Origin of the sequence: Mesorhizobium sp. M0772 (assembly GCF_040320135.1) — a bacterium.
Lineage (GTDB): Bacteria > Pseudomonadota > Alphaproteobacteria > Rhizobiales > Rhizobiaceae > Mesorhizobium.
The window spans coordinates 111628-165346 of the sequence record NZ_JAMYPB010000002.1; the positions used below are offsets into that span (position 1 = coordinate 111628).

Below are 53719 nucleotides of genomic sequence, written 5' to 3' on the forward strand. Positions count from 1 at the left end.
AGCGAGGCGCAGAGGTCGGCCAGCGCATCGAGATTGTGTACCGAGCGGAACTCGTCGACATGAGGCAGCATCGCTCTGACGCCGCGGGCGCGGGCCTCGAAACCGTCGAAGCGCAATAGGGGATTCAGCCAGATCAGCCGCCGGCAGGATTTGTGCAGGCGATCCATCTCCTCCGACAGGCCGGCGACATCGTCGCGCTCCAGCCCGTCGGTGATCAGCAGCACCACCGCACCCTGCCCGAGCACGCGGCGTGACCAGTGCTTGTTGAACTCCGCCAGCGTATCGCCGATGCGGGTGCCGCCCGACCAGTCCTTCACCGCCGCCGAGCAGTCGGCAAGGGCGGCATCGGGGTCGCGATGGCGCATCTGCCGCGTGAGATTGGTCAGTCGCGTGCCGAAGACGAAGGTGTGCACGCGCCGCCGTTTTTCGGTCAGCGCATGCAGGAAATGCAGAAAGATGCGCGTGTACTGGCTCATCGAGCCGGAGATGTCGGCAAGCACGACCAGCGGCGGATGGACCTTGCGGGCGGAACGGAATTTCGACAGGATCAGTTCGCCGCCGGTTCGGGCGACCGACCGCATCATGGCGCGTGGATCGATACGGCGGCCATGCAGGTCTGCCTTGAAGCGTCGGGTACGGACCATGTCGAACGGCAGCCGCAGCCGGGCAATCGCCTTCTTGGCGTCTGCCATCTCGTCGGCATTCATCTGGGCAAAGTCCTTGCCGCGCAGCACTTCATTCCCGGAGAAGGTTAGCCGGGCGTCGACTTCGATCTCCGGGATTTCCCTGACCGGCCGATTCTTCTCGTGGCCTTCGAACATGGCCTGGCTGACGCGGTTTTCTGCCGCGCGCGGCTTTTGCTTCTCCCTGGTGTCGGGCGCCACAGGCGAGAACATCGCCAGAAGTTTCTCGATCAGCTCGCGCGATTTCCAGAACAGCCGGAAGGCTTCGTCGAAAACAGGGTGATCCTCGTGCCGCGACACAAGCACGGCATGCAGCGTCCAGTAGAAATCGTCGCGCGAACCGATGCCGGCGGCCAGCACCGCCTCGATCGCATCCTTGACCGAAGCCGGCCCGACGCGCATGCCCGCTTTGCGCAAGGTGCGGGCGAAATAGACGATGTTGTCGGCGATGCGCCCGTCTTCCGTCGCCTCTCTGGGTTCGGTCTCTTTGGGGTAAGCACCCGGCGCCTTCACTGCCCTACTCCGCCGCCGCCAGTTCGGCCTTGACCTCATCGAGGATGCGCCGGCCCTCGCCCGCGCCGATGCGGGCAATGTCGTCCTGGTATTTCAACAAAACGCCGATCGTGTCGGAGACGGTTTCGGGATCAAGCGCCACCTTGTCGAGTTCGGTCAGCGCGCCGGCCCAGTCGATGGTTTCGGCGACACCCGGCGCCTTGAACAGCTCGACCCGGCGCAGCTTCTGGATGAACGACACCACTTCCGCGGAAAGTCGGCTGTTGGCCTGCGGCACCTTGCGGCGCACGATCTCCAACTCGCGCTCGGCATTGGGATAGTCGACCCAGTGATAGAGGCAGCGCCGCTTCAGCGCGTCGTGGATTTCGCGCGTGCGGTTGGTGGTGATGATGACGATCGGCGGTTCCTCCGCCTTGATCGTGCCGAGCTCGGGCACCGTCACCTGGAAATCGGACAGGATTTCGAGCAGGAATGCTTCGAAAGCCTCGTCGGTGCGGTCGAGCTCATCGATCAGGAACACCGGGGCCGCACCCGCCTTGCCGGTCAGCGCATCGAGCACCGGGCGGCGGATCAGGTATTTTTCGGAAAAGACATTGCGCTCCATGTCGGAGCGGTCGACCGAGCCTGCCGCCTCCTCCATGCGGATCTCTATCATCTGCGCGGCGTAATTCCACTCATAGACAGCGGACGAGACGTCGAGCCCTTCATAGCATTGCAGGCGGATCAGCCGGCGGCCGAGTGCGTGCGCCAGCACCTTGGCGATCTCGGTCTTGCCGACGCCGGCCTCCCCTTCAAGGAACAGCGGCCGCTGCATGCGCAGGGACAGGAACAGCACCGTTGCCAGCGAGCGGTCCGCGACGTAGTCCGCGCCGGTCAGGAGATCGAGCGTTTCGTCGATCGTCCGCGGCGCGGGGCGCGGTTTCAGCTCGGTCATTCTTTCTCCGTTGCCGCCTCTGCCCCGCTTTGCAGCACGTGGTAGTCGCGGGCGTGATAGATCAGCGGCCGCAAATTATCGCCCATGCGCAGGCCTGTCACCTTGCCAAAAAGCACACGATGGGTGGCCAGATCCTTGGTGTCGATCAATTCGCAGTCGAACACGGCGAGAGCGCCCTTCAGGGTAGGCGCGCCCGTCGATATGACGTCCCACTCGCCGAGCCCGAAACGCTCATCGGCCGACAGCCCGGTCAGGCCTGAAAACGCCACCGATAGCGGCTGCTGGTGCGAAGCCAATGTGTTCAGCGCAAACCGGCCGTTTTGCACGAACAGCTCGTTCTTGGCATTCTCGCGGTTGAGACAGACAAGCACGGTTGGCGGCGTGTCCGACACCGAACAGGCGGCAATCACCGTCGTGCCGCGTTTGCCGGCGGGCCCGTCGGTGGTCACCACATGGACGTGGCCGGCAAAATGCGCCATCGCGTCGCGATAGGCCTGAGGCCCTATGTCGTTCAACTTCAACACCGATGATTTTCCATAAGCGGGAACCCAAGCGTTATATATGGCGGCACACAATAGGCCACAAGCGAAGTGGTTGACGCCAATCCGCAAATTCCCGTGTTGCGCCTGGGGCGGGCAGCCTTTAGGTCTTGGCGGAAGAGACGCTGGAAGCATGCGACCCGCACGGAGGAATTCGTCGTCAGAATGCGACCCCCAACAGCTGTAATAGCGGCACTGCTCTGGCTGCTGCCCGCAAGCGCCGGCGCGCAGACTTTGCTTGTCGGCGTCGCCGCACCCCTGTCCGGTCCGTCGGCGATCCTGGGCAAGCAGATCGAGGCGGGTGCTGCCCTGGCAGCAGAAGCCAACGGCGCCGAGATCAGGACGGTCGACGATGCCTGCACCGCCGATGGCGGGGCTGCCGCCGCCAGGGAATTCGCCGCTGCGAAGGTCGATATCGTCGTCGGCTTCCTCTGCACCGAGGCGATTCAGGCGGCGCTGCCGATCCTGAAGGACGCCAACATACCGGTCATCACCGTTGGCGTGCGCACCGAAAGCCTGACCGACCGCCGCGCCAAAACCGGCTGGCCGGTCTACCGGCTGGGCCCGCGCGGCGATGACGAGCGCAATGCGGTGGCCGGCATCCTGACCCGGCTGTGGCAGAGCGAATTGTTCGCCATCGTCGATGACGGGACCATCTATGGCCGCGAAATCGCCGAGACGCTGCGCGCAGCGGCCGAACAGGCGGCGCTGAAGCCGGTCTTCACAGACACCTTCCGGCCCCAGCTCGACAACCAGATCGGACTGATCGGCCGGCTGAAGAAGGCGGGCGCTACGCATGTCTTTGCCGGAGGCGACGGCGACGACATCGCCATTATGGGCCGCGACGCCGGCCAGCTCGAGGCCGGCATCGTCTTTGCCGGCGGCGAGAATTTGCGCACGCCACCCGGCGATGTGCCTTACGCCGTCGGCACGCTGATGATCGCGCCGCCGGAATGGGCCGATGTCGCCGATCCCAAGGTGCTGGCGGCGTTTACGGCCGAAAACATCGCGCCGGATGGCTATGCCTTGCCGGCCTATGCGGCGGTGGAGATTGCCAAGGCGGCCTCGGCCTCGGCCGCGCCCGAGACCTCGGGCAAGGGGCTGGTCGACGCGCTAACCGGGCATGATTTCACCACCGCGATCGGCCCGCTGCGGTTCGACGACAAAGGCGATCTGAGCCAAAACCTCTATCGCGCCTTCCGCTTCGACGGGACGCGTTTCGTGCCGGCGGAGACGAATTGATGTTTCGCACCGGGCCGCGCAATCTGATCACCGATGTCGCCGGCCTGCGCGTCGGCAACGCGTCGGACGCAAGGTTGAAATCGGGCGTCACGACCGTGCTGTGCGATGAACCGGCGGTCGGTGGCGTGCAGATCCTCGGCGGCGCGCCGGGCACGCGCGAGACCGACCTGCTCGAACCGCACAATTCCATCGAGGCGGTCCATGCCGTCGTGCTTTCGGGCGGTTCGGCCTTCGGCCTCGACGCCGCATCGGGCGTGCAGGCGGCGTTGCGTGAAAAAGGCGTTGGCGTCGATGTCGGCGGCTTTCGGGTGCCGATCGTGCCGGCGGCGATCCTGTTTGACCTGCGCAATGGCGGCGACAAGGATTGGCGCCGTTATCCTCCCTACCGCGACCTCGGCTACGAAGCAGCCCAGGCGGCAACAGTCGACTTTCCGCTCGGCACAATCGGCGCCGGCACCGGGGCGCTGAGTTCCGGGCTGAAGGGCGGCCTTGGCTCTGCCTCGACTGTGCTCGACAGCGGCGTCACCATCGGCGCACTCGCCGCCGCCAACCCGACCGGCTCGGTAACGATCGCGCGGACCCGCTATTTCTGGGCGGCGCCCTTCGAGATCGGCGATGAATTCGGAGGCCTCGGCTATCCCTCGCCGATGCCGGACGACGCCAGGCGGATCCTGTTGAAACACCGCGACAAGCGTGTCGGTGGACAAGCCGAGGCCGGTGGCAACACCACCATCGCCGTCATCGCCACCGACGCCGTGCTGACCAAGGCGGCAGCCAAGCGGCTGGCCATTTCAGCGCATGACGGCTTCGTGCGCGCCATCTGGCCCGTGCACACGCCGGCTGACGGCGATCTGGTGTTCGCGCTGGCGACGGGCAAGAGCGGCATAGAACTCAGCGCCGACGATGCCGTCGATTTCTTTGCCGCCGCCGGCGCCACCATGGCGCGCGCCATCAGCCGCGGCATCCATGCCGCGACGCCGGCCGAAGGCGATCTGTTTGCGGTGTGGTCGTCGCGCTGACTTTCAATCAGGTCGGGTCGGACTCCTCTTCCTCGAAGCTGACCGCGACATCCGAATTTGCCGACAGCCAGACTTTCTGGCCCTCGACCTCGGCAAGCAGGCTCAAGGGAATGTAGTGGTGATGCCCCTGATGGGCGCCCTCGCCGCTGTCGGCCTTGGTCAACTTGATCCGCTCGCCATCGACCCTGTCGACGGTGCCGATGTGAACGCCGTCGGCGCCGACCACTTCCATATGCTCGCGAATCTTGCTGGCCTCAGTCATGGGGTGTTCTCCTTTTGAAAACGATCGACGATAACAAACAGAGGCGAAATTGGATGCATCGCCTTTCGAATAGCACGATGTTTTGACTGTCTCGTGATAGGGAACGATCGAACCACGGCAGGCGGAGCGGAACCCCGATGCGAAATCTCGTCCTGATTGGCGTTTGCCTGCTGGTCCATCTGGCATCCGCCATGGCCGCCCGAGCGGGCGATGTCGCCGAGCTTGAAATCCTCGGCTTCAGCAAGGATGGCAGCGTCTTCGCCTTCGAGGAATATGGTGTGGCAGACGGTTCGGGCTTTCCCTATGCCAATCGCTACTACATCAACACCGCCGACGACACGTTCCTGAAGGGCACGCCAATCCGGGTCCGGCTGGAGGATGAGACCGCCTCGCTCGAGACGGCCCGTCAGCAAGCCAGGCAAAAAGGCGAAGCAATCATTGCCCAGGCCGAGCTTACCGCCAACCGCGGCATCACCGCCGGCTTCAACCCGGTGACCGAATTGTCGGCCGACCCGTTCCGCATGGTGGTGAACCCACGGCCGATCTTTTCGCCGGTCGACCCGCCGCTGGAATTCCGGCTGGACGAGATCGGCATGAATGACACCGAAAGCTGCCAGAGCCAGGGCGAGGTCAACGGTTTTCGCCTGCTGCGGATCGAGGCCAGGGATGGCGGCCGGACCCATCTGCTGCATGAGGATAAATCGATCCCGAAAAGCCGTGGCTGCCCGAACGGCTACAGGATCGGCGCGGTGCAGACGTTCTCGATGGACAGCATCAGCGCCTATGCGGTGCTGATCGCGGTGCGCCAATACGGCTTCGAAGGGCCGGATTTTCGCTGGATCGCCGTGACCGGACGCCTGTGACAGCGCTCGATCAATCCAGCTGGCGCAAGCGCGCCGGAAATCGCGTCAGCCGCGCCATACCATCGACGGGCGCGGCGCTTGTCGGCGCCTTGCTGTGGGCGATGGCCATGGGCGCCAGCGCGCTGACCGGTCTTTGGCTCGACAATTGGGAGACCCCGGAAAAGATCCGCTTCGTCGCCCTGCTGTTTGCGACCGGCGCGGCATTGGCCTTTCCCGTCGGGTTGTTCGCGGCGCGGCTGGTCTCGCTCGACCGGCACTGGGAAGTGGCGTTCGCCGCCGCCTTCGTCTGCCTGCTTGCCACGACGCTCGCCTTCACCGGCGGGTTGTTTGCGCTGCAATACCGCTCCTACTATGCCGAATGGCACGCGGAGGCCTTCACCGCCCGGTGGGCGTTCGAACTGGTCTTCACCTCGCTGACGGCGCTCTACCAATTCGTGGTGCTGGGTATCAGGCTCTATTTTCCGCTCGGATTCATCGCGCTTGCCGCCGCCAGCGTGTGGTTTGCGCGCCAGCAGCGTTGAGCATTCGGTCCGCCTCTGTTAGGACGCGCACTTAACCACGGACACATCAGGACTGACGGATGATCCCTCGCTATTCCCGGCCGGAAATGGTCGCCATCTGGTCGCCGGAAACCCGCTTCCGCATCTGGTTCGAAATCGAGGCCCATGCCTGTGATGCGCTGGCTGAGCTCGGCGTCATCCCCAGGGAAGCCGCCAAGACCATCTGGGAAAAGGGCAATGCGGCAAAATTCGACGTCGGCAAGATCGACGAGATCGAGGCCGTCACCAAGCACGACGTCATCGCCTTCCTCACCCATCTCGCCGAATTCGTCGGGCCGGATGCGCGTTTCATCCACCAGGGCATGACCTCGTCAGATGTACTCGACACCTGCCTTGCGGTGCAGCTCGGCCGCGCCAGCGATATCCTGCTGGCCGACCTCGACGGCCTGCTCGCCGCGCTGAAGCGCCGGGCCTTCGAGCACAAGGACACCGTCACCATCGGCCGCAGCCACGGCATCCACGCCGAGCCGACCACCTTCGGCGTCAAGCTGGCGCAGGCCTATGCCGAGTTCTCGCGCTGCCGCGAGCGGCTGGTGCACGCGCGAGAGGATATTGCCACCTGCGCTATCTCGGGCGCGATCGGCACCTTCGCCAACATCGACCCTTATGTCGAAGAGCATGTGGCGAAAAAGCTTGGGCTGAAGCCGGAACCGGTGTCGACGCAGGTCATCCCGCGCGACCGCCACGCCATGTTCTTTGCCACGCTCGGGGTCATCGCCTCGTCGGTCGAGCGGCTGGCGACCGAGATCCGCCATCTGCAGCGCACTGAGGTGCTGGAAGCGGAAGAGTATTTTTCGCCGGGCCAGAAGGGCTCGTCGGCAATGCCGCACAAGCGCAACCCGGTGCTGACTGAAAACCTCACCGGCCTTGCCCGCATGGTGCGGTCCATGGCCTTGCCGGCAATGGAGAATGTGGCGCTCTGGCACGAGCGCGACATTTCGCATTCCTCGGTCGAGCGCATGATCGGCCCGGACGCCACGGTAACACTCGATTTCGCGCTGTCGCGGTTGACCGGCGTCATCGACAAATTGCTGGTCTATCCCGACAACATGCTGAAGAACATGAACAAGTTCCGTGGCCTTGTGCATTCGCAGCGCGTGCTTTTGGCGCTGACGCAAGCCGGCGTCAGCCGCGAGGACGCCTACCGCCTGGTGCAGCGCAACGCCATGAAGGTATGGGAACAAGGCGCTGATTTTCTTGAAGAATTGTTGGGTGACAAGGAAGTCACCGCAGCGCTGCCCGAAGCCGAGATCCGCGAGAAATTCGACCTGGGCTATCACACCAAGCATGTCGACACGATCTTCAAGCGGGTTTTCGGATAGGTTTTTCGATGCGGCTGGCCGTCCTTTCCGACATCCATGGGAATCTGCGCGCGCTTGAGGCGGTTCATGCGCAGATCAAAGACGCTTCTCCCGACATCATCGTCAATCTGGGCGATTGTCTTTCCGGGCCGCTATGGCCTGAAGAAACCGCGCAATATCTGATGGCGCAGAACTGGCCGACCGTGCGCGGCAATCACGACCGTGTGCTGATCGAGCCGCCTGCTTCCGGGTTGGAAGACGTCGATGCTTTCACCCACCAACGCCTCTCTGAGACATCCCTGACCTGGCTCTCGGCCTTGCCGGTCACCCTGTCGCCTGCCCCGGACATCCTGCTGTGCCATGGCAGCCCGAGTGACGACAACGTGTTCCTGCTTGAGGAAGACGGAGGCAGCCACTTCCACCCCTCCAATGAAAAGCAGATCAGGCACAAGCTCGGCAGCGCCGGCGCCGGGCTGACCTTGTGCGGCCATACACATACGCCGCGCGTTGTGCGTTTGTCGGACAACCGGACAATCCTCAATCCGGGCAGCGTCGGCGTCCAGGCATTCCCCGGCCTGACCGTGACCGGCAGTCCGCATGCCCGCTACGCCCTCGCTACGCGCAAGGACGGACAATGGTTTTTCAGCCATCACGTGGTCAATTATGACTGGACCGAGGCGTCCACCCGCGCGACAGCCACCGGCTTCGACAGCTGGGCGCATGGGCTGCTGACGGGCTACGCCGCCAATTCCTTGTAAGAACCGAGCGGGCGCTCAGCCGGCGGCGCCCGGCACGGTGCGGATCACCGTGCCCCACGGATCTTCCCGCGTGGTTTCAGCGGTTGTCCTGTCCGAGCGCATCTCGACCCAGGCCAGCCCTGAGCGGGACGGATCGCGGCGCCCGGCGCCGGCGCTGTGCCACGAATTGCCACCGATATGATGGTGGTAGCCTCCCGACGACAGGAACACCGCCTGCCCTCCATACTTAGCGACCGTGTCGAAGCCAAATTCGTCGTGCCACCAGGCCTCGGCATCTTCCGGCCGGCCGACGCGCAGATGGACATGGCCGACAATGCTGTTTTGCGGCGCGCCCTGCCAGCCGGCGTCACCGGCCGGCACGCTGCCAACCACGGCAGCCAGGTTCAGCCGCTCGGTCGCCATGGCGATCTTGTCGCCGTTCCACTTCCACTCCTGCGGCAGACGGTCCCTATAGATTTCAATGCCGTTGCCTTCGGGGTCGGTCAGGTAGAGAGCCTCGCTGACCAGATGGTCGGAGGCGCCCTCGATGCGGATCTTGTTGGCGGCGGCGTGGTTTATCCAGCGGCCGAGATCGGCGCGGCTGGGCAGCAGGAAAGCGGTGTGGAACAGGCCGGCGCTGCGCGGATCGTCGGGCTTGGCCGCTGCATCAGGCTCGATCACCAGCAGCGGGCGCTCGGCAGCGCCCAGCGTGATGGCGCCATCGGCGCGGCTCAATTCCTGCAGGCCGACAACAGCCCGGTAGTAATCGGCAAGTCCTTCGGCGTCGCGCGCCTTCAGGCCCACGCGTGACACGCTGACGGGGGTCGTCGCGGCAAAAGGCAGTTCGCTCATAAAACTCTCCGTTCAGCGCATTATCCCAGGCCGCGCCACCAGTCTATTCTGTCGTCCATCTCTTCCTGCCTCAAATCGTCGATCCTGATCGTTCACACAAGATGGAAAGAATCGAACAGGTTGTTCACAATTGTGATGCACCGCATGCGTCAGCGCGGGTTGCACGAGACACGGCCGCTCGCTATCTCAGCGCCATGAAAGTCAAAGACGCAGATATTCTGATCGTGCCGGGCTACACCAATTCCGGCCCTGAACACTGGCAGACACGCTGGCAGTCGAAACTGTCGACAGCGCGTCGGGTCGAACAGGCGGAGTGGTCGAAGCCGGTGCGCGAGGACTGGACGGCGAGCGTGGCGAACGCTGTCAACGAGGCCGAGCGGCCGGTGGTGATCGTTGCCCATTCCCTGGGCGTGGCGGCCGCGGTGCAGGCCATTCCGCAGTTCAGGAAGCCGGTCGCCGGCGCGTTTTTTGTCGCGCCGCCCGACGTCGCCAACCCGGAGATAAGGCCGCGTCACCTGATGACCTTTGGTCCCTATGCGCGCGAACCGCTGCCCTTCCCGTCCATCGTCATCGCCAGCCGCAACGATCCGTTCTGCGCCTTCGAGGTTGCCGAGGACATTGCCGGCGCCTGGGGTTCGCTGTTCATCGATGCCGGCGAAACCGGTCACCTCAATGAGGATGCCGGCTTCGGCCCGTGGCCGGAAGGGTCGATGACCTTCGCCAAGTTCCTGACCGACCTCAAGGCCTGACCGGGCAAGGCACCACGCCTCAGCCCTTGATCGAATCGTTCATGCTTTTGATGAGTATCTTTGCGCCGAGCGAAATCAGCGCATGGTCCGAGCCCATCGCCAGCAGCCGGTAGCCCATCGCCACGACGCGGCCGGCAATCGCCGGCTCAACGACGTAGATCGCCGCATGCTTGCCCGCCTTGCGCGTCCGCTCGGCGATGGAGGCGACGGTTTCCATCATGCTTTCCAGCGTCGAATTGACGGTGGCGCCATTCGACCAGGCGATGGAGAAATCCGATGGGCCGAGGAAGATGCCGTCAATGCCCGGCGTGTCGAGGATGCCGTCCAGCGCATCGAGTGCGGCGCGCGTTTCGACCATGGCAAAGGCCATGGTGCGTTGATTGGTGTCGCGCAGCCATTCGGCGTGGTCGCCTTTGCCATGGCGCGGAAAAGCATAGGTCGGGCCCCAGGAGCGCTCGCCCATCGGCGGATATTTCATCGCCGCGGCAAAGAGTTTTGCATCGGCCACCGAATTCACCATCGGTGCAATCACCGCCTCGGCACCGAAATCGAGGGCGCGGCTGGCCATGTCGAAGCGGCCGACCGGAATGCGCACCAGCGCCGGCTTGTTGGCGGCCAGCACCGGCACCAGGCCGCGCAAGACCGAGTCTTCGTGGTGTCCGCCATGCTGCATGTCGAGCGTGACGGCGTCAAAACCCTGCTTGGCGATGATTTCGACCGTCAAAGCGTCCGGAACGCCGGACCAGGCGGTGAACAGCGTTTCATCCGCCGCCAGGCGTGACTTCAGGGACATGGGTGCTTTCCTCGTTGGGTAGAGCCTTGTAACAGGCCTACGCACAGTTTCAGCCGGAAAAGGCTGAAAAGGCAAAGAAAAACCGCCCGGCTGGACCGGGCGGTCGATTGGTCCAGCGCTACTCGCTCTAGGTGTTCTTGATCTGCTCGATCGCCTGCGCCATCAGTTCGTCCATGGTGCGGCGGATCTGGTGATCCGACTGGTCGACGCCGGCGGCGTCGAAATCCTTGCGGATCTTGCGGAATACGTCGTGATCGCCAGCTTCCTCGATGTCGGAAACCACAACTTCCTTGGCATAGGCGTCGGCGTCAGTGCCGGACTTGCCCAGCTTTTCGGCTGCCCACAGGCCAAGCGCCTTGTTGCGGCGTGCCGAAGCCTTGAAGCGAAGTTCTTCGTCGAAGGCGAATTTGCGCTCAAAACCCTCTTCGCGGTCTTTCATGCTGCTCATGGCTTCCCTCCGATGAAATCGATTCGCGTTGGTGATGGATATGTGTGCTGCCGCAGCACAAACCAAAAGGGCGCGGGCCGGTCAATATGCTACATCGCTTGCTGCGCTGCGGCATTTCATTCCTGAAAGCGGTCGATCGAAAGGATTTGCCGATTGAGCAAACGCTGTGATTGGGATAGACCCGGCATTGAACCCCACCCGTCGCCGCACCAATTTAGGCAGACGGACAGGAACTGGTCGCTTGCCGCCTGCCCGCAAATCCAGAGAAAAATCAGATGAAAAATCGCCGCCGCATTTATGAAGGCAAGGCCAAGATCCTCTATGAGGGACCGGAACCGGGCACACTTATCCAGTTCTTCAAGGATGATGCGACCGCATTCAACAAGAAGAAACATGAGGTCATCGACGGCAAGGGTGTGCTCAACAACCGCATTTCCGAGTACATCTTCAACCATCTGAACCGCATGGGCATTCCGACCCACTTCATCCGCCGGCTCAACATGCGCGAGCAGTTGATCAAGGAAGTCGAGATTATTCCGCTCGAAGTGGTGGTGCGCAATGTCGCCGCCGGCTCGCTGTCCAAGCGCCTCGGCATCGAGGAAGGCACCGTTCTGCCGCGCTCGATCATCGAATTCTATTATAAGGCCGATGCGCTCGACGATCCGATGGTGTCGGAAGAGCACATCACCGCTTTCGGCTGGGCAAGCCCGCAGGAGATCGACGACGTCATGGCGCTGGCCATCCGCGTCAACGACTTCCTCTCCGGCCTGTTCATGGGTGTCGGCATCCAACTCGTCGATTTCAAGATCGAATGCGGCCGCCTGTTCGAGGGCGACATGATGCGCATCGTCGTTGCCGACGAGATCTCGCCGGATTCGTGCCGGCTGTGGGACGTGGCAACGCAGGACAAGCTCGACAAGGACCGTTTCCGCCGCGATATGGGCGGCCTCGTCGAAGCCTATCAGGAAGTTGCCCGCCGCCTCGGCATCATGAACGAGAACGAGCCGCCGCGCCCGACCGGCCCGGTGCTCGTCGCCTCGACCGATGGCCTCAAAGGCAAGCCGCACTAAGTCTTCATTTCTTGACGCGATTCCGGACGAAAAACCGCTTCAGACTTTTCCTGGAATTGCTAAGTCTTCGAACAGGAACCTGTCCAGCATGATCAAGGCCCGCATCACCGTCACCCTCAAGAACGGCGTGCTCGACCCGCAGGGAAAAGCCATAGAGCACGCTCTGTCCGGACTGGGGTTCGGCGGCGTCGGCCAGGTGCGGCAGGGCAAGGTCTTCGACCTCGAGCTCTCAGAGACCGACAAGGCCAAGGCCGAAGCCGATCTGAAAGCCATGTGCGACAAGCTGCTGGCGAACACAGTGATCGAGAATTACGCGGTGGAGATCGCTTGATATGAAATCAGCTGTCGTTCTTCTCCCCGGCCTCAACCGCGACCGCGACATGATTGCGGCGCTGACCAAGATCTCCGGGCAGGCGCCGGCGACCGTCTGGCAGACCGACACCGAAATCCCTGATGTGGACCTGATCGCCATTCCCGGCGGCTTCTCGTTCGGCGACTATCTGCGTTGCGGCGCCATTGCCGCGCGCATGCCGGTCATGCGGGCGGTGGCGGAAAAGGCGGCCAAGGGCGTCATGGTCATCGGCGTCTGCAACGGCTTCCAGATCCTGGTCGAGGCTGGCCTTTTGCCCGGCGCGCTGATGCGCAATGCCTCGCTGAAATTCGTCTGCCGAGAGGTGAAGCTCGAAATCGCCAACGCCAACACCATGTTCACCCGCCGCTACCAGCCGGGTCAGATCATCCGCACGCCGGTGGCGCATCACGACGGCAATTATTTCGCCGACGCCGACACGCTTGCCCGTCTCGAAGGCGAAGGACAGGTGGTGTTTCGCTATGCCGAGGGCAGCAATCCCAATGGCTCGATGAACGACATTGCCGGTATCGTCAGCGAGAAGGGCAATGTGCTCGGCCTGATGCCGCATCCCGAAAACCTGATCGAGGCAGCGCATGGCGGAAGCGACGGCCGCGCCCTGTTCGAAGGCGCGCTCGGCATCGCCGCCTGATATCTCTTCGAATTCCTTTCAAAACGCGGGGGCGGTTGACCATGAGACTGATGATTGTTCGCCTAGGTCCCCTGGCTGCTGCCGGCTTGGCGTTGGCGTCCTGCCAGTCCAGCCCGAAGAGCGCGCCGGTCCCCACGGGCAAGAGCGCTTCGCTGCTGGCCATGGAACAGGTAGCGATATCGGCCCACAAATGCTGGATCGCCAGCAAGGATCCAGCCTTCAAATCCTATCAGATGGCCAATGAGCTGAATTCGTTCAGCGGCACGCCCCGCTTCCTGCTGGTGCCGGCCAAGCATTATGGCGGCAAGCCGCTGCTGGTCGTCCAGGCGCAAGGCAATTCCAGCCGCGTCGACGTGTTCGGTCCGCTGATGGACGATCCGCTCGGCGCGCGCATCGGATCCGACATTGCGCGCTGGCAAACGGGCAACCCCTCCTGCAACGCGGCCGCCTGACGCCATGGGCCGCTTCCTGCAGTTTGCGGGATTGGTCATAGGTCTGGCCGGGCTTGTCCTGCAAGCGTGCATCACCATCCCGGCATCGATGGAGGCCGGCCGCAGTTTTCTCGGCTCCATCGTCTTTCTGTTCAGCTTCTTCACCATCCTGACCAACATCGGTGCGGTGCTGGTCCATGTCTCGCTGCTGTCGCCTTCGGGCTACGCCTGGCTGCCCGCCTTTGCCGGACCGCGGATGCGGGCCGGCGTCGCCGTGTCCATCGCGCTTGTCTTCATCGTCTATGCGACGGTTCTGGCGCAGCTCTGGCAGCCGCAGGGGCTGTTCCTGCTCTGTGACGTGCTGCTGCACTATGTGACGCCGGTGCTGTTCGTGCTGTGGTGGCTTATTGCAGGCGCTGACGGCAGGACACGCTGGAGCGACATTTCGTGGTGGATGGCCTATCCGATCGCCTATCTCGCCTATGCGCTGGCGCGCGCACCGATCGCAGGCGAAGTGCCCTACCCGTTCCTCGACGTTGCGAAAAACGGCGCGGCCAACGTCGCCCTTGCGGCGCTGGCCGTCACCGGTGTTTTCCTGGTGCTGTGCATCCTCGCCGTGCTTGCCGATAAGGGCGTCTCACGCCTCAGGGCTCCGGGCACACGCCGCTGACCAGACTACAAGTTAGTCCCAGAATCGCCTGATGCCTTCGCGGTGAGCGTCGTCACGCGACACACCGATGTCCCTGAGCTGCTCGTCGGTCATTTCGAGCAAAGCCAGGCGGCCGCGACGGCGCTCGATCAGCACGTCGATCCATCGCGCCAGCGATCTGACCACATGCACGATCCGGCCGACAAAGCCTCGCCGGCTGGACGGGCAAGGCCCGACGAATTCAATGCCCGCGCAGCGAATTGTCTCGATTGTATCCATTGTCTTTCTGCCAACCTTGCAAATTGTACCCATCTTGGTACGGTTCTGATATGCATTGACACCCGATCTGGTGCGATATACAGAATTGTCACCATGACAAATTGGCTCCCTGACCTCACCATCGGTTCCGGCCCGCTTTACCAGCGCCTTGCCGACAGCATCGAGTCGGACATCGACAAGGGCGTCATCGATGCCGGGGCAAAATTGCCGCCGCAGCGCGATCTCGCCTATGATATCGGCACGACGGTCGGCACGATCGGCCGAGCCTATCAGCTGCTGCGCGAGCGCGGCCTGGTGAGCGGCGAAGTCGGTCGCGGGACCTATGTGCTGGCGCAGCAATCGGAAGCGTCACCCGAATTCGCCGAGCCTGCCGTGCAAGGCACGCGCTATGTCGATGCGCCGCCCGGCAAACTGCGTTTCGACAGCACTGCCGCGCCCGACATCGGCCAGGGCGCCATTGTCGCTGACATGCTCTCGCGCACGGTGCAGGAACACCCGCACGAGATTTCGAGCTACACCAGGGATTTTCCGGAGCGCTGGTTCGAGGCCGGCGCCCGGTGGCTGTCGCGCAATTCGTTCCGTCCGGCGGCCGACACCATCGTTCCCACGCTTGGCACGCATGCCGCGGTGATGGCGGCGATTGCGGCACTGACCACGCCGGGCGACTATGTCGTCTTCGAGCACCTCACCTATTCGCAGATCGCCCGCAGCGCCGGGCTGATCGGGCGGCGCATAGCACTGGTGGCATCGGACGAAGAAGGCCTCGATCCCGAGGATTTCGAACGCGTCTGCGCGCAGAAGCACCCGAAGATGATCTTCCTGATGCCGACGGTGCAGAACCCGACGCTGGCGATCCTGTCGGTTTCGCGCCGCGAGGCGATCGCCCGCGTCGCGCGCGCGTACAATGTCATCGTCATCGAGGACGATCTCTATGGCGGCCTGACCGAAGATCCGACGCCGCTCATCGCCGAATATGCGCCCGAGCGCACCATTGTCGCCGGCGGTCTGTCGAAATCGGTCGCGGCAGGTGTTCGCGGCGGCTGGCTCTCCTGCCCGCCCGCCTATCGCCATCGCATCCGCGTCGCCCACAAGATGATGACCGGCGGAATGCCGTTCCTGCTGGCGGAGGTGAATGCGCGGCTGGTGCTGTCAGGGCAGGCTGGCGATATCCGCAAACGCAGCATTGCCGAAATTGCCGCCCGGATCGCCATCGTGCGCGAGACACTGGCCGGTTTCGCCTTCAAGTCACACGGCAGCGTGCCCTTCGTCTGGCTGACGCTGCCCGATCCCTGGCTGTCCGGCACTTTCAGGAGCGCATGCCTCGAAAATGGCGTGCTCCTCGACGACGAGGACGAGTTCAAGGCGGGGCGTTCCGAGCAGGTTTTTCACGGCGTGCGTTTCGGCGTCTCGCAGCCAAGGCGGCGCGAGGACATCACCGGCGGCGTCGCGGTGATCCGGCGGCTGCTGGAGGAAGGCCGCGCCGGCTACGACAGTTCGTCCTGACTCGATCCTCCTGTATCCCGATCTTCAGGTTCAGCCCTCTGCCTTGAAGTTTTTGGCTTCCTTCGCGCCCTTGTCCTTGCCGTGCTTCTCGGCCAGGTCCTTGGCCTGCTTGGGCGAAACGTCGGTGGTCTCGGCAATATGCATGGCCTCCTTGTCGGAGAGGCGATTGTCTTTCTTGCCTTGCTTGGTGGCCATGTCGAAATCTCCTGATTGGTTTGAGGCCTAACGGCCGGGATGCCATAGCGTTCCCCAGCGGCTCCCCGCTACCATCGTCGCCCTGTGGTTTTCCGGCGTTTTTCGTCATCCAATGGGGTGTATCACGCCAAAGCTTGCGATATGAGGGGACTCAAATTCCCCTCTCCCATGGACATCAATCGCCGCCCATGACCATTTCCAATTCCGTGCCGATCACCCCGGAACTCATAGCCGCGCATGGGCTGAAGCCCGACGAATACCAGCGCATCCTCGATCTGGTCGGGCGCGAACCGAGCTTTACCGAACTCGGCATCTTCTCGGCGATGTGGAATGAGCACTGCTCCTACAAATCCTCGAAGAAATGGCTGCGCACGCTGCCGACCACCGGGCCGCAGGTCATCCAGGGTCCGGGCGAGAACGCCGGCGTGGTCGATATCGGCGACGGCGACTGCGTCGTCTTCAAGATGGAGAGCCACAACCATCCCTCCTACATCGAGCCCTACCAGGGTGCGGCGACCGGCGTCGGCGGCATATTGCGCGACGTCTTCACCATGGGCGCGCGGCCGATTGCGGCGATGAACGCTTTGCGCTTCGGCGCACCGGACCATCCCAAGACCAGGCACCTGGTCAGCGGCGTGGTTTCCGGCGTCGGAGGATACGGCAACGCCTTTGGCGTGCCGACCGTCGGCGGCGAGGTCAATTTCGACGCCCGCTACAACGGCAACATCCTGGTCAACGCCTTTGCCGCGGGCCTCGCCAAGACCGATGCGATCTTCCTGTCGGAAGCCAAGGGCGTCGGCCTGCCGGTCGTCTATCTCGGCGCCAAGACCGGGCGCGACGGCGTCGGCGGCGCCACGATGGCCTCGGCCGAGTTCGACGACAAGATCGACGAGAAGCGCCCGACCGTGCAGGTCGGCGATCCCTTCACCGAAAAATGCCTGCTCGAAGCCTGTCTTGAGCTGATGGCGTCTGGCGCCGTCATCGCCATCCAGGACATGGGTGCGGCCGGCCTCACCTGTTCGGCGGTCGAGATGGGCGCCAAGGGCGACCTCGGCATCGAGCTTCACCTCGACCAGGTGCCGGTGCGCGAAGAGCGCATGAGCGCCTATGAGATGATGCTGTCGGAGAGCCAGGAGCGCATGCTGATGGTGCTGCGCCCCGAGAAGGAAAAGGAAGCCGAGGCGATCTTCCACAAATGGGGCCTCGACTTCGCCATTGTCGGCAAGACCACCGACGATCTGCGCTTCCGCGTCATTCACCAGGGTGACGAGGTCGCCAACCTGCCGATCAAGGACCTTGGCGACAAGGCGCCGGAATATGACCGCCCCTGGGTCGAGCCGAAGAAACCTGCGGCGCTTGCCGCCGGCGATGCGCCGAAGGCCGATGTCGCCGACGCGCTGTTGAAACTGCTCGGCGGGCCGGACCTGTCGTCGCGCCGCTGGGTGTGGGAGCAGTACGACACGCTGATCCAGGGCAATTCGCTGCAGCTTCCGGGCGGCGACGCCGGCGTGGTGCGCGTCGAAGGCCATCCGACCAAGGCGCTCGCCTTCTCCTCCGACGTGACGCCGCGCTATTGCGAGGCCGACCCGTACGAAGGCGGCAAGCAGGCGGTGGCCGAATGCTGGCGCAACCTGACCGCCACCGGCGCGCTGCCGCTGGCGGCCACCGACAACCTCAATTTCGGCAATCCGGAACGGCCTGAGATCATGGGCCAGCTGGTCGGCGCGGTGAAAGGCATTGGCGATGCCTGCCGGGCGCTCGGCTTCCCGATCGTGTCGGGCAATGTCTCGCTCTACAATGAAACCAATGGCCAAGGCATCCTGCCGACGCCGACCATCGGCGGCGTCGGGCTGATCGCCGACTGGTCGAAGATGACCCGTATCGGCTTCGCCGCCGAGGGCCAGATGATCCTGCTGGTGGGCGCACCCGCAAGCTGGGGCAGCCATCTCGGCCAGTCCGCCTATTTCAGGGACATTCATTGCCGTACCGACGGGCCGCCGCCACCTGTCGACCTCGCCCACGAAAAGCGCGTCGGCGACCATGTGCGCGCGCTGATCGCGTCGGGCGTCGTGACCGCGGCCCATGACCTTTCCGATGGCGGCCTTGCCGTGGCCCTAGCCGAAATGGCGATCGCGTCCGGCATCGGCGCCACCATTCCGGGGCTCGCCGGCACCGACCCGATCCCGGTCTGGTTCGGCGAAGACCAGGGCCGCTACCTCCTGACGCTGTCCGTCGATCCGCAGAGCAAGGAATGGGACGCCATCCGCGAGGAACAGAGCAAGCTCGGCATCTTTGCGCCATGGATCGGCTCGACCGGTGGAAACGAACTGAAGCTCGGCGATGCCAGGGCGATCCCGGTCAGCGAATTGACCGCCGCCCACGAAGGCTGGTTCCCGAACTTCATGGACAAGTCCAGTTGACCAGCCTGGCAGCCCGGACGCTGATCGCAGTCGTCTTCTGGCCGTCGCTGTTCTTCTTCTGGTTCCTTGGGCCGTTCGTCTTTTTCCTGCTGTCGACGACCTCGAGCGAGGTCTGTCCGCTGCTGGAAAGGCGTGACCAGTTCCTTGAGGCGGCCAATGGCACACTGCAGATGCTGGCCTTGCAAAGTCTGATCTATGCGATCCCCATCGTCTGCCTGGTGCTGTGGAGCCGCCTTTTGCCGAACCCGGCGCGCGCAAGGCATGTCGCCACCTGCATCAAGCTCTTTGCGATTGCGGTCATTACCGGCGCGCTGTGGGAATACGGGTCATCGCTGATCTGCGACGGCTATGGCCAACCATTCTTTTCGCCCTTGTGGCAGATGACCAGCTATCTCCCGATTATCAACCTGGCGCTCAACATCCCGCTCTATGTCCTGGTGTTCAGCCTTGGCCGGGGGTTCTCGACCCGCGACGACATTACCGAAGATGGTGTGGTTCACCCGCGGCAGGATGGCCCTTAGACACTGCGTCGCCGACAGAACGGCTTCAACCCGGACCAGAAAGGCTTTAGGCTGCCGTGCGAGTCACTCGTGCCTAGCCGCCCAGAACAGGATTTTGCCATGGCAATGGATGCCCACGACATCGAAAAACTGATCAAGGACGGGATTCCGGACGCCAAGGTGACGATCCGCGACCTCGCCGGTGACGGCGATCACTATGCAGCCGAAGTGGTGGCCGAAAGCTTCCGCGGAAAGAGCCGCGTCCAGCAGCACCAAATGGTCTATGATGCGCTGAAGGGCAATATGGGCGGCGTGCTGCACGCGCTGGCCCTGCAGACCAGCGTGCCGGAGTGAAGCCAGACTGGCCTACTGTTTCTGCGGCTGCTTCGCCGACACTGACGTGATCGGCTTCGCCGACACTGAGATGATCGGGCCCGCCGGGTATTTTCCGCCGACGATCATTCTTTTCCCATCCGACAGCGCGGAGACCGCGCCGTCGAGGAACAGCGCGTTGCGGCATTGTAGCGCGTCGCGAAACAGCCGCGCAAAGCTGCCGAAACTGACCTCAGACCGCGAGATCGCCAGCACAACGGTGTTTTCATCGCGCACGCCGACACCGTTGCGGATGTAGCGCGAGGTTCCGTTCCGCTCGAAGCGTGGATGAATCTGGCCGTCGATCACCAGCATCGGGCCCGACTGCGTGGCGAAGGCGACATCGGGTTTGGCGACGGCATAGGCGTTGCTTTCCATGACAGCCGCCTTGCCGTCATTGCCCACCAGAAAGACGCCGTTCGGTTTCAGGAAGAAATTGCCTTCGCCGTCGGCAAGATTGAGCCGTGACTTTTCGCTGCCGTTCTCGACCAGCAGGCCGACCGGCGACAAATCCTCGTGATACATGCCGCCATTCATGGCGAGCTGCACCGGCCTCCCCTCGCCCGCAACCGCCTTGTCGAAGGCTTCGAGCGAACCAAAAGGCTTGCCATCGGCGCCGGCGTGGAAAACACCGATGCTGTCGGCGCGAAGATCGGTCTCGCAGACGACATAGGTCACCGCCTCGAAGGCGACATTCCGGCAAGGCGCGGGCAGGTCACCGCCAATGACCAGCGGCGGCGGCTCCGGGCGTCTCGGCCACCAGACAACGGCAATCGCCGCCAGCAGGATGGCGATCGGAAGGGCGGCGCCATATCGTCTTTTCATCATGTTCCGAAGGTTGCAATCGGCTCGGATGCTTGGCCCAAGACAGGCGATCCTTTGCGCCATTTCCGCGACGGCGGCGCAAACATCTTGTTTCGGCCCATCTATGGGTTTATTTGATGGCTATGCTTCGAGCCTGACTCCCACAGGCGTGAAAGGATATCTCATGAGCGGCATCAACGACTACATCGACAGCGAAGTGAAGGGCAACGACGTCGTCCTTTTCATGAAGGGCACGCCCGGTTTTCCGCAGTGCGGCTTTTCCGGCCAGGTCGTCCAGATCCTCGATTACATCGGCGCCGACTATAAGGGCGTCGACGTGCTGACCTCGGCCGAACTGCGCCAGGGCATCAAGGAATATTCGAACTGGCCGACGATCCCCCAGCTCTACGTCAAGGGCGAATTCGTTGGCGGCTGCGACATCATCCGCGAAATGTTCCAGGCGGGCGAGTTGCAGACGTTGCTCGTCGACAAGGGCGTCAGCGTCAAAGCGACAGCCTGATTCTGAGTTGAGACGGGGCAGCCCCGCCCCGGCAAAATGTTACCTCCCCCTATCGGAGCGAGGACGAACTTATGCGCCGGCATGCCGGCGCATATTCGGTTTGAAGATCGGACCCGCGTGGACCAGCCAGCAAAAGCGCCGCAACAGGCACGCAAATTGCCTATTCCGCGCTGGGAATTCATCGCGCTGTGCGCGGCACTGATGGCGTTGAACTCGCTGGCCATCGACATCATGCTGCCGGCACTGCAGCAAATCGGCGCCACGCTCGGCGTCGAAAATGAAAACCACCGCCAATATGTGATCACCGCCTATATGCTCGGCTTCGGCGGCGGACAGCTTTTCTTCGGGCCGATTTCGGACCGGTTCGGGCGCCGCGCGCCATTGGTCGCCGGGCTGGCGATCTATGTCGTGGCGGCTGCGGCCGCGGCCATCGCCCCGTCCTTCGCCATCCTGTTGCTGTGCCGGCTTGTGCAAGGCATCGGTGCTGCCGCCACACGCGTCATCGCCGTCTCGATCGTGCGCGATACGTTCGACGGCCGGCGCATGGCCGAGGTGATGTCGCTGATCTTCATGGTGTTCATGGCCATCCCGGTGATCGCGCCCGGGATCGGCCAGGTCATCATGCTGTTCGCAACCTGGCACTGGATCTTCGTCACCATGGCGGTCGGGGCGCTGATCGTGTCGGCGTGGTCGCTGCTGCGCCTGCCGGAGACTCTGCATCCCGAACATCGCCGGCCGTTGACTGTCTCTTCGGTGATCGACGGCTTCCGCATCGTGCTCACAAACCGCCTCACGCTCTGCTATGCTTTCGCCAGCACCTTCATCTTCGCCGCCATGTTCGGCTTCATCATCTCCGCGCAGCAGATCTATATCGACATCTTCCACGTCGGCGAGCTGTTCCCGGTCATCTTCGCCGGCGTTGCGGGCGTGCTGGCCTTCTCGAACTACCTCAACTCGCGGCTGGTCGGACGGATCGGCATGCGCCGGCTGTCGCAAGGCGCGCTGCTTCTGTTCCTGTGCATCAGCCTTGCCTGGCTGGTCGTCTCGCTGGAAATGAACATGCCGCTCTGGCTGTTCATCACCTTCTTTGCCTCTGCGATGCTGCCTTTCGGCGGGCTCGGCGCGAATTTCAACGCGCTCGCGATGGAGCCGCTCGGGCAATTGGCGGGCACGGCGTCGTCCATCCTGGGCTTCATGCAGACATTTCTCGGCGGCATTCTCGGTACGCTGATCGGCCAGGCCTTCAACGGCACGGTGACGCCGCTGGCCGCAGGGTTCTGCAGCGTCTCGGTTGCGGCCCTGCTGATGATCCTGATCGCCGAGCGCGGCAAGATGTTCCAGCCGCACAACCCACCCATTTCAGGGCACGTCACCGACCTGCATTGAGCGACGCGCCTTGAGATTGTGGTCTCAAACCGCATCCACCCTTATGCGACGCGTTTCAGGATGCGCCGCCAATCACTGCCGTGAAACGAGGGAACAGCGGGCGCCCTGCGATGGCGCCACCCATGCTGTCCGACAGCGGCATCGGCAGAGCCTTGTCGAGCGCTTCGAGCACGGACGTGACGAAGACCCGGTTGAGCGCGGCATCGTCTCCCATATGCGAAAAGGTGGCGCGCGGCTTGCCCATCAGCGTGCCGTTTTTGCGAATTGAAAAACTCAGCGTCAGGGTCAGGCCAGCACTTCCAGGCGGCGGCTGCCAACAGGCAAAGATCGCGTCGAACATTTCGTCGATGGTGTCGACGGGATCGGGGCTACGACACGCGCGCTCCTGCGATCGTGCCTCAGTGGCGCTGGCGACCAGGGCAAGTGCAAGTGCCGTTGCAACAATTGCGGACCGATGTTTCATTTCGCGGCTTCCGACTTCGCGAGAGATTGGACACTATAACAGAGCCAATATACTTGACGAAAGCCTCTACGAGCAGTTGGACCGATTATTGCGCCCAGAGCTCCCTGCGCAACTCCTGCCAGCTTTCCTTGTCCGGGGCGACAAGAATGCCGCCGTCGATATGCGAGGGCAGATAGGCGCTACCGTCGATCCGCGCGGTGTAGCCGCCGGCCTCGGCGTGGATCAGCACACCGACCAGATGGTCCCACGGCATCAGTTTGTTGTAGACGACGAAATGGGCATGGCCGCTGGCCAGAAGACGGTATTCATGTGCCGCGCAGCGATAGCCGAACTGCGACAGGGTCTTGGTCTGGTTGCGCGCCAGGAGCGAGCGTTGCGGTTCCGCCAGATATTGCCAGGAGACGGAGCCGGTCATCTGCGAGATCGGCACGGCATCGGCGACATGCACCGTCTCCAGCACGCCATGCGCATGGCGAATATGGCTGCCGGCGCCCTTGGCGCCGATCAGCCAGTCCCGGCCTACGGGGTCATGGATGATACCGGCGACGGTTTCGCCCTTGACGACGACGCTCAGCATGACGCCGAAGAGCGGCACGCCGGAGGCGAAGTTGAAGGTGCCGTCGACCGGGTCGACGACGAAGGCGAGGTCGGCATCACCGAGCCCCTGAAGCAGCGCCGGATTGTCGGAACAGGCTTCCTCGCCGACGATCATCGCCGTGGGATAGCGCTCGCGCAGCCTGGCCGTGATCAGCCGCTCGGCGTTGATGTCGGCCTCGGTCACCAGATCGGCGGCCGAGGTCTTCTGCCTGATGTCGCCCTCACCCAGCCGGCGGAAGCGCGGCATGATTTCGGCCCTGGCTGCATCGGCGAGAAGCTCGGCCAGCCAGTCGATCGCTTGGTCGTCAAATATCATCGGAAATGTCTTGTCCTGTACTGAGGCTGCCATTGAGGGCGGCAAAGTCGAACAGCTTTCTGTCGAGCAGATGCGAGGGCCTGGTGTTGGACAGCGCGCGCAGCATCGTGTCCTTGCGGCCCGGCATGCGCTTTTCCATGTCGTCCAGCATCGCCTTCATGGCGTTGCGCTGCAGGCCTTCCTGGCTGCCGCAGAGATCGCAGGGAATGATCGGGAATTTCATCGCGGCGGCGAATTTCTCCAGATCGACCTCGGCGCAGTAGCTCAGCGGCCGCAGCACCATGATGTCACCGTCGTCATTGAGCAGCTTTGGCGGCATGGCGGCAAGGCGGCCGCCATGGAATAGATTCATGAAGAAGGTTTCGAGAATGTCCTCGCGGTGGTGGCCGAGCACCAGCGCCGAACAGCCCTCCTCGCGCGCGATGCGATAGAGATGGCCGCGCCGCAGCCGCGAGCACAGCGAGCAATAGGTGCTGCCCTGAGGCAGCTTGTCGGTGACCACCGAATAGGTGTCCTGATACTCGATGCGATGGGGAATGCGATGCGCATCGAGGTAATCGGGCAAAATGTGCTTCGGGAAATTCGGCTGGCCCTGGTCGAGATTGCAGGCCAGCAGCTCGACCGGCAGTAGCCCGCGCCATTTGAGATCGAGCAGCACGGCCAGCAGGCCGTAGGAATCCTTGCCGCCGGACAAAGCGACAAGCCAACGGTCGCCGGGCCTCGTCATGGCGAAATCCTCGACCGCCTGGCGGGTCAACCGCAACAGCCGCTTACGCAGTTTGTTGAACTCGACGGAAGACGGCACGTCGGCAAACAGCGGATGGAAGCCGCCTTCAGCAATCGGTTCAACTGTTTCGATGTCTGCCAGCATGTTCATGGCTTGTCGCTTTCCATAGCCGAGAGTGCCGGATTAGCGGACATGGCCGACAAAGAAAAGGCCGCCTCGACGGGCGGCCCTTTCCGGTATCGCAGAAAAGCGATCGCTTAGCGCGAATAGAATTCGACGACCAGGTTCGGCTCCATCTGCACGGCGAACGGAACGTCGGCCAGGCCGGGGATGCGCGAGAAGGTCGCGACCATCTTGTTGTGATCGACTTCGATATAGTCCGGCACGTCGCGCTCGGCGAGGCCGACCGCTTCCAGCACGATGACCAGCTGCTTCGACTTTTCGCGCACTTCGACGACGTCGCCCGGCTTGCAACGGTACGAGCCGATGTTGACGCGCTTGCCGTTGACGTTGACGTGGCCGTGGTTGACGAACTGGCGAGCCGCGAAAATGGTCGGCACGAACTTGGAGCGGTAGACGACCGCGTCGAGACGCGACTCGAGCAGGCCGATCAGGTTCTCGGAGGTGTCGCCCTTGCGGCGATCAGCCTCTTCATAGACCTTGCGGAACTGCTTTTCGGAGACATCACCATAGTGACCCTTCAGCTTCTGCTTGGCGCGCAGCTGCAGGCCGAAATCGGAAAGCTTGCCCTTGCGGCGCTGGCCGTGCTGGCCGGGGCCGTATTCACGCTTGTTGACCGGGGACTTCGGGCGGCCCCAGATGTTTTCGCCGAGACGGCGGTCGATCTTGTACTTCGCGGATTCGCGCTTGCTCATCGCATTCCCTTTCAAAACAAACCACCCGGAACCTCATGGTCCGGGTGAAGGAAACGCGCCCTCCTCTGGCCTCCGTTTTCGAGGCCTGACAGGGTTTTCCCACGCAACGCGGCGGAAACCCACGGGACACGTCAGTCTAGACAAGGCCCAGGAAACGATAAACCTGCTTTCCCGGGCTTGCCATGCAAAAGAAACAACCGGGCATTGCGGCCCGGTGTTGGTGGGCTCGTTAAACGGAGATTTGAGCAGAGTCAAGCGCGTCGCTGGCGCTGGGCCCGGCAACCATATCACGTCTTTTGCGTTGAGTGCCGTGCCGGATGCGGCGGGAGGTTGTTGCGCCGACGGCATTTAGGAAGGGACTGGAGCCAAGGAGCCCGAAGTCGCATGAAGAAGTTTTTCCTCTCGTTGGTCGGTGCAGCCGTCCTGGCCGGGACGATGTCGATCGCCGTGCCCGAGCCAGCGATGGCCAAGCATTGGCAGGGCCACAAGCATCGTCAGACCTGCCATGTCGTGGTGAAGAAGAAGGTCATCTGGCGGCATGGCCACAAGAAGGTCATCCGCTACAAGGTGAAGCGCTGCTGGTGACGACAGGAGTTTCGGGCTTGGCCTGAATCGAAGAAGCCCGTGGTTTCGGCCACGGGCTTTGTTTATCGACTCGGTTCAAGGTTTCAGTCTGCCGATTTCTTCTCCGGCAGGCCTTTGCGCTTGGTCTCTGCGAATTCCTCGAGCTGCTTTTCGCTCATCGAATTGTACATCGACTTCGACGCGCCTTGAAGTTCGCTCTTCCTGGTCTCGCCGCGCTTGGCCGACAGGGCTGCGCCCGCGGCCTTTTGCTGTGCTTTTGAGGTTGCAGGCATATCGGCTTCTCCTTTGCTGCCAGAGGAAGAAACGTTGCGCTCCGGCGACGGTTCCAGCGCTGGCGGTCAACTTCCGTTCCGCGCTCATGCCTGCCCATGGTCGGCCGGCACTGCCGGCAAACCACCTTCCCGTGCCCGCAACGCCGGTGTAGGACGGCGCCATGCAATCGTTGAACGATCCCTCGCAGGCACTCGCTACCGGCCTCGCGAAAATCCGCACCGAGTTCCATGTGCCGGAGGCATTTCCCCCTGATGTAATGGCCATGGCACAGACGGCGGCCAGGCGCGTGCCCGACCAGCATGCCGACCGCACGGCGATGCCCTTCGTGACGCTCGATCCCGCGGCTTCCACCGATCTTGACCAAGCGTTTTCGATCGAAGCGAGCGGTAGCGACCTTCTGTTGCACTATGCGATTGCCGACGTAGCCTGGTTCGTCGCGGACGGCGACGCGGTGGATCGCGAAGCCTGGGCGCGGGGCGAAACCCTGTATTTGCCGGACGGCAAGGCCGGGCTCTATCCCCGGGTGCTTGCCGAGGGCGCCGCGAGCTTGCTGCCCAGCGGTCCGCGTCCGGCTGTCATCTTCACGGTCCGGATCGCCGACGACGGAGCGGTAAGGCTGGATGGCGCGGAGCGGGCAATCATTCAAAGCCGCGCCAAGCTCGCCTATGACAGCGTGCAGGCCGCCGACGTCCCAGTCGGCTTCGCCGAAATCGCGCGGCGCATGGCGGCGGCCGAAGACCGTCGCGGCGCTTCGCGCGTCGACCCGCCCGAGCAGGAGGTGGAACAGCTTGCCGATGGCACGTTCCAGCTTGCGTTCAGACCGCTGCTGCAATCCGAGCAAGACAACGCAGCACTTTCGCTGGCCGCCAACATGGCGATTGCCGACGCCATGCTGGCACACCGGACCGGCTTGTTCCGGGTGATGGCGCCGCCCGATGCTTCCAAAGTACAAAGACTGCGCAGCGCGGCACGGGCCTTAGGCCTGTCCTGGCCTCCTTCGACCAGCCTGTCCGACTATCAGCGAACCCTCGATCCGACCAACATGCAACAGGCAGCGCTGATGCTGGAAATCCGCCGCGCCGGCTCCGGTGCGTCCTACCAACCCTATGAAGAAGGCGTTGTCCCCTGGCACGAGGCGATGGCCGCGACCTATGCCCACGCCACCGCGCCCCTGAGGCGGCTGGCCGATCGCTACGTCGTGCGCTGCGTGCTAGCCATCGCCAACGGCCAGCCGGTGCCGCAAGCCGTTACCGAGGCGTTTTCCAGACTGCCGAAGGTGATGGGCCGCGCAGGCGCCCGCGCCTCGCAGATCAACCACGCGGCCATCGACCTTGCCGAGGCGGTGATGCTGAGGGGGCGCATGGGTGAAACATTCAAGGCCGTCGTCACCGACGTCGGTGATCAGCGTGTGCGCGTTCAGCTCTCGGACATGCCTGTCGTTGCGAATGTGAAGGCCTCAGGGTTCAGGCAGGGCGATGGCCTGACGCTAAGGCTTGTTTCGGCCGATCCGGCTCGGCGCGTCATTGTCTTCGAGCCTGCCTAAAGCGCGTCGGCGACGCGCTTTAGTTTTTTCGTTTTATGCATGTCGTTGTCCCAAAACCGCTGCGCACTTTTGGGCGACATGCATTAGCGCGCGCTCAATCCAAAACCCTGCATCAGCCGGCCGATGGCGAAGTCCGCCTTTCCCGAGGTAAAGACGGCGATGTCGGGCTCGCTTTGCGGCAATGGCCCGTCGACAGCCGGAAGCAGCGACAGAGCGCGCCGCGCAATCGCCTCGGCCGGGTCGATCCAGTCGACCGGCCAGGGCGCGGTCTTGCGCATGCGATTGGCCAGGAACGGATAGTGCGTGCAGGCGAGCACGACGATGTCCGTGCGCAAATCGTCATGCTGGACGAAACACGGTGCGATCTCGGCACGCACGGCCTCCTCGTCGACAAAGCCCTCGCGCATGTAGGCCTCGGCCAGTCCGGCGAGATTGTTGCTGCCGACCAGCCGCACATGGCATTTCTGCGCCCATTTGCCGATCAGGTCGCGCGTGTACTGGCGCTTCACCGTGCCCGGCGTCGCCAGCACCGAGACCAGCCCGGACCGGGTGCGCTCGGCCGCCGGCTTGATTGCCGGCACGGTGCCGACAAAGGGATGGCCAGGGAATTTTTCCCGCAACGCATCGATCACCAGCGTCGAAGCGGTATTGCAGGCGACGACCGAAATTTCCGGATCAAAACGGTCGAGCAGCTTGGCGAAGAGCTCGACTATATGGGCCTGCAGCGCCGGCTCTTCCCAGGCGCCGTAGGGAAAGGCCTTGTCATCGGCGACGTAGACGAAGCGCCGGTCAGGCATCAGCACGCGCGCTTCGCGCAGCACGGTCAATCCTCCAACGCCGGAATCGAACATCAGGATCGGACGGTGGCTCATTGCTAACGGACCATGAAAGAGGCTGGATCAGAAGGCTTGGCGGTCATTGGCCAATGCCGTTCTATCTGCAACCATCATGGCCTTGAAGTGGCGAATGTTAGCAACTTCCATGCAAAGCCGGCGAAGACGACCTTGCCTCGGTTGCTCTAGAGCCCGCGCTTGCCGAAGCCGGCGGGCCGCGGACGGCCCAGAGGCTGGGCGGACGGCACCGAGCGCGTGGCCGGTGTGGCGTTGCGCATAGAAGACTGTGCCGTGCTGCTGGCCATCCGGCCGGATCCCGCAGGCATGGGCGTATCGCCATCGAAATCGAAAACCGATGTCAGTTCGTCGATATTGATGCCCGCCACCGGCTTAGCCACCAGAATCGTGCACCAAAGGCCAAAGATCGACAGCGCAAGCAGGTTCAAACCGCTGGACGTGCTTTCCGGATTGTTGAAATCGATGACCAGCAGCGTGCCTGCCTGCAGAAAGGCGTAGATGGCGCAGAACACGATGTAGGACCACAGGATCCAGGCTTTGCCGTTGGCGTCGCGGCTGCGTCGCCAGGCGATGTTGGCACGCATGACCACAGCCAGGAGGGAAACGACCAGAACCGCGCCTGCCATGCCTTGCCGCGATGGACCGGGCGCCGAGTTGACCAGCCCCTCAAAGCCGATCGTGCCAACGATGCACAGCACGGCAAGAACGGCCTCGAGCAGGGCTACGCCGAGCGAATAGAAGAAGAAGCGCATACGGCCGATTTTGGACGTGAACATTTGCCACCCCACCGTTTTGACAACAATGGACGAGAGGCAAATAAAATTCGGTTACTTCAGCCGTTCGAAGCTTAGCGATTTCTAATCTTCTTTGTCTGCCTGGGGTTTTCGCGCAGCGGCCGGCAAACGCCTTGGATCGTCTCCCGGCGAGCCGTCACCGCGCGGCATGGCCGGCGAAAACCGGTCGAGCGACGAGATGATGCCACGCAGCACTTTCAGTTCCGGCTCGGCGAAACCGGCGCGCGTCAAGACGGCGCGCAGATTGTCGACCATCTTGGGTTTCTTGGGCGCCGGGCGGAAATAACCGCGCGCTTCGAGCGCGCCTTCGAGATAGGCAAACAGCCCGTGCAACTCTTCCTTGCTTGCCGGCTTCATTTCAGGGCTGGAGAAATTGGTCGCCGTCTCGTCCTTCAGGCCGGATTTCATCCATTCATAGGACATCAACAGCACGGCCTGGGCGATGTTGAGCGACGAAAAGCCGGGATCGACCGGGAAGGTGACGATCTCGTCGGCCAGCCCGACCTCGTCATTGTAGAGCCCAAAACGCTCGCGGCCGAACAAGATGCCGGTGCGCAGGCCGGCTATCTGACGCGCCCTGAGCGCCCTGCCCGCCTCGACCGGACCACGCACGGGTTTGAAGCCGTCGCGCTCGCGCGCGGTGGTGGCGAAGACGAAGTTGAGGTCGGCGACGGCGGACGCCAGGTCGCCGAACACTGTTACGGCATCGATGACATGGTCGGCGCGGCTGGCGGCGGCGCGCGCCTTCTCGCTCGGCCAGCCGTCACGCGGGTTGACCAGTCTCAGTTCGGCAAGGCCGAAATTGGCCATGGCGCGCGCGACCATGCCGATATTCTCGCCGAGCTGCGGCTCGACCAGGATGATCGCCGGCCCGGCGGCGGATGCGTTTTCAGGATGATCGACGGCGGACATGATCTCAATGAACTGCTGTTTGCGGCATTTCAGCGTTCCCTGCCACATCCGCTCGGCAAAATGAAGCTTTTGCAAACACCGGTCGCGGCACAGACGACCCATTCTGCACGGATGGTCGTTTGCGCGGCCAAATAGGCTTTGATATACGCTCCGCATACCCGGCCGAAGCCATGCGGGCGAGGCCGTTTTGTTCCCCAAAAGCGAGGCATTCTTTTCATGGCGAAGATCAAGGTGGCGAACCCGGTCGTCGAGCTCGACGGCGACGAGATGACCCGCATCATCTGGCAGTTCATCAAGGACAAGCTGATCCACCCTTATCTCGACCTGAAGCTCGAATATTACGACCTCGGCGTCGAGCACCGCGACGCCACCAACGACCAGGTGACCATCGATTCGGCCAATGCCATCAAGAAATGGGGCGTCGGCGTGAAATGCGCGACGATCACGCCCGACGAGCAGCGCGTCGAGGAATTCAAGCTGAAGAAGATGTGGAAGTCGCCGAACGGCACCATCCGTAACATTCTCGGCGGCACCATTTTCCGCGAACCGATCATCATGAAGAACGTGCCGCGTCTGGTGCCGGGATGGACCAAGCCGATCATCGTCGGCCGTCATGCTTTCGGCGACCAGTATCGCGCCACCGATTTCCGCTTCCCCGGCAAGGGCAAGCTGACCATCAAGTTCGTCGGCGAGGACGGCAAGGTGATCGAGCATGACGTGTACGACGCACCCGGCGCCGGCGTTGCCATGGCGATGTACAATCTCGACGACTCCATCCGGGAATTCGCCCGCGCCTCGCTGAATTACGGCCTGCTGCGCAACTATCCGGTTTATCTCTCGACCAAGAACACCATCCTCAAAGCCTACGACGGCCGCTTCAAGGACATTTTCCAGGAGGTCTACGAGGCTGAATTCGAGGCCGAGTTCAAGGCGAAGAAGCTGTGGTACGAGCACCGGCTGATCGACGACATGGTGGCCTCCGCCCTGAAATGGTCTGGCGGCTATGTCTGGGCCTGCAAGAATTATGACGGCGACGTCCAGTCCGACACGGTGGCGCAAGGTTTTGGCTCGCTTGGCCTGATGACCTCCGTGCTGATGACGCCGGACGGCAAGACGGTGGAAGCGGAGGCCGCGCACGGCACCGTGACGCGCCACTATCGCCAGCACCAGAAGGGCGAGGAAACCTCGACCAATTCGATCGCCTCGATCTTCGCCTGGACGCGCGGCCTCGCCCACCGCGCCAAGCTCGACGATAATGCCGAGTTGAAGCGATTTGCCGACACGCTGGAGAAGGTCTGCATCCAGACGGTTGAGAGCGGCTTCATGACCAAGGACCTGTCGCTCTTGATCGGTCCCGACCAACCATGGCTGTCGACCACCGGCTTCCTCGACAAGATCGACGAGAATTTGCAGAAGGCGATGGCGTAAGCCGGCAGCCATGGCCAAGCCGGTCGTCTACGGGGCGGACTACAGCGTCTATGTGCGCATGGTCCGCCTCGTGCTGGCGGAAAAAGGCATCGACTACGACCTTGTGCCGGTCGATGTCTTTGCCGCCGAGGGCACTCCCGCCTGGTACTTCGAGCATCACCCTTTCGGCCGCATTCCGGCCTTCGAGCACGGCGGGTTTCGCCTGTTCGAAACCAGCGCAATCGCCCGCTATGTCGACGAGGCGTTCGACGGCCCGGCACTGCAGCCAAAAGACGCCCGCACCCGCGCAACGATGAACCAGATCATCGGCATGCTCGACGCCTATGCCTACAGATCGATGGTCTGGGACGTCGCCGTCGAGCGGCTTGAGAAGGAAGCGCCAGACGAGGCACTGGTCGCTAACGGGCTGCGCCAGGCGGAAACGGTGCTGCGGGTGCTCACCGCACTCAACCCTCCCGGGCCGTGGCTGCTCGGGGACCAGCTGACGCTGGCCGACCTGCATGCGGCATCCATCATCGCCTATTTCGTCAAGGTCGCCGACGGGCAAAAGCTGCTTGCGGCGTTCGCCGACATCCAGGCCTGGTGGGAGGGCATCGCAAAACGTCCGAGCCTGGCGGCGGGCTGATATGGGTTCGGGCCATGGCTGACCCATCTCGCCAGGACGCGCTCACCGTCGCCAGAATTGTCAGGGTCAACCACGCCGGTGAGTTCGGTGCGATCAGGATCTATTCGGCGCAGATTCTTGTCGCCAGGCGCTTATGGCCGGATTGCGTGCCATCCTTGTCGGAGATGCTTGGGCACGAGCGCACGCATTGCGCTGCGTTCCGCGCCGCCATGCCGGCGCGGCGGTCGCGACCGTGCCGGGTGATGCAGTTCTGGAGCTGGGGTGGCTGGGTGCTGGGTTTTGTCACCGCCCTGCTCGGTCCGCAAGGCATCTGGGCCTGCACGGCGGCGGTTGAAGCGGCGGTGCATCGCCATCTGGACGATCAGCTGTTTTTCCTCGCCAATCGCGACCACGACTTGCACGGCATCATCCTGGCGATCCGCGAGGAAGAGCTCGCCCATCTCCATCACGCCGAAGAGCAGCTGAAATCGCCCGGCCCGGCGCTGAACTTTTTACGGTCGCTGATTTCGATCGCCACGGACGTGCTGATCTGGCTGTCCACCTGGGGCGATTCCAGCAGAATGACGCGCGCCCTGAAGGCGGCGAAAAGAACTAGCTAGACGGACCGTCTAAGAGCTGATTGCCGGCTTGCCACTATCAGCCACAGAATGGCAAGCACGGCGGCGAAGGCCGGAAAGCCGCACACAAACCAGATACGACATAGGGTGGCTTTCAGGCTGCCTCCAGCGCCGCCCTCACCGCGGCGATCGCATCATTGGCCTTCGAGGCGTCCGGGCCGCCGGCTTGCGCCATGTCGGGCCGTCCGCCACCGCCCTGCCCGCCCAATGCGGCCGAGGCAACGCGCACAAGATCGACAGCGCTGAAGCGGCCGACGAGATCGTCCGTCACTGCGACCACGACGCTTGCCTTGTTGTCTTCGCCCGCACCGACGAAGACGACGACGCCTGAGCCGAGCGAAGTCTTGCCGGCATCGGCCAGCGGCTTCAAATCCTTCGGCGACACGCCGGAAACCGCTTTGCCGAGGAAGCCGATACCGGCGACGGTTTCGGTGGTGGCCGGAGCATCGGCCGCGGCACCACCGCCCAGCGCGAGTTTCTTGCGGGCTTCGCTCAGTTCCTTCTCGAGCTTCTTGCGTTCCTCGAGCAGCGCCTCGACACGCGCCGGCACGTCGGCCGGCGAAATCTTCAGCACAGCCGCCGTCGCCTTCAGGCGCCTGTCCTGCTCGTCGAGATATTTTCGTGCGGCTTCGCCGGTCAGCGCCTCGATGCGGCGCACGCCGGCGGCGACCGCGCTGTCGGAGACGACACGGACCAGACCAATATCGCCGGTCGCCCGGACATGGGTGCCACCGCAGAGCTCGACCGAATAGGGCCGGTTGGCCTTGGCGCCATGCACGCCGGTGCCCATCGAAACGACACGCACCTCGTCACCATATTTCTCGCCGAACAGCGCCATGGCGCCCTCGGCAATGGCGTCATCGACCGACATCAGGCGCGTCGTCACCGGGCTGTTCTGGACGACGATTTCGTTGGCCATGCGCTCGACCTCTTCGAGATCTTCGGCCGAGATCGGCTTGTTGTGCGAGATGTCGAAGCGCAGGCGCTCGGGCGCGACCAGCGAACCTTTCTGCGCGACATGGGTGCCCAGCACCTCGCGCAGCGCCTCATGGATCAGATGCGTTGCCGAATGGTTGGCACGCAGCCGGGTGCGGCGCGCATGGTCAACCTTCAGCTCGACGGCTGCACCTGGCTTGACCGTGCCGTTCGTCACCTTGCCCAGATGCACGAACAGGCCGTCGGCCTTTTTCTGCGTGTCGGAAACCTCGATCGAGAAACCTTCGCCGGAGATGATGCCGGTGTCGCCCATCTGGCCGCCCGACTCGCCATAGAACGGCGTCTGGTTGACGACCACCGCCACCGCGTCGCCCTTGCCGGCGCTATCGACTGTCTTGCCGTCCTTGACCAGGGCCTGGATGAGGCCTTCCGCCTGTTCGGTCTCGTAGCCGAGGAATTCGGTGGCGCCGGCCTTCTCGCGTACAGAAAACCAGATGGTCTCGGTGGCCGCGTCGCCGGAGCCAGCCCAATGCTTGCGCGCTTCGGCCTTCTGCTGCTCCATCGCATGGGTGAAGCCGGCAAGGTCGACCGAGATGTTGCGCTGGCGCAGTGCGTCCTGCGTCAGATCGAGCGGGAAGCCGTACGTGTCATAGAGCTTGAACGCCGTCTCGCCATCCAGCATATCGCCGGCGTGCAGCGTATCCGTCGCCTCCGAGAGCAGGCCGAGGCCGCGCACCAGCGTCTTGCGGAAGCGTGTCTCCTCGAGCTTCAGCGTCTCGGTAATCAGCTGTTCGCCGCGCAGCAGTTCGGGATAGGCCTGGCCCATCTCACGCACTAGCGCCGGCACCAGCTTCCACATCAACGGCTCCTTGGCGCCGAGCAACTGCGCATGGCGCATGGCGCGGCGCATGATGCGGCGCAGCACATAGCCGCGGCCTTCGTTCGACGGCAGCACGCCGTCGGCAACCAGGAAGGAGGACGAGCGCAGATGATCGGCAATGACGCGGAAGGAGGCGACCGTCTCCTTGTCCGGGCCCTGCCCGAGCGCTGACGAGGCCGCATCGATCAGATGACGGAACAGGTCGGTCTCGAAGACGCTCTCCACCCCTTGCAGGATGGAGGCCATGCGCTCCAGGCCCATGCCGGTGTCGATCGACGGCCGCGGCAGGTCGATGCGCTCATCCTTGGTGACCTGCTCATATTGCATGAACACCAGGTTCCAGAATTCAAGGAAGCGGTCGCCGTCCTCCTCCGGGCTGCCGGGAGGGCCGCCCCAGATGTGCTCGCCACGGTCGATGAAGATTTCCGAGCACGGCCCGCACGGTCCGGTGTCGCCCATAGCCCAGAAATTGTCGGAGGTCGGGATGCGGATGATGCGGTCATCGGAGAAACCGGCGATCTTCTTCCAGAAGCCGGCCGCCTCGTCATCGGTGTGATAGACGGTGACCAGCAGCTTGTCCTTGTTCAGCCCGAACTCCTTGGTGATCAGGTTCCAGGCCAGTTCGATGGCGCGCTCCTTGAAATAGTCGCCGAAGGAGAAATTGCCGAGCATTTCGAAGAAGGTCAGATGGCGCGCGGTGTAGCCGACATTGTCGAGGTCGTTGTGCTTGCCGCCGGCGCGCACGCTTTTCTGCGCGGTGGTGGCGCGCGAATAGGACCGCTTCTCCAGGCCGGTGAAGACGTTCTTGAACTGCACCATGCCGGCATTGGTGAACATCAGCGTCGGGTCGTTGCGCGGCACCAGCGGGCTCGAGGCCACGACCTCGTGGCCCTCCTTGCGGAAATAGTCGAGGAATGTCGACCGGATCTCGTTCACGCCACTCATGACTGCTGCCTTTTCGCGAAAACCGCCGGCACGGCCGGCGGACACTGGTCTCTGCTTTTTAGAAGATTGACTTGGCCTTTTAGCGGGCACGCCCCACCCTGTCCAGAAACACGGAATTGGGCCATCCCGGCAACTGCCAAGCCGGCTTCACGCTGCCCAAAAACGAAAACCGCCGGCGCGAAGGCCGGCGGTTTGAAACGCAATACTAAAGAACTCGGTTACTTAAGCATCGGATAATAGACTCGATTTTTATGGCCGAACTCTGGCCGTGCCCTACATGGCGCCGGATTCTTCCTCGAAGCCGTCGTCGCTTTCGCCGCGCTCGGGGCCGCCATTTTCAAGAAATTTCTCGGCGATCAGCCCGGCATTCTGCCGCAGCGCAAGTTCGATCTCACGCGCCGTGTCGGGATTGTCGCGCAGGAACAGTTTGGCGTTTTCGCGACCTTGGCCGAGACGCTGCGAATTGTAGGAGAACCAGGCGCCGGACTTCTCGACCACGCCGGCCTTGACGCCGAGATCGACCAGTTCGCCGGTCTTGGAGACGCCCTCGCCATACATGATGTCGAACTCGACCACCTTGAAGGGCGGCGCCAGCTTGTTCTTGACCACCTTGACGCGGGTCTGGTTGCCGACGACCTCGTCGCGGTCCTTGACCGAGCCGATGCGGCGGATGTCGAGGCGCACCGAAGCGTAGAATTTCAGCGCGTTGCCGCCGGTCGTGGTTTCCGGCGAACCGAACATGACGCCGATCTTCATGCGGATCTGGTTGATGAAGATGACCATGGTGTTGGAGCGCGAGATCGAGGCGGTCAGCTTGCGCAGCGCCTGGCTCATCAGACGAGCCTGGAGACCGGGCAGCGAATCGCCCATCTCGCCCTCGATTTCAGCGCGCGGCGTCAGTGCCGCCACCGAATCGACGACCAGCACATCGATGGCGCCGGAACGCACCAGCGTGTCGCAGATTTCAAGTGCCTGCTCGCCGGTGTCGGGCTGCGAGATCAGCAGGTTTTCGAGGTCGACGCCGAGCTTGCGGGCATAGACCGGGTCGAGCGCATGCTCGGCATCGACAAAGGCGCAGATGCCGCCTTTCTTCTGGGCTTCCGCCACCGTATGCAGCGCCAGCGTCGTCTTGCCCGAGCTTTCCGGCCCGTAGATCTCGACAATGCGGCCGCGCGGCAGGCCGCCGACGCCAAGCGCGATGTCGAGGCCCAGCGATCCGGTCGGCACGGTTTCGATCTCGACGACCTGCTCATTGGCGCCAAGCCGCATGATCGAGCCCTTGCCGAAGGCGCGCTCGATTTGCGACAGCGCCGCGTCCAGAGCCTTTGATTTGTCCACCGCTTTGTCCTCTACAAGCCGCAAAGAATTCTGAGCCATGATACATCACCCCTTGGTCGTCAATGAAGGCCGGACAATCCGTAATCCCTGCCCATTTTGTACTACTTTTGTTCTCGTTTGGCAAGAGGGATCAAATAACTGAAAAACAATCATTATCCGGATTTGTTCTTTTTTTGTCTCGTGGTTTGGTTTTCGGACGCGTTCCGCATTGGGCCAGATGCTCCGGCTGTTTCGATCGGCCGAATCGCCGGCTCGCCTGCGAAGCTCGGTCGCACAGCCTAGCGCTTGTGCGGCTCGAATAACAAAGGTCATATCGCCGGCATGGTGAAATCAGCAAAGATACTGGCGGTGGGCGGCGCCCATATCGATCGCCGCGGCCAGGTGTCGGGTACGTACGTGCCCGCGGCGTCCAACCCCGGCACGATGCGCGAGGATGTCGGCGGCGGCGTATTCAACGCGCTGCGCAGCCTGGTGCGGCGCGGCGTCTCGGCCTCGCTTTTGTCGGTGCGCGGCGGCGATGCCTCGGCCGAGACGGTTGCGCGCGCCATCGCCGACTCCGGCATTGCCGACCTGTCGGCGGTTTTCCTCGACCGCACGACGCCGAGCTACACGGCGCTGATCGATCGCGACGGCGAGCTGATCACCGGCTTTGCCGATATGGCGCTCTACGATTTGGCGTTCCCCAAGCAGATCCGCCGCTCCAAGGTGCGCGAGGTGGTCGCCGAGGCCGATGCGGTGCTCTGCGACGCCAATCTGCCATCAACGGCGCTGGAGCGGCTGGTGGGGCTCGCCGCCGGCAAGCCGGTGTTCGCCATTGCCATTTCGCCGGCCAAGGTGGTGCGGCTGATACCGGTGCTGAAGGAACTCGCGCAGGTCTTCATGAACCGGCGCGAGGCCATGGTGCTGGCCGGCGTCGATGCCAATGCCACCGAGCGCGAGACCGTCGACGGACTGCGCTGCAGCGGCCTCACCAGTGGCGTGGTGACGGCGGGCGACGGCCCGGTGCTGGGATTCGACGAAGCCGGCGCCTTCTCTATCCTGCCGCCGGCGCCGAGAAAAGTCGCCGACGTCACCGGCGCCGGCGACGCGCTGGCCGGCGCCACCATCGCTGCCCTGCTGCGCGGCCTGCCCCTGCGCCAGGCATTGCGCGAGGGCGTTGCCGCCGCCACGCTGGCCATTGAAAGCGCCGACGCGGTTCCGGCCTTCACGATTGCGACCTTCACTGAGGCACTGGCTCTTGTGCCCGACGCGCAGGAAATGGCATGAGGGCGGCCAATTGCCATTGCCGGAGCGCGACGTCCAAGCGGACGCGCGGATCTCCGGATCGGAGACCATCATGACACCGCAAAGCGCCCGCCCCTTCATCGACCTCCACGCGCCCGTGGCCGAGGCGCTCGCCGCTGGCCGCCCCGTCGTGGCGCTGGAAAGCACCATCATCACCCATGGCATGCCTTACCCCGACAATGGCGCCATGGCCGCCAATGTCGAAAAGATCATCCTGGACAATGGCGCGGTGCCGGCGACGATCGCCGTGGTCGCCGGCCGCATCAAGATCGGACTGTCCGACGGCGAGCGCGAGTCGCTGGCCATGACCGGCGATGCCATGAAGCTGTCGCGCGCCGACCTCGGCTTTGCGGTGGCGCAAGGCCGCACCGGCGGCACCACGGTCGCCGCCACCATGATCGCCGCTGACATGGTCGGGATAAAGGTGTTCGCCACCGGCGGCATTGGCGGCGTCCACAAGGGCGCGGAAAAGAGCTTCGACATCTCGGCCGATCTCGACGAGTTGGCGCGCACGCCGGTCATCGTCGTCTCGGCCGGCGCCAAGGCGATCCTCGACATCGAAAAGACGCTGGAAGTGCTGGAGACGCGCGGCGTGCCGGTGATTGGCCATGGCTGCGAGACGATGCCGGCCTTCTGGTCGCGGCATTCGCCGTTCCGCGCGCCGCTGACCCTGCACAGACCGGAAGAGATCGCGCATTTCTACAAGACCAGGGCGGCACTTGGCCTGGTCGGCGGCATGCTGATCGCCAACCCGGTGCCGCAGGACGATGAAATCCCGGCCGACGAGATGGCCGGCTATATCGAGGCCGCGCAGAAGGCGGCGGAAGTGCAGAATGTGACCGGAAAGGCGGTGACGCCGTTCCTGTTGGGCAAAATCCTCGAACTGACCGGCGGCCGGAGCTTGAAGACCAACATCGCGCTGGTCGAGAACAATGCGCGGTTGGCGGCGAGGATTGCGACGGCGCTGTAGGATCGCCTACGTCGGCGGGACAGCACCCCCCTCTGGCCTGCCGGCCATCTCCCCCGCAAGGAGGGAGATTAACAGCTTAGCCGCAGGCTCCCATTTTCAACGTTGGTGATTGGCGAAGGCCAATGTGACAACTGATCTCCCCCTTGCGGGGGAGATGTCCGGCAGGACAGAGGGGGGTGGGAAGAAACGCGGCGGTCCCGGTTCACTTCCCCGCCCTTCGTCCCGCCTCATACGCCCGGCGCGCCCACACCCTCATCTCGTCAGGATCATCAAACGCGTCGTCGGGAATGCTCCAGTACGGCATCGCGACCAGCTTGCCGTGGCGGGTGCCGGTATAGGTCCATTGCTTGCAGCCGGCTGCTTCGAAGTCGGGCGCGCTTTGCTCGTCAGCCTTGAGCAGCAATTCGCCGCGCAGCACGATGGCGACGATGACGCCGTCGAAATAGATACCCTTGCCGCCGAACAGTTTTCGGATACTGACCGGGCCGAGGCCTTCGAACAGTTCTTCGATGCGTTCATTGTCCATGCCGCAATCATGTCACCGGGCTTGCCATGGCTGCAACCAAAAACCATGCTGGCAAGTTGAGAGCCATCCGTCGGAGTTCTGTCATGCCGCTGCTGCTCAAGGGATCCTGCCGCTGCGATGCCGTCCATTTCGAGGTGGAGAGCAACACGCCGGTGCCGTTCATGCTGTGCTACTGCTCGATCTGCCGCAAGCAGCAGGGCGGCGGCGGCTTCGCCATCAATCTCGGCGCCGATTACAAGACGCTGAAAATCAAGGGCAAGCGCAATCTCGGCGTCTACCAGGCCGAGATCGCGGACGACGAGCATCCAAAGTGCGAGATTTCGACGGGCGAGCGCAATTTCTGCAAGAAGTGCGGTTCGGCGCTCTGGCTCTACGATCCGACATGGCCGGACCTGGTCCACCCCTTCGCCTCGGCAATCGACAGCGAGTTGCCGAAACCGCCGGAGAAGGTGCATCTGATGTTGAAATACAAGGCGAGCTGGGTCGAGCCGGTGATCGGCAAAAAGGACAAGGTCTTCGACGTCTATCCCGAGGAATCGATCGCCGACTGGCACAAGCGGACGAAGATGTGGGTGAAGTAAGCAGGGAGGCGCGGAGCGCGACTTCCGATGGTCAGCGCTGCCCCTCATCCGGCCCTTCGGGCCGTTCGTCATTCGAAAAGCCAAGCAATTGGCTTTTCGCCCGCTGCGCGGACCATTCCTCACCTCCCCGTGAACGGGGAGAAGGAAGATCAGGCCGAAGCGCGCGCCTCAGCCAGCGCCTTCAGGTCGGCGGGCTTCAGTTCGACGGATTCGCCGCAGCCGCAGGCCGAACTCTGGTTCGGGTTGTGGAAGGTGAAGCCGGTGCGCAGCGTGGTCTGCTCGAAATCCATCTCGGTGCCGAACAGGAAAAGGGCAGCCTCGGGCGCGACATAGACATGCGCGCCGTCGCGTTCGATATGGTCGTCCTTGGTATTGGGCTCGGTCACCAGGTCGACCGTGTATTCCATGCCGGCGCAGCCGCCCTTCTTGATGCCGAGGCGAATGCCATGCGCATTGTCGCGCGTGGCGACGATCTCGCGCACCCGGTCGGCGGCCTTTTCGGTCATCGTGATGACGGCGAAGCGTCCCATTCTTTTTCCTCTTCCATTCCATGCAGGTTCAAGGCCTGCCGAATGATTCCTCACCTAAAATGGTGAAGTTTTACCACTGGTGCAAGTGCACCAACCTCAGTCAACCTAGTACCAGCCCACCGCCACCTGCGCCTCTTCCGACATGCGGTCGGGCGACCAGGGCGGGTCGAAGGTCATGTTGACCTCGACGCCGGAGACGCCTTCGACGGCGCCGACGGCGTTTTCCACCCAGCCGGGCATTTCGCCGGCCACCGGACAGCCGGGCGCGGTCAGCGTCATGTCGATCTTGACCGCGCGGTTGTCCTCGATGTCGATCTTGTAGATGAGGCCGAGCTCATAGATGTCGGCCGGTATTTCCGGGTCATAGACCGTCTTCAGCGCCGAGACGATGTCGTCGGTCAGCCGCGCCAGCTCGTCGGCGGGAATGGCCGAGGCGGAAACCAGCGGATTGACGGCCGCTTCCGGCGCGGTGGTGTGGCTCGCATCATCCATGGTCGTCATCCAAAGAACCTGTCACCCGAAGAACTTGCGCGCTTTTTCCAGCGCATCGGCCAAAGCGTCGACTTCGGCCCTGGTATTATACATGCCGAACGATGCCCTGCATGTGGAGGTTACGCCAAAGCGTTTCAACAGCGGCTGGGCGCAATGGGTGCCCGCGCGGACGGCAACACCTTGCCTGTCTATCACCATCGACACGTCATGGGCATGAATGCCCTGCAATTCGAAGGAAATGATGGCGCCCTTGTCCGGCGCGTCGCCGAAGATGCGCAGCGAGTTGATGGCGCGCAGCCGTTCATGCGCATAGGTCTTGAGATCGGCCTCATGCGCGGCAATGCGCTCGCGGCCAACCTTTTCCATATATTCCAATGCTGCACCGAGCCCGATCGCCTGCACGATCGGCGGCGTGCCGGCCTCGAAGCGGTGCGGCGGCTCGTTGTAGGTGACGATGTCTTCAGTCACCTCCTCGATCATTTCGCCTCCGCCCATGAAGGGGCGCATGGCCGAGAGAATATCCTTCTTGCCGTAAAGCACGCCGATGCCGGACGGCCCGTAAACCTTGTGGCCGGTGAAGACGAAGAAATCGCAGTCGAGGTCCTGCACGTCGATCGGCATGTGCACGGCGCTCTGGCTGCCGTCGACAAGTACGGGAATTCCACGCGAATGCGCGATGCGCACGATTTCCTTGATCGGCGTTACCGTGCCCAGCGCGTTCGACATATGCGTGATGGCGACGAGCTTGGTCTTGTCGGTCAGGCGCTTTTCGAATTCCTCGATGTGGAAGATGCCGAGATCGTCGACCGGCACCCAGACCAGCTTGGCGCCCTGCCGTTCCCGGATGAAATGCCACGGCACGATGTTGGAGTGGTGCTCCATGATCGACAGCACGATCTCGTCGCCCGCGCCGATATTGGGCATGCCATAGCCGTAAGCGACGGTGTTGATGGCGGCTGTCGTGTTCGAGGTGAAGACGATGTTGTCGGTGCTTGGCGCGTTGAGGAAGCGACGCACCGCCTCGCGCGCCTTCTCATAGGCGTCGGTTGCGGCATTGGACAGGAAATGCAGGCCGCGATGGACGTTGGCGTATTCCTGGGAATAGGCGTGCTGGATCGTATCCAGCACCACCTGCGGCTTCTGCGCCGAGGCGCCATTGTCGAGATAGACCAGCGGTTTGCCGTAGACTTCGCGCGACAGGATCGGGAAGTCGCGGCGGATCGCCTCGACGTCGTATGGGGTGGTTTCGATCTTCTGGTCCATTACAAGCTCTCTTGAGGCACCGCCTCGCTTCGTCACGCACCCCTCATCCGACCGAGCTTCGCTCGGCCATCGCCCGGGGCGAGTCACTTGCCTCGCCCGTCCTTCGGACCCCACAAGGGGAGAAGGGAAAGAGGCGCTTACCCGTGCGCCACAAACCAGTCGTCCAGCCTTGTTTCCAGGGCCTCGACGATGGTTTCGTCGTCCAGTTCCTCGATCACTTCGGCGACGAACGCCTTGACCAGCAGGCCACGGGCGCTCTTCTCGTCGATGCCGCGCGCCATCAGGTAGAACAGATGGTTGTGGTCGATCTCGGTAACGGTCGCGCCGTGGCCGCAGATGACGTCGTCGGCGAAGATTTCCAGCTCCGGCTTGGTCGAGAACTCGCCATCATCCGACAAAAGCAGCGTGTTGCAGGCCATCTTGGCGTTGGTCTTCTGCGCGTATTGGTGGACGTTGATGCGGCCCTGGAAGACGCCGCGCGCCTTGCCGGTCACCACATTGCGGATCACTTCCGTCGATGTCGTATGCGGCACGGCATGGTCGAGCACCATGGTCACGTCGGTGTGGGTGTCGCCGGCCAGAAGGTTGATGCCGCGCAATTTGAAATCGGCGCCTTCGCCCGTGGTCTTCACCACGATCTCCTGGCGCACAAGCTTGCCGCCGGCATTCATGAAGAACAGCGTCAGCTTCGAATTCTTGCCGAGATGCGCCTTGAACTGCGCCAGATGGGTGGCCGTTTCCGGCTGTTCCTGGATGATCAGCCAGGTCACCTCGGCGCCCTCGCCCAACACCAGCTGGCTGACGGAGCTGGCCAGAGCCGCGCCCTCGCCCGCCTGACGCTCGACGATCGCAGCCTTGGCGCCGGCGCCGACACGCACGGGAAAGCGCACATGGGTCTGTCCGCCGGCTTGCAGGTTCTGCAATTCGATCGGCTTTTCCAGTGCTGCGCCATCGGCGATGTCGACGAAATAGCCGTCGGCGACGAAAGCAGTGTTCAGCGCGCCGATGGCGTCATCGCTGCCATAGGGCTCGAGGCCGGGTGCAATCGAGCCGTCGGTCAGCTTTTCCGACAGGCGCTGGATCGTCACGCCCTCGATCGCGGGGAATTTCGCACTCGAGACGCCGTTCAGAACCGCCAGCACGGCGGAACCTTCGACGATGGGCGTTAGCGTTTTGGCGGCGGCCGTCGGATCGAATGCCGGCACCGCGGTCAACAGCCGGCGCAGGTCAGTGTAATGCCAGGATTCGATGCGCCGCGTCGGCAGCCCGTGCTTGATTGCCTCAATGGCGTCGTCGCGCTTCAGCATCACCGCGCCGTCACCCGGCAGCAACGACAGACGCTCGCCAAAGGCGTCGATCAGCGCCGTTTCGGCCTGCGTGCGCTGGGGTTGTGTATGCATATTCATCAGTTTTGCCCCGCCTTTCAGCATAAAATGGCCTTCTGGCGTCTCACGCGGCTTCGCCGATCACGCCGGCATAGCCATTGGCTTCGAGATCGAGCGCCAGCGACTTGTCGCCGGACTTGATCACCTGGCCCTTGTATAGGACGTGCACGCTATCGGGCACGATGTGCTCGAGCAGGCGCTGGTAGTGGGTGATGACGATGATGGCACGGTCGGCCGAACGCAGCGCGTTGACGCCGTCCGAGACGATCTTCAGCGCATCGATGTCGAGGCCGGAATCGGTCTCGTCGAGCACGCAGAGCTTTGGCTCCAGCAGCTTCATCTGCAGGATCTCGGCCCGCTTCTTCTCGCCGCCGGAAAAGCCGACATTGAGCGGCCGCTTGAGCATCGCCATCTCCATCGAGAGCGAGGCTGCCGCCTCTTTCACCCGCTTCAAAAATTCCGGGATCTTCAGCGGCTCCTCGCCGCGCGCCTTGCGCTGCTCGTTCATCGCCACTTTCAGGAATTCCATGGTCGCGACGCCAGGTATCTCCATCGGATACTGGAAGGCGAGGAAGATGCCCGCGGTGGCGCGCTCGGCCGGATCCATTTCGAGGATCGACTGGCCGTTATAGAGGATGTCGCCTTCGGTGACCTCATAGTCCTCACGGCCGGCGAGGATGTAGGACAGCGTCGATTTGCCCGAGCCGTTCGGACCCATGATGGCAGCGACCTCGCCGTTTTTCACCGTCAGGTTCAGGCCGCGGATGATCTCGGTGCCGTCATCGACGATGCGGGCATGCAGGTTCTTGATCTCAAGCATTTTTTCTTTCCTGGATATATTGTCCGGTCAGCCGACCGAGCCCTCGAGGCTGATGCCGATAAGCTTCTGCGCTTCGACCGCGAACTCCATCGGCAGCTGCTGGATGACATCCTTGACGAAGCCGTTGACGATCAGCGCGATCGCCTCCTCTTCCGGGATGCCGCGCTGCATGACGTAGAACTTCTGGTCCTCGGAAATCTTTGACGTCGTCGCCTCATGCTCGAACTGCGCCGTCGAGTTCTTGGCTTCCATGTAGGGCACGGTGTGCGCGCCGCACTGGTCGCCGATCAGGAGACTATCGCAATTGGTGAAGTTGCGGGCGTTGGTCGCCTTGCGGTGCGCCGAGACCTGGCCGCGATAGGTGTTCTGCGAGAAGCCGGCGGCAATGCCCTTGGAGATGATGCGGCTCGACGTGTTCTTGCCGAGATGGATCATCTTGGTGCCGCTATCGACCTGCTGGTAGCCGTTCGACACAGCGATCGAATAGAACTCGCCGGAGGAATCGTCGCCGCGCAGGATGCAGCTGGGATATTTCCAGGTGATCGCCGAACCGGTCTCGACCTGCGTCCACGAGATCTTCGAACGGTGGCCGCGGCAGTCGCCGCGCTTGGTGACGAAATTGTAGATGCCGCCCTTGCCCTCGGCATCGCCGGGGTACCAGTTCTGCACCGTCGAATATTTGATCTCGGCATCGTCGAGCGCCACCAGTTCGACGACGGCGGCATGCAGCTGGTTCTCGTCGCGCTGCGGCGCCGTGCAGCCTTCGAGATAGGAGACGTAAGCCCCCTCCTCGGCGATGATCAGCGTGCGCTCGAACTGGCCGGTGTTCTTCTCGTTCATGCGGAAATAGGTCGACAGCTCCATCGGGCAGCGCACGCCCTTGGGCACGAAGACGAACGAGCCGTCGGTGAAGACAGCCGAATTCAGCGTGGCGTAGAAATTGTCGGATGTCGGCACGACCGAGCCGAGATATTTCTGCACCAGCTCCGGATGCTCGCGGATGGCTTCCGAGATCGAGCAGAAGATGACGCCGGCCTGCGCCAGTTCCTTCTTGAAGGTGGTGACGACGGAAACGGAATCAAACACCGCGTCGACGGCGACACGGCCCGATTTGTAGACGTTGTCGCTGGGCTCCTCGAGATCGGAGACGTCGGTTTTCTGCACGCCGGCGAGGATTTCTTGTTCCCGCAGCGGAATGCCGAGCTTCTCGTAGACCTTCAACAGCTCGGGATCGACGTCGCTCAGCGAGGTCGGGCCGGGCGTGCTCTTGGGCGCCGCGTAGTAATAGAGGTCCTGAAAATCGATCTTCGGATAATGGACGCGCGCCCAGGTCGGCTCTTCCAGCGTCAGCCAGCGCCGATAGGCTTCCAGACGCCATTCCAGCATCCAGGACGGTTCATCCTTCTTGGCCGAGATGAAGCGAATAATGTCTTCGCTCAGGCCCTTGGGGGCCTTGTCCATCGCGATCTCTGTCTGGAATCCGTATTTGTACTGGTCGACGTCGATCTTTCGGACCCGATCGATCGTGTCCTGCACAGCAGGCATAAGCGTTCTCCATCCACGCCGGGGTCAAGGCCCGACAGTTTTCAAACTATGGCATCGCCGAGGGCTGCCCATGAGGCGCCGAAGGCGGCGTAAGTTTCATATAGTGCGTCTCGGCCGGGAATTCACCCGGCCACTTGCAAACGCACGGCTCTACCAGGCCGCGAGGCCTGAATTCTTTGTCGCCGCCTCAGGCGGCTTGTTCCCTGCCCGCCCGGCGCTGGGCAATACCGGCCAGCGCAGCACGGAACAGTTCGATATCCCCGGCACTCGTTGCGTGGCCGATGGACACGCGCAAAGCGCCCAGGCTGTCGCCGTAACCCATGGCTTTCAACACATGGCTCGGCCCGACCTTGCCCGACGAACAGGCCGATCCCGCCGACAGCGCAACGCCAGCCAGATCGAAAGCGATCTGCGCCGTCTCGGCCTTGATGCCGGGAATAGCGAAGAATGTCGTATTGGCAAGCCTTGGCGCGCCGGTTCCGAAGATTTCTGCGTCCGGCACCAGTGTTTTGATGATGGTTTCGACCTCGCCGCGCCGGTGCGCGAGCGTATCGACATGGTTCAGTCCAGCCAAAGCCTGCCGCGCCGCGGCGCCAAAGCCGGCGATGGCCGCCAGGTTTTCGGTGCCGCCGCGATGGCCCTTTTCCTGGCCGCCGCCATTGATCAGCGGCTTCGGCATCATCAGATCGGCTGCCGCAACGACGGCGCCGACACCCTTGGGGCCGCCGATCTTGTGCGAAGACAGAATCAAATAGTCGGCGTAAGCCGCCGACATATCGATGGGACCACGGCCCGCAGCCTGCACCGCGTCGACCACCAGAATGCCGCCCGCCGCCTTGACGATTGCAGCGATTGCCTCGATCGGCTGGATGACGCCGGTCTCGTTGTTGGCGGCATGGATCGCGACCAACGGCAGGCCTTCGGCCTTGTCATGCGCGGCCAGAGCGGCTGTCAGCTGAGCGAGGTCGGCAATGCCATCGGCGTCGACGCCGATCCGCGAAACCTGTGTTGCCGGGAAGCGGCCGCCGTTCAACAGGCAAGGGTGGTCGGCCTCGCACACATAGAGCCGGCTCATGCGCACCGTGCCACGGCCCATCTGCCAATCCGGCGTCAGCAGCGTCGATGCGGCTTCCGTCGCGCCCGAGGTGAAGACGACATGCTCGGCCTTGGCGCCGACAAGTGCTGCCACATCGCGCCGGGCAGTGTCGATCAGGCGCCGCGCCGCGCGCCCCTCGGCATGCACCGACGACGGATTGGCGACGAGATCGAGCGCGGCAATCATCGCCTCGCGCGCCTCGGTAATGAGCGGCGCGCTGGCATTGTAGTCGAGATAGGCGCGTGCTGCGGCCATTTTCACCCAATCGATCCCGTCAAGACCCTTTCCGCAAGGATAGCGCGTTATTTCCTTGAAATTGCAAGGCAAGACGTCCTATTTACGCGGCTTGCGGCGAGGATGGCCGGGCCGTCACGGCTGGCTATCCAGTTTTGAACAATTCTAAACTAGCTTCTAAGAAGACGCTTGCCCTGCGTCAAGGCCCGGAAGGGCTGGGGCTGGAGTAAGAGTTGTTCCGGGCGCCGCGCATTCGTATGCCATTTGGAGTAGTTCATGCCTGAGGTCATTTTCACCGGTCCGGCCGGCCGCCTGGAGGGCCGCTACCAGCCTTCCAAGGAAAAGAGCGCGCCGATTGCCATCGTGTTGCATCCGCACCCGCAATTCGGCGGCACGATGAACAACAAGATCGTCTATGACCTCTTCTACATGTTCCAGAAGCGCGATTTCACCACGCTTCGCTTCAACTTCCGCGGCATCGGCCGCAGCCAGGGCGAATTCGACCACGGCACCGGCGAATTGTCGGATGCCGCCGCAGCGCTCGACTGGGTGCAGTCGCTGCATCCGGATTCCAAGAGCTGCTGGGTGGCCGGTTATTCCTTCGGCTCCTGGATCGGCATGCAGCTTCTGATGCGCCGGCCCGAGATCGAGGGCTTCATCTCGATCGCGCCGCAGCCAAACACCTATGATTTCTCGTTCCTGGCGCCCTGCCCGTCATCGGGTCTGATCATCCATGGCGATGCCGACAAGGTGGCGCCGCCCAAGGATGTGCAGGGCCTGGTCGACAAGCTGCACACGCAAAAGGGCATCACCATCACGCAGAAGACCTTGCCAGGCGCCAACCACTTCTTCGCCAACGACGCCGATCTGCTGCTCGAGGAATGCGCCGACTATCTCGACCGACGGCTGGCCGGCGAATTGTCCGATCCGCGGCCGAAGCGGCTGCGCTAAGAGCAATTCCAGGAAAAGTGTAAACGGGTTTTCCGTCCGGAATTGCGTCAAAACAAAAACTCCCGGTCCGATGCCGTCACAGTCGTGCCCATCATGGGCGCGAAAATGCCATTTCGGCTGATCCAAACGGTGAAGCCAGCCTGACATGTGGCGCGGCTCGGCTGAACGGTGCACAATGCCGGTTCAGCAGCGCAAGAAGGCATGACCGATCATGTACCAGCCTCCCCATTTCCAGGAAACGCGGCCGGACGTCCTGCACGGGCTGATCCGGACGCATCCGCTGGGGTTGCTGATCTCCAACGGCGCCGATGGCCCGGTCGCCAATGCCATTCCCTTCCTGCTTGATGCCGAGGTTGGGCCGAATGGCCGGCTGCGCGCCCATCTGGCCAGGGCCAACCCGCAATGGCGTCAGCTGGCCGACAATCCGACATCGCCGGTGCTGGTCGTCTTCCAGGGCGCCGACGCCTATGTGACGCCGTCCTGGTACGAGACCAAGCGCGAGACCGGGAAGGTCGTGCCGACCTGGAACTACGCCATTGTCCAGGTGCAAGGAACGGTAAGAGTGATCGAGGATTCCGCCTGGATCGCGCAGCAGATCACCGAGCTGACGCTGTCGCAGGAAGGCGCCCGCGAGGCACCCTGGGCGGTGACCGATGCGCCGCCGACCTTCATCCAGTCGCAGATCAAGGGCATCATCGGGCTTGAGATCGAGATCGCCGAAATCAGCGGCAAGTGGAAAGTCAGCCAGAACCGGCCTGTCGCCGACCGCGTCGGTGTCGCCGAAGGGCTGGAGAAGGAAGCCGCCGGCGCGCCCGACATGGCTCGGCTGGTGCGGAGCTGGGGTGGCATCGACAGCTAGCTGGGGTGGTCTTAGATGGTTCCAAAGGCGTCAGCAATTCAGTTGCCTGCCGGCGCTGCTCCAATGCCGAAATTCGTCTGTCTCGGCGCATCGTTTTGGTTTGGTTTGCGAGCCCGACGGAATAGGCGGAACGTAGTTTTTGCCACCGGCAACCCCGACGCCGTGTAGCGGAAGATACATCCCAGCCGGCCAAGCACCATCGCGCAGACGATGGCAACAGCACAGCCAAGGCCGAATCCGGCGACAGTGTCGCTCGGATAGTGCGCGCCGATAAAGATTCGGGTCGATGCGACCGACAAGGTTGCAGCCAGCAGCACCCATCTGCGCTGGGGCAACAACAGCAGCGCAATGCCGAAAATGACGCCCATGGTCGTGGCATGGCCGGACGGGAAGCTGGCAAAGCGCGCCTCCAAGGAAAAAGGATGCAGCGACAGATCGCCGAGCTTGTCGAAATTCATCGGCCTGGCTCTGCCCACGCCATATTTCAGCACGTTGACGACCATGGCCGAGAGTGCGATCGAACCCAGCACCATGAAAGCAAAGCAGGTCCAGTTGTAGAAGGTCATCCGCGCGCGCCGGGAAAGGCTGCGCCAATCCGCCAGATTCGCCGCAATCAGCACCAGTACCGACGGGACAAGATACCAGCCGCCGAGGCCGAAGAAGGTAAAAAACGCGGCGATGCGAAAGACATTGGTCGACCCTGAAGCCCACTGCCTCGCCATGGTGCCCGCAAGATGGTCGAAACGGAGCGACACCGCGACCGTCAGCAAAAGCCAGGCCACCACCCAGACCGACCACAGGATTTTCGGGTAGCGCGCCGGGCGCGTCGCCAGGCGATGCCGTACAATCCCGAAAGTATCGCGGAAATTATCGACAGACTGCCGGAGCATGGCAGGCATAGCGGCACGCGCCGGTGATGGCGACTTCATCAACATGCGGAGCTCGGCGCGATCATTGAAGAGGTATCAGTTCGCCACACGGTACAGGCCGAGCGACAGTTTATCACCTGACGAATAGTTGATGCCGTCGATTTCAGCGACGCGGCTGGCCTTCTTGCCTTGCCCCGCCAGCAGGTCATCCAGCCGTTTTTGATCGCCGACCGGCGCAAGGCCCAGCGCGCAGGCCGGATCGCCAAGCAGATGTTGCGCAACCCCGTCGACATCGGTCAGTACCGTCTTTGTGCCCACCAGAAATACCAGGCTCGGTTCGTGATATTGCGCGGAGGCGAGCACGCTCATCTCACAGGGACGATCGGCGCGAACCGCAGCCTCGATTTCCCGGCTCATCCAAATCGGTTTCAGTGACGGCACGATGACACCGAACAGCAAGGCGTAGGTTATACCGGCGCAAACCGCAGCCCCGCCGATGCGGACCAGCGGCACCAGCTTCTGGCGCGAAACAGCGAGGTAGACGGCGCCCAATGCTGCCGCGGCGGCCGGAACGCTCCACCATAAAAATGTCTTCATGAGATAGATCGGCGCACCGACGCAAAGCACGGCGAGACCGACTGTCACCAGAACGGTGCCGAATGCGGTCGCCCACCACAGCCATGTCTGCCAGCGCCTGAGCGGCGCATTTGCCTCTTGTGGTGTCAGCGTCAAAAGCCAGCCGATGAGCAGGGCCATGCCGGGATAGGCCGGCAGCACATAATGCGGCAGTTTCGTCGGGATCAATTCGAAGACCAGCCAGAACGGAATGTACCAGGCGAGGCAGAAACGCAGGCGCGGATCGTCGCGCAATCGGTTGAGCGCCTGCAGTCCGGCGCCGAGCGCCACAAGGCCGAACGGCCACATGAACAGGCAATAGGTCAGCACGTAGAAGCCCGGCGGAACGCCGTGCGACTCCTCGCCTTGCGCGACCTTGCCGAGCATATCCTTGCCGACGGCCTGCTGCAGGAAGGCGCCGTTGCTCTTCCAGGTGATAAGGGCGAGCCAGGGCAGCACGATGAGCAGAACCAGAGCCAGCCCTCGCGCCGCTTTCAGCTTTGCCAGCCAGCGCCAATCGCGCTCGAAGGCAACCAGCGTGAGCACCGTCAGCGCCGACAGCAGCGGTGCAATCGGCCCCTTGATGAGGATCGCCGCCCCCTGCGCCGCCCAGAAAATCCACGGCAGATGGCCGGCGACCGGCTCGTCGCGGCGCGATGCCAGATAAATCTGCGCCAGCGCGCCTTGCGCCAGAACGCAGCAGGCAAGCAGCATCGCGTCGGTCTTGGCGTCGCGGCCCTCGAAGGCGGTGGCGAAAATCGCCGCCATGACCAGGCCGGCGGCAAGACCGGCATTGGCGCCGAACAGATTGGCCCCGGTCCAGGCGATTGCGACGACGGCGATGGCGATGCCCAGCGCCGAGATCAGCCGGTAGATCCAGATCGGCGCCTGTGCCCCCTCGCCGCTCAGCGTCACCGCCGCCGATTGCAGCCAGTAGATGCCGATCGGCTTCTGGTAGCGCGACGCGTCCTGGAAGCGGATGTCGACATAGTCGCCGGTCTCCGTCATCTGCTTGGTCGCCTGGACGAAGCGCGGCTCGTCGCGGTCGAGCGGCGGCATAGAGGCCAGTCCCGACGCCGTCATCATCAGGCTGAACAGGAAGAGAAAGATGTAGTTCCTGCTCATTTCGACACCGGACAGACTGAATTCGGCGGGACTGGTGGCTCAGTCGACCTTGGTCATCGCCGCCTTGCGCTCATTGGCGATGAGCCATAAATTTCTGACGTAGATCACCATGCCCATGGCCTGGCCGGCGATGAACACCGGATCCTCACGCTGGATGGCATAGACCAGCAGCAGCCCGCCGCCGAACAGCGAGAAGAACCAGAAAGCGATCGGCACTACGCTGCGCTTGGCCTTTTCCGAAGCGATCCACTGCACCAGGAAGCGCATGGTGAAGAAGAACTGGGCAACGAAGCCGAGCAGAACCCAGGCGTCGAACTGCTTGACGAAAACCTGGTGCAGCCAGGTCGCCAATTCCTGAAACACGTTAGCCATGCGTGATTTCCTCTACCTTTGGCATTCTGCGGCGCCGGCGCCGAAGCCACCAGACGCCGGCGAGATCGAGCGCGCCCTGCAGGCCGCGATCGAAGATGCCGTAATTCGACTTGCCGTGGCGGCGCGAGCGGTCGACGACGTCGCAATGGACGACGCGGTAGCCTTCCTGGATGACCAGGGCCGGAACGAAACGATGCGTGCCGTCGAAGAAGGGCAGTTTGCGCAGGATATCGGTGTGGATCGCCTTCAGGCCGCAGCCGGTGTCGCGGGTGTCGTCATGCAGGATCGCGCCGCGCAGCCAGTTGGCGAAACGCGATGCCAATTGCTTGATCTTGCTGTCGCGGCGCTTCAACCGCTGCCCCTGCGCGGCGCCGAAATCGGGCCCTGCCCGACGCAGCGCATCGACCAGCACGGGGATATATTGCGGGTCGTTCTGGCCGTCGCCGTCGATGGTGGCGATTATCGAGCCGCGCGCCGCCCAGGCGCCCGAGCGCACCGAAAGCGACTGGCCGGCGGATTTTTCGTGCCGAAGCTGCCGAAGCGGAAACGGACGTTTGGCGGCTTCAGCGGCAAGCACCGAAGCGGTGTCGTCAGTCGAACCGTCATTGACAACGATGATTTCGAAGTCGCGCCCGGTCATCGCCGCCTCGATCTCGTCGATCAGCAGCGGCAGGTTCGCCGCCTCGTTGCGGCAGGGAATGACGATGGATATCAATGCGTCCGGCATATCGCGTCGGGCTCTGTCACAAGATATGGCATTCGGTGGATGCCGTGCGGTGCCGTTCCAGCGGATCGAACCCGTTGGCGCGGCGCCTCATTACGCCAGCCGACAGGATGAAGCAAGCATGCGCGGCAGTGCAGAATAGGCTGTC

General features: G+C 63.1%; 61 protein-coding genes (1 of these 61 cut by a window edge). 29 read left to right on the forward strand and 32 right to left on the reverse strand.

Features of this window, described 5'->3' with window-relative positions:
• The 3 genes in view from NKI06_RS01970 to NKI06_RS01980 are tightly spaced (at most 4 nt apart) and all read right to left on the reverse strand, a layout consistent with a single transcriptional unit that may run on beyond the window.
• Positions 1 to 1196: the 5' portion of a vWA domain-containing protein gene (locus NKI06_RS01970; protein ID WP_352983750.1), read on the reverse strand. It extends 70 nt beyond the left edge of the window; 1196 of the gene's 1266 nt are visible here — the first part of the coding sequence; its start codon is at positions 1194 to 1196; the stop codon falls past the left edge of the window.
• 4 nt (positions 1197 to 1200) lie between these two features.
• The gene (locus NKI06_RS01975) at positions 1201 to 2130 is read right to left on the reverse strand and encodes an AAA family ATPase (protein WP_023743124.1); all 930 of its coding nucleotides are present in this window, start codon (positions 2128 to 2130) and stop codon (positions 1201 to 1203) included.
• Positions 2127 to 2654 (reverse strand): flavin reductase, encoded by a 528-nt coding sequence (locus tag NKI06_RS01980; RefSeq protein ID WP_023743125.1) that lies wholly within the window; start codon positions 2652 to 2654, stop codon positions 2127 to 2129. The genes NKI06_RS01975 and NKI06_RS01980 overlap by 4 nt, the downstream gene beginning before the upstream one ends.
• Before the next feature lie 180 nt (positions 2655 to 2834).
• Between NKI06_RS01980 and NKI06_RS01985 the strand changes: the two genes are divergently transcribed.
• A complete protein-coding gene (locus NKI06_RS01985) occupies positions 2835 to 3911 on the forward strand; it encodes a branched-chain amino acid ABC transporter substrate-binding protein (protein WP_352983753.1) in 1077 nt (358 codons plus the stop codon).
• The gene (locus NKI06_RS01990; RefSeq protein ID WP_352983756.1) at positions 3911 to 4930 is read left to right on the forward strand and encodes a P1 family peptidase; all 1020 of its coding nucleotides are present in this window, start codon (positions 3911 to 3913) and stop codon (positions 4928 to 4930) included. The genes NKI06_RS01985 and NKI06_RS01990 overlap by 1 nt, the downstream gene beginning before the upstream one ends.
• A gap of 7 nt (positions 4931 to 4937) precedes the next feature.
• Here NKI06_RS01990 and NKI06_RS01995 read toward each other — a convergent pair whose 3' ends face one another.
• Positions 4938 to 5192 (reverse strand): DUF2171 domain-containing protein, encoded by a 255-nt coding sequence (locus NKI06_RS01995; protein ID WP_023669083.1) that lies wholly within the window; start codon positions 5190 to 5192, stop codon positions 4938 to 4940.
• Positions 5193 to 5329: 137 nt separating this feature from the next.
• On the opposite strand from NKI06_RS01995, the gene NKI06_RS02000 reads away from it, so the two are divergent.
• The 4 genes from NKI06_RS02000 to NKI06_RS02015 are packed head-to-tail and all read left to right on the forward strand — an operon-like array spanning position 5330 to position 8674.
• Complete coding sequence (locus NKI06_RS02000; RefSeq protein ID WP_023736522.1) at positions 5330 to 6055, forward strand: DUF2259 domain-containing protein; 726 nt, start codon at positions 5330 to 5332, stop codon at positions 6053 to 6055.
• A 56-nt stretch (positions 6056 to 6111) separates the two neighbouring features.
• A complete protein-coding gene (locus NKI06_RS02005; RefSeq protein WP_023726917.1) occupies positions 6112 to 6576 on the forward strand; it encodes a hypothetical protein in 465 nt (154 codons plus the stop codon).
• A 59-nt stretch (positions 6577 to 6635) separates the two neighbouring features.
• On the forward strand, positions 6636 to 7937 hold the full coding sequence (gene purB / locus NKI06_RS02010; protein WP_023726918.1) for an adenylosuccinate lyase: 1302 nt from the start codon (positions 6636 to 6638) through the stop codon (positions 7935 to 7937).
• Between the two features lie 8 nt (positions 7938 to 7945).
• Complete coding sequence (locus NKI06_RS02015) at positions 7946 to 8674, forward strand: metallophosphoesterase family protein (RefSeq protein ID WP_023726919.1); 729 nt, start codon at positions 7946 to 7948, stop codon at positions 8672 to 8674.
• A 15-nt stretch (positions 8675 to 8689) separates the two neighbouring features.
• On the opposite strand, the gene NKI06_RS02020 is transcribed toward NKI06_RS02015, so the two are convergent.
• Positions 8690 to 9505 (reverse strand): VOC family protein, encoded by an 816-nt coding sequence (locus NKI06_RS02020; RefSeq protein WP_023726920.1) that lies wholly within the window; start codon positions 9503 to 9505, stop codon positions 8690 to 8692.
• 194 nt (positions 9506 to 9699) lie between these two features.
• On the opposite strand from NKI06_RS02020, the gene NKI06_RS02025 reads away from it, so the two are divergent.
• The gene (locus NKI06_RS02025) at positions 9700 to 10254 is read left to right on the forward strand and encodes an RBBP9/YdeN family alpha/beta hydrolase (RefSeq protein WP_023669089.1); all 555 of its coding nucleotides are present in this window, start codon (positions 9700 to 9702) and stop codon (positions 10252 to 10254) included.
• Between the two features lie 19 nt (positions 10255 to 10273).
• On the opposite strand, the gene NKI06_RS02030 is transcribed toward NKI06_RS02025, so the two are convergent.
• The gene (locus NKI06_RS02030) at positions 10274 to 11047 is read right to left on the reverse strand and encodes an HpcH/HpaI aldolase family protein (RefSeq protein WP_023669090.1); all 774 of its coding nucleotides are present in this window, start codon (positions 11045 to 11047) and stop codon (positions 10274 to 10276) included.
• Between the two features lie 127 nt (positions 11048 to 11174).
• Positions 11175 to 11495 (reverse strand): DUF1476 domain-containing protein, encoded by a 321-nt coding sequence (locus tag NKI06_RS02035; protein ID WP_023669091.1) that lies wholly within the window; start codon positions 11493 to 11495, stop codon positions 11175 to 11177.
• Between the two features lie 275 nt (positions 11496 to 11770).
• On the opposite strand from NKI06_RS02035, the gene purC reads away from it, so the two are divergent.
• The 5 genes from purC to NKI06_RS02060 all read left to right on the forward strand — a co-directional run bounded on the left by purC (position 11771) and on the right by NKI06_RS02060 (position 14667).
• Entirely contained in the window at positions 11771 to 12565 is a 795-nt protein-coding gene (purC, locus tag NKI06_RS02040; RefSeq protein WP_013532127.1) for a phosphoribosylaminoimidazolesuccinocarboxamide synthase, read from the forward strand.
• Positions 12566 to 12653: 88 nt separating this feature from the next.
• On the forward strand, positions 12654 to 12896 hold the full coding sequence (purS, locus tag NKI06_RS02045; protein WP_023669092.1) for a phosphoribosylformylglycinamidine synthase subunit PurS: 243 nt from the start codon (positions 12654 to 12656) through the stop codon (positions 12894 to 12896).
• 1 nt (position 12897) lies between these two features.
• Positions 12898 to 13566: a phosphoribosylformylglycinamidine synthase subunit PurQ gene (purQ, locus tag NKI06_RS02050; protein ID WP_023711489.1), complete on the forward strand. Its 669-nt coding sequence runs from the start codon at positions 12898 to 12900 to the stop codon at positions 13564 to 13566.
• Between the two features lie 41 nt (positions 13567 to 13607).
• On the forward strand, positions 13608 to 14018 hold the full coding sequence (locus NKI06_RS02055; RefSeq protein ID WP_023697575.1) for a hypothetical protein: 411 nt from the start codon (positions 13608 to 13610) through the stop codon (positions 14016 to 14018).
• A 4-nt stretch (positions 14019 to 14022) separates the two neighbouring features.
• Positions 14023 to 14667, forward strand: coding sequence for a Pr6Pr family membrane protein (locus NKI06_RS02060; protein WP_023748569.1), 645 nt, complete (start codon positions 14023 to 14025; stop codon positions 14665 to 14667).
• A gap of 12 nt (positions 14668 to 14679) precedes the next feature.
• On the opposite strand, the gene NKI06_RS02065 is transcribed toward NKI06_RS02060, so the two are convergent.
• Complete coding sequence (locus tag NKI06_RS02065) at positions 14680 to 14925, reverse strand: DUF1127 domain-containing protein (RefSeq protein ID WP_023748568.1); 246 nt, start codon at positions 14923 to 14925, stop codon at positions 14680 to 14682.
• A gap of 93 nt (positions 14926 to 15018) precedes the next feature.
• On the opposite strand from NKI06_RS02065, the gene NKI06_RS02070 reads away from it, so the two are divergent.
• The gene (locus NKI06_RS02070) at positions 15019 to 16428 is read left to right on the forward strand and encodes an aminotransferase-like domain-containing protein (RefSeq protein ID WP_023748567.1); all 1410 of its coding nucleotides are present in this window, start codon (positions 15019 to 15021) and stop codon (positions 16426 to 16428) included.
• Positions 16429 to 16458: 30 nt separating this feature from the next.
• Here NKI06_RS02070 and NKI06_RS02075 read toward each other — a convergent pair whose 3' ends face one another.
• Positions 16459 to 16623 carry a hypothetical protein gene (locus tag NKI06_RS02075; protein ID WP_023669098.1) on the reverse strand — a complete coding sequence of 55 codons (165 nt, stop codon included), beginning with the start codon at positions 16621 to 16623 and terminating at the stop codon, positions 16459 to 16461.
• 188 nt (positions 16624 to 16811) lie between these two features.
• Between NKI06_RS02075 and purL the strand changes: the two genes are divergently transcribed.
• The 3 genes from purL (at position 16812) to NKI06_RS02090 (ending at position 19897) form a co-directional block, all read left to right on the forward strand.
• Positions 16812 to 19043 carry a phosphoribosylformylglycinamidine synthase subunit PurL gene (gene purL / locus NKI06_RS02080; protein ID WP_352983762.1) on the forward strand — a complete coding sequence of 744 codons (2232 nt, stop codon included), beginning with the start codon at positions 16812 to 16814 and terminating at the stop codon, positions 19041 to 19043.
• Entirely contained in the window at positions 19040 to 19564 is a 525-nt protein-coding gene (locus NKI06_RS02085; protein ID WP_023751454.1) for a hypothetical protein, read from the forward strand. The genes purL and NKI06_RS02085 overlap by 4 nt, the downstream gene beginning before the upstream one ends.
• A 99-nt stretch (positions 19565 to 19663) precedes the next feature.
• Positions 19664 to 19897 carry a BolA/IbaG family iron-sulfur metabolism protein gene (locus tag NKI06_RS02090; RefSeq protein WP_023751453.1) on the forward strand — a complete coding sequence of 78 codons (234 nt, stop codon included), beginning with the start codon at positions 19664 to 19666 and terminating at the stop codon, positions 19895 to 19897.
• A gap of 12 nt (positions 19898 to 19909) precedes the next feature.
• Here NKI06_RS02090 and NKI06_RS02095 read toward each other — a convergent pair whose 3' ends face one another.
• Complete coding sequence (locus tag NKI06_RS02095; protein WP_032903557.1) at positions 19910 to 20743, reverse strand: phosphodiester glycosidase family protein; 834 nt, start codon at positions 20741 to 20743, stop codon at positions 19910 to 19912.
• 160 nt (positions 20744 to 20903) lie between these two features.
• Between NKI06_RS02095 and grxD the strand changes: the two genes are divergently transcribed.
• Together grxD and NKI06_RS02105 are read left to right on the forward strand one after the other, a co-directional pair.
• Positions 20904 to 21239 carry a Grx4 family monothiol glutaredoxin gene (grxD, locus tag NKI06_RS02100; protein ID WP_023669102.1) on the forward strand — a complete coding sequence of 112 codons (336 nt, stop codon included), beginning with the start codon at positions 20904 to 20906 and terminating at the stop codon, positions 21237 to 21239.
• A 117-nt stretch (positions 21240 to 21356) separates the two neighbouring features.
• Positions 21357 to 22625, forward strand: a complete 1269-nt coding sequence (locus NKI06_RS02105) for a multidrug effflux MFS transporter (RefSeq protein WP_352983767.1) — start codon at positions 21357 to 21359, stop codon at positions 22623 to 22625.
• A gap of 55 nt (positions 22626 to 22680) precedes the next feature.
• Here NKI06_RS02105 and NKI06_RS02110 read toward each other — a convergent pair whose 3' ends face one another.
• The 4 genes from NKI06_RS02110 to rpsD all read right to left on the reverse strand — a co-directional run bounded on the left by NKI06_RS02110 (position 22681) and on the right by rpsD (position 25603).
• Positions 22681 to 23088 carry a UCP034077 family protein gene (locus NKI06_RS02110; RefSeq protein WP_352842291.1) on the reverse strand — a complete coding sequence of 136 codons (408 nt, stop codon included), beginning with the start codon at positions 23086 to 23088 and terminating at the stop codon, positions 22681 to 22683.
• 85 nt (positions 23089 to 23173) lie between these two features.
• The gene (locus NKI06_RS02115) at positions 23174 to 24001 is read right to left on the reverse strand and encodes an inositol monophosphatase family protein (protein WP_352983770.1); all 828 of its coding nucleotides are present in this window, start codon (positions 23999 to 24001) and stop codon (positions 23174 to 23176) included.
• Positions 23991 to 24878 (reverse strand): tRNA 2-thiocytidine(32) synthetase TtcA, encoded by an 888-nt coding sequence (gene ttcA, locus NKI06_RS02120; RefSeq protein WP_023734529.1) that lies wholly within the window; start codon positions 24876 to 24878, stop codon positions 23991 to 23993. Before ttcA ends, NKI06_RS02115 begins: the two co-directional genes overlap by 11 nt.
• Positions 24879 to 24985: 107 nt before the next feature.
• The gene (rpsD, locus tag NKI06_RS02125) at positions 24986 to 25603 is read right to left on the reverse strand and encodes a 30S ribosomal protein S4 (RefSeq protein ID WP_023669107.1); all 618 of its coding nucleotides are present in this window, start codon (positions 25601 to 25603) and stop codon (positions 24986 to 24988) included.
• 384 nt (positions 25604 to 25987) lie between these two features.
• On the opposite strand from rpsD, the gene NKI06_RS02130 reads away from it, so the two are divergent.
• Positions 25988 to 26188, forward strand: coding sequence for a hypothetical protein (locus tag NKI06_RS02130; protein WP_023690200.1), 201 nt, complete (start codon positions 25988 to 25990; stop codon positions 26186 to 26188).
• A gap of 83 nt (positions 26189 to 26271) precedes the next feature.
• On the opposite strand, the gene NKI06_RS02135 is transcribed toward NKI06_RS02130, so the two are convergent.
• Positions 26272 to 26460, reverse strand: a complete 189-nt coding sequence (locus tag NKI06_RS02135; protein WP_023684876.1) for a DUF3008 family protein — start codon at positions 26458 to 26460, stop codon at positions 26272 to 26274.
• 161 nt (positions 26461 to 26621) lie between these two features.
• On the opposite strand from NKI06_RS02135, the gene NKI06_RS02140 reads away from it, so the two are divergent.
• Positions 26622 to 28004, forward strand: a complete 1383-nt coding sequence (locus tag NKI06_RS02140) for an RNB domain-containing ribonuclease (protein ID WP_352983773.1) — start codon at positions 26622 to 26624, stop codon at positions 28002 to 28004.
• Positions 28005 to 28087: 83 nt separating this feature from the next.
• On the opposite strand, the gene murI is transcribed toward NKI06_RS02140, so the two are convergent.
• The 3 genes from murI to NKI06_RS02155 form a co-directional block, all read right to left on the reverse strand.
• Positions 28088 to 28876, reverse strand: a complete 789-nt coding sequence (gene murI, locus NKI06_RS02145) for a glutamate racemase (protein ID WP_023697564.1) — start codon at positions 28874 to 28876, stop codon at positions 28088 to 28090.
• 146 nt (positions 28877 to 29022) lie between these two features.
• On the reverse strand, positions 29023 to 29631 hold the full coding sequence (locus tag NKI06_RS02150) for a DUF805 domain-containing protein (protein ID WP_352511280.1): 609 nt from the start codon (positions 29629 to 29631) through the stop codon (positions 29023 to 29025).
• 81 nt (positions 29632 to 29712) lie between these two features.
• Positions 29713 to 30561 (reverse strand): RNA methyltransferase, encoded by an 849-nt coding sequence (locus NKI06_RS02155; RefSeq protein ID WP_023743143.1) that lies wholly within the window; start codon positions 30559 to 30561, stop codon positions 29713 to 29715.
• On the opposite strand from NKI06_RS02155, the gene NKI06_RS02160 reads away from it, so the two are divergent.
• The 4 genes from NKI06_RS02160 (at position 30544) to NKI06_RS02175 (ending at position 33213) form a co-directional block, all read left to right on the forward strand.
• Positions 30544 to 30696: a hypothetical protein gene (locus NKI06_RS02160; RefSeq protein ID WP_023756448.1), complete on the forward strand. Its 153-nt coding sequence runs from the start codon at positions 30544 to 30546 to the stop codon at positions 30694 to 30696. The genes NKI06_RS02155 and NKI06_RS02160 overlap by 18 nt on opposite strands.
• 81 nt (positions 30697 to 30777) lie before the next feature.
• A complete protein-coding gene (locus NKI06_RS02165) occupies positions 30778 to 31989 on the forward strand; it encodes an NADP-dependent isocitrate dehydrogenase (RefSeq protein WP_023669114.1) in 1212 nt (403 codons plus the stop codon).
• Between the two features lie 10 nt (positions 31990 to 31999).
• Complete coding sequence (locus tag NKI06_RS02170) at positions 32000 to 32614, forward strand: glutathione S-transferase family protein (RefSeq protein WP_023743144.1); 615 nt, start codon at positions 32000 to 32002, stop codon at positions 32612 to 32614.
• Positions 32615 to 32628: 14 nt separating this feature from the next.
• Positions 32629 to 33213: a demethoxyubiquinone hydroxylase family protein gene (locus tag NKI06_RS02175; RefSeq protein ID WP_023743145.1), complete on the forward strand. Its 585-nt coding sequence runs from the start codon at positions 32629 to 32631 to the stop codon at positions 33211 to 33213.
• A 112-nt stretch (positions 33214 to 33325) separates the two neighbouring features.
• On the opposite strand, the gene alaS is transcribed toward NKI06_RS02175, so the two are convergent.
• Together alaS and recA are read right to left on the reverse strand one after the other, a co-directional pair.
• Positions 33326 to 35992, reverse strand: coding sequence for an alanine--tRNA ligase (alaS, locus tag NKI06_RS02180; RefSeq protein ID WP_286442831.1), 2667 nt, complete (start codon positions 35990 to 35992; stop codon positions 33326 to 33328).
• A 273-nt stretch (positions 35993 to 36265) separates the two neighbouring features.
• Positions 36266 to 37369, reverse strand: a complete 1104-nt coding sequence (recA, locus tag NKI06_RS02185) for a recombinase RecA (RefSeq protein ID WP_023669117.1) — start codon at positions 37367 to 37369, stop codon at positions 36266 to 36268.
• Between the two features lie 282 nt (positions 37370 to 37651).
• Between recA and NKI06_RS02190 the strand changes: the two genes are divergently transcribed.
• Together NKI06_RS02190 and NKI06_RS02195 are read left to right on the forward strand one after the other, a co-directional pair.
• Positions 37652 to 38596 carry a carbohydrate kinase family protein gene (locus NKI06_RS02190; RefSeq protein WP_023709317.1) on the forward strand — a complete coding sequence of 315 codons (945 nt, stop codon included), beginning with the start codon at positions 37652 to 37654 and terminating at the stop codon, positions 38594 to 38596.
• 70 nt (positions 38597 to 38666) lie between these two features.
• Entirely contained in the window at positions 38667 to 39584 is a 918-nt protein-coding gene (locus tag NKI06_RS02195) for a pseudouridine-5'-phosphate glycosidase (RefSeq protein ID WP_023748562.1), read from the forward strand.
• 202 nt (positions 39585 to 39786) lie between these two features.
• On the opposite strand, the gene NKI06_RS02200 is transcribed toward NKI06_RS02195, so the two are convergent.
• Entirely contained in the window at positions 39787 to 40110 is a 324-nt protein-coding gene (locus tag NKI06_RS02200) for a TfoX/Sxy family protein (protein WP_023669120.1), read from the reverse strand.
• 83 nt (positions 40111 to 40193) lie between these two features.
• Between NKI06_RS02200 and NKI06_RS02205 the strand changes: the two genes are divergently transcribed.
• Positions 40194 to 40691, forward strand: a complete 498-nt coding sequence (locus NKI06_RS02205; protein WP_023697559.1) for a GFA family protein — start codon at positions 40194 to 40196, stop codon at positions 40689 to 40691.
• A 149-nt stretch (positions 40692 to 40840) separates the two neighbouring features.
• Here NKI06_RS02205 and sufA read toward each other — a convergent pair whose 3' ends face one another.
• The 7 genes from sufA to NKI06_RS02240 all read right to left on the reverse strand — a co-directional run bounded on the left by sufA (position 40841) and on the right by NKI06_RS02240 (position 48077).
• Complete coding sequence (gene sufA, locus NKI06_RS02210) at positions 40841 to 41221, reverse strand: Fe-S cluster assembly scaffold SufA (RefSeq protein ID WP_013532156.1); 381 nt, start codon at positions 41219 to 41221, stop codon at positions 40841 to 40843.
• 105 nt (positions 41222 to 41326) lie between these two features.
• Positions 41327 to 41713: an SUF system Fe-S cluster assembly protein gene (locus tag NKI06_RS02215; protein ID WP_023669122.1), complete on the reverse strand. Its 387-nt coding sequence runs from the start codon at positions 41711 to 41713 to the stop codon at positions 41327 to 41329.
• A gap of 21 nt (positions 41714 to 41734) precedes the next feature.
• Complete coding sequence (locus tag NKI06_RS02220) at positions 41735 to 42976, reverse strand: cysteine desulfurase (RefSeq protein ID WP_352983780.1); 1242 nt, start codon at positions 42974 to 42976, stop codon at positions 41735 to 41737.
• A 137-nt stretch (positions 42977 to 43113) separates the two neighbouring features.
• Positions 43114 to 44382 (reverse strand): Fe-S cluster assembly protein SufD, encoded by a 1269-nt coding sequence (sufD, locus tag NKI06_RS02225; protein ID WP_023700862.1) that lies wholly within the window; start codon positions 44380 to 44382, stop codon positions 43114 to 43116.
• A 43-nt stretch (positions 44383 to 44425) separates the two neighbouring features.
• On the reverse strand, positions 44426 to 45181 hold the full coding sequence (sufC, locus tag NKI06_RS02230; protein WP_023711504.1) for a Fe-S cluster assembly ATPase SufC: 756 nt from the start codon (positions 45179 to 45181) through the stop codon (positions 44426 to 44428).
• Positions 45182 to 45208: 27 nt separating this feature from the next.
• A complete protein-coding gene (gene sufB / locus NKI06_RS02235; protein ID WP_023706434.1) occupies positions 45209 to 46726 on the reverse strand; it encodes a Fe-S cluster assembly protein SufB in 1518 nt (505 codons plus the stop codon).
• A 187-nt stretch (positions 46727 to 46913) separates the two neighbouring features.
• The gene (locus NKI06_RS02240; protein ID WP_352624546.1) at positions 46914 to 48077 is read right to left on the reverse strand and encodes a cysteine desulfurase family protein; all 1164 of its coding nucleotides are present in this window, start codon (positions 48075 to 48077) and stop codon (positions 46914 to 46916) included.
• Between the two features lie 255 nt (positions 48078 to 48332).
• Between NKI06_RS02240 and NKI06_RS02245 the strand changes: the two genes are divergently transcribed.
• The gene (locus NKI06_RS02245) at positions 48333 to 49007 is read left to right on the forward strand and encodes an alpha/beta hydrolase (protein ID WP_023669128.1); all 675 of its coding nucleotides are present in this window, start codon (positions 48333 to 48335) and stop codon (positions 49005 to 49007) included.
• Between the two features lie 211 nt (positions 49008 to 49218).
• Positions 49219 to 49866 (forward strand): FMN-binding negative transcriptional regulator, encoded by a 648-nt coding sequence (locus tag NKI06_RS02250; protein WP_352983785.1) that lies wholly within the window; start codon positions 49219 to 49221, stop codon positions 49864 to 49866.
• Between the two features lie 38 nt (positions 49867 to 49904).
• Here the strand turns inward: NKI06_RS02250 and NKI06_RS02255 are convergent, their stop codons facing one another.
• The 4 genes from NKI06_RS02255 to NKI06_RS02270 all read right to left on the reverse strand — a co-directional run bounded on the left by NKI06_RS02255 (position 49905) and on the right by NKI06_RS02270 (position 53574).
• On the reverse strand, positions 49905 to 50765 hold the full coding sequence (locus tag NKI06_RS02255) for a phosphatase PAP2 family protein (RefSeq protein WP_352983788.1): 861 nt from the start codon (positions 50763 to 50765) through the stop codon (positions 49905 to 49907).
• 66 nt (positions 50766 to 50831) lie between these two features.
• Entirely contained in the window at positions 50832 to 52475 is a 1644-nt protein-coding gene (locus tag NKI06_RS02260; protein WP_352983791.1) for an ArnT family glycosyltransferase, read from the reverse strand.
• 39 nt (positions 52476 to 52514) lie between these two features.
• Positions 52515 to 52847, reverse strand: a complete 333-nt coding sequence (locus tag NKI06_RS02265; RefSeq protein ID WP_023669132.1) for a lipid-A-disaccharide synthase N-terminal domain-containing protein — start codon at positions 52845 to 52847, stop codon at positions 52515 to 52517.
• Positions 52840 to 53574: a glycosyltransferase family 2 protein gene (locus NKI06_RS02270; RefSeq protein WP_023690217.1), complete on the reverse strand. Its 735-nt coding sequence runs from the start codon at positions 53572 to 53574 to the stop codon at positions 52840 to 52842. The genes NKI06_RS02265 and NKI06_RS02270 overlap by 8 nt, the downstream gene beginning before the upstream one ends.
• Between the last annotated feature and the right edge of the window lie 145 nt (positions 53575 to 53719).

Bases quoted from the DNA above. Each gene is read 5' to 3' on its own strand.
- NKI06_RS02030 (WP_023669090.1), bottom strand. From the start codon at position 11,047: ATGTCCCTGAAGTCACGCCTGGCGGCGGATGAAACGCTGTTCACCGCC.
- rpsD (WP_023669107.1), bottom strand. From the start codon at position 25,603: ATGAGCAAGCGCGAATCCGCGAAGTACAAGATCGACCGCCGTCTCGGC.
- purL (WP_352983762.1), top strand. From the start codon at position 16,812: ATGACCATTTCCAATTCCGTGCCGATCACCCCGGAACTCATAGCCGCG.
- NKI06_RS02205 (WP_023697559.1), top strand. From the start codon at position 40,194: ATGCCGCTGCTGCTCAAGGGATCCTGCCGCTGCGATGCCGTCCATTTC.
- NKI06_RS02270 (WP_023690217.1), bottom strand. From the start codon at position 53,574: ATGCCGGACGCATTGATATCCATCGTCATTCCCTGCCGCAACGAGGCG.
- alaS (WP_286442831.1), bottom strand. From the start codon at position 35,992: ATGAGTGGCGTGAACGAGATCCGGTCGACATTCCTCGACTATTTCCGC.
- NKI06_RS02025 (WP_023669089.1), top strand. From the start codon at position 9,700: ATGAAAGTCAAAGACGCAGATATTCTGATCGTGCCGGGCTACACCAAT.
- NKI06_RS01975 (WP_023743124.1), bottom strand. From the start codon at position 2,130: ATGACCGAGCTGAAACCGCGCCCCGCGCCGCGGACGATCGACGAAACG.
- NKI06_RS02165 (WP_023669114.1), top strand. From the start codon at position 30,778: ATGGCGAAGATCAAGGTGGCGAACCCGGTCGTCGAGCTCGACGGCGAC.
- ttcA (WP_023734529.1), bottom strand. From the start codon at position 24,878: ATGAACATGCTGGCAGACATCGAAACAGTTGAACCGATTGCTGAAGGC.
- NKI06_RS02075 (WP_023669098.1), bottom strand. From the start codon at position 16,623: ATGGCCACCAAGCAAGGCAAGAAAGACAATCGCCTCTCCGACAAGGAG.
- purS (WP_023669092.1), top strand. From the start codon at position 12,654: ATGATCAAGGCCCGCATCACCGTCACCCTCAAGAACGGCGTGCTCGAC.
- sufB (WP_023706434.1), bottom strand. From the start codon at position 46,726: ATGCCTGCTGTGCAGGACACGATCGATCGGGTCCGAAAGATCGACGTC.
- sufA (WP_013532156.1), bottom strand. From the start codon at position 41,221: ATGGGACGCTTCGCCGTCATCACGATGACCGAAAAGGCCGCCGACCGG.
- NKI06_RS02260 (WP_352983791.1), bottom strand. From the start codon at position 52,475: ATGAGCAGGAACTACATCTTTCTCTTCCTGTTCAGCCTGATGATGACG.
- NKI06_RS02160 (WP_023756448.1), top strand. From the start codon at position 30,544: ATGATCGACGGCGGACATGATCTCAATGAACTGCTGTTTGCGGCATTT.
- grxD (WP_023669102.1), top strand. From the start codon at position 20,904: ATGAGCGGCATCAACGACTACATCGACAGCGAAGTGAAGGGCAACGAC.
- purB (WP_023726918.1), top strand. From the start codon at position 6,636: ATGATCCCTCGCTATTCCCGGCCGGAAATGGTCGCCATCTGGTCGCCG.
- NKI06_RS02130 (WP_023690200.1), top strand. From the start codon at position 25,988: ATGAAGAAGTTTTTCCTCTCGTTGGTCGGTGCAGCCGTCCTGGCCGGG.
- NKI06_RS02065 (WP_023748568.1), bottom strand. From the start codon at position 14,925: ATGGATACAATCGAGACAATTCGCTGCGCGGGCATTGAATTCGTCGGG.
- sufC (WP_023711504.1), bottom strand. From the start codon at position 45,181: ATGCTTGAGATCAAGAACCTGCATGCCCGCATCGTCGATGACGGCACC.
- NKI06_RS02140 (WP_352983773.1), top strand. From the start codon at position 26,622: ATGCAATCGTTGAACGATCCCTCGCAGGCACTCGCTACCGGCCTCGCG.
- NKI06_RS02220 (WP_352983780.1), bottom strand. From the start codon at position 42,976: ATGGACCAGAAGATCGAAACCACCCCATACGACGTCGAGGCGATCCGC.
- NKI06_RS02055 (WP_023697575.1), top strand. From the start codon at position 13,608: ATGAGACTGATGATTGTTCGCCTAGGTCCCCTGGCTGCTGCCGGCTTG.
- NKI06_RS02095 (WP_032903557.1), bottom strand. From the start codon at position 20,743: ATGATGAAAAGACGATATGGCGCCGCCCTTCCGATCGCCATCCTGCTG.
- NKI06_RS02090 (WP_023751453.1), top strand. From the start codon at position 19,664: ATGGCAATGGATGCCCACGACATCGAAAAACTGATCAAGGACGGGATT.
- NKI06_RS02000 (WP_023736522.1), top strand. From the start codon at position 5,330: ATGCGAAATCTCGTCCTGATTGGCGTTTGCCTGCTGGTCCATCTGGCA.
- NKI06_RS02245 (WP_023669128.1), top strand. From the start codon at position 48,333: ATGCCTGAGGTCATTTTCACCGGTCCGGCCGGCCGCCTGGAGGGCCGC.
- NKI06_RS02110 (WP_352842291.1), bottom strand. From the start codon at position 23,088: ATGAAACATCGGTCCGCAATTGTTGCAACGGCACTTGCACTTGCCCTG.
- NKI06_RS02195 (WP_023748562.1), top strand. From the start codon at position 38,667: ATGACACCGCAAAGCGCCCGCCCCTTCATCGACCTCCACGCGCCCGTG.
- NKI06_RS01990 (WP_352983756.1), top strand. From the start codon at position 3,911: ATGTTTCGCACCGGGCCGCGCAATCTGATCACCGATGTCGCCGGCCTG.
- purC (WP_013532127.1), top strand. From the start codon at position 11,771: ATGAAAAATCGCCGCCGCATTTATGAAGGCAAGGCCAAGATCCTCTAT.
- recA (WP_023669117.1), bottom strand. From the start codon at position 37,369: ATGGCTCAGAATTCTTTGCGGCTTGTAGAGGACAAAGCGGTGGACAAA.
- NKI06_RS02170 (WP_023743144.1), top strand. From the start codon at position 32,000: ATGGCCAAGCCGGTCGTCTACGGGGCGGACTACAGCGTCTATGTGCGC.
- NKI06_RS02190 (WP_023709317.1), top strand. From the start codon at position 37,652: ATGGTGAAATCAGCAAAGATACTGGCGGTGGGCGGCGCCCATATCGAT.
- NKI06_RS02155 (WP_023743143.1), bottom strand. From the start codon at position 30,561: ATGTCCGCCGTCGATCATCCTGAAAACGCATCCGCCGCCGGGCCGGCG.
- NKI06_RS02135 (WP_023684876.1), bottom strand. From the start codon at position 26,460: ATGCCTGCAACCTCAAAAGCACAGCAAAAGGCCGCGGGCGCAGCCCTG.
- purQ (WP_023711489.1), top strand. From the start codon at position 12,898: ATGAAATCAGCTGTCGTTCTTCTCCCCGGCCTCAACCGCGACCGCGAC.
- NKI06_RS02035 (WP_023669091.1), bottom strand. From the start codon at position 11,495: ATGAGCAGCATGAAAGACCGCGAAGAGGGTTTTGAGCGCAAATTCGCC.
- murI (WP_023697564.1), bottom strand. From the start codon at position 28,876: ATGAGCCACCGTCCGATCCTGATGTTCGATTCCGGCGTTGGAGGATTG.
- NKI06_RS02115 (WP_352983770.1), bottom strand. From the start codon at position 24,001: ATGATATTTGACGACCAAGCGATCGACTGGCTGGCCGAGCTTCTCGCC.
- NKI06_RS01985 (WP_352983753.1), top strand. From the start codon at position 2,835: ATGCGACCCCCAACAGCTGTAATAGCGGCACTGCTCTGGCTGCTGCCC.
- NKI06_RS02250 (WP_352983785.1), top strand. From the start codon at position 49,219: ATGTACCAGCCTCCCCATTTCCAGGAAACGCGGCCGGACGTCCTGCAC.
- NKI06_RS01995 (WP_023669083.1), bottom strand. From the start codon at position 5,192: ATGACTGAGGCCAGCAAGATTCGCGAGCATATGGAAGTGGTCGGCGCC.
- NKI06_RS02150 (WP_352511280.1), bottom strand. From the start codon at position 29,631: ATGTTCACGTCCAAAATCGGCCGTATGCGCTTCTTCTTCTATTCGCTC.
- NKI06_RS02015 (WP_023726919.1), top strand. From the start codon at position 7,946: ATGCGGCTGGCCGTCCTTTCCGACATCCATGGGAATCTGCGCGCGCTT.
- NKI06_RS02060 (WP_023748569.1), top strand. From the start codon at position 14,023: ATGGGCCGCTTCCTGCAGTTTGCGGGATTGGTCATAGGTCTGGCCGGG.
- NKI06_RS02200 (WP_023669120.1), bottom strand. From the start codon at position 40,110: ATGGACAATGAACGCATCGAAGAACTGTTCGAAGGCCTCGGCCCGGTC.
- NKI06_RS02215 (WP_023669122.1), bottom strand. From the start codon at position 41,713: ATGGATGATGCGAGCCACACCACCGCGCCGGAAGCGGCCGTCAATCCG.
- sufD (WP_023700862.1), bottom strand. From the start codon at position 44,382: ATGAATATGCATACACAACCCCAGCGCACGCAGGCCGAAACGGCGCTG.
- NKI06_RS02070 (WP_023748567.1), top strand. From the start codon at position 15,019: ATGACAAATTGGCTCCCTGACCTCACCATCGGTTCCGGCCCGCTTTAC.
- NKI06_RS02265 (WP_023669132.1), bottom strand. From the start codon at position 52,847: ATGGCTAACGTGTTTCAGGAATTGGCGACCTGGCTGCACCAGGTTTTC.
- NKI06_RS02175 (WP_023743145.1), top strand. From the start codon at position 32,629: ATGGCTGACCCATCTCGCCAGGACGCGCTCACCGTCGCCAGAATTGTC.
- NKI06_RS02240 (WP_352624546.1), bottom strand. From the start codon at position 48,077: ATGGCCGCAGCACGCGCCTATCTCGACTACAATGCCAGCGCGCCGCTC.
- NKI06_RS02020 (WP_023726920.1), bottom strand. From the start codon at position 9,505: ATGAGCGAACTGCCTTTTGCCGCGACGACCCCCGTCAGCGTGTCACGC.
- NKI06_RS02255 (WP_352983788.1), bottom strand. From the start codon at position 50,765: ATGCCTGCCATGCTCCGGCAGTCTGTCGATAATTTCCGCGATACTTTC.